Origin of the sequence: Anabaena sp. WFMT (genome assembly GCF_051781005.1) — a bacterium.
Classification (GTDB): Bacteria; Cyanobacteriota; Cyanobacteriia; order Cyanobacteriales; family Nostocaceae; genus Anabaena.
Map to the genome: position 1 here is coordinate 115,344 of NZ_JBPWOA010000053.1, position 56,870 is coordinate 172,213.

Here is a 56,870-nt window from a genome sequence, read left to right on the forward strand (position 1 = left end):
CTCTTTGACAACCATTTGTTCATAGAGCTTAACTAAAAAGTCTTGTGCTTGTTCATGACTCATATGCTTAACTTGTGTTGCAAATGAGCGGATATTAAACTGTTGTTCCAAGGAAAGCTGAATTGGTTGATTCATAGTTAAAACCAAAAAAACAACTCGTAAAAGTGATATTGGTTACAGAAAAGCCAAAATGCTAATATTTGGGCTGATATATATCCTAACGTTTGTTCGTCTTTAATGAAGAAAGATAACAATTGTTGGACAAATTAACCATTCATTTAGGTCTAACTTTTCTGCTGTGGTATTCTGCACTTAACCCTACTGGTACACCACCCAAGCTTGGTCAGGCATATTTTGGATAAATAGACCTAAGGTGCTTGAAAGTGCGCTCAGATTAGGTTGGGTTAATCTCCTTGTAGTTGGGACTTGCAAGGGTGAGAGGTGCAAAATGTCAATTACTCAGATTATATAAATTTAACCTCGATCAGATGAATTTAGAGGTTACAGATATTTTTATCAATTTATAAATAGAAAAAATGCTCAAATTGAACAAAATGCTGAGTATATTTACTCGATTTATCAGCAGTCAATGGTAATTGGTCGATAATTGATGATTTAATTTATTACCCAAGACTTATAGCATCTGTCTGTATGGGCGTATTAAAATAAGCCCATACAGCAGTAAAATCCGCTTGGTGGATGGTTTTGTCAAGAAATTTATCTCGTTATCTCGTTCCCAGTCGAAGACTAGGATAGGACTTACGCACTCAGCCAAGTTGAGAACGGTAGAATAGGCGTTTCAACTTCTGGAGAGATTCTTCGCTGCGCTCAGAATGACAGTTTTCCGTTTCAGTGCGTGAGTCCTGTAGGAATGGTATCACAGAGGTTCTGCCTAAAGCTATTACCTGCAATCCACTGTCATAAATTAAGAATTTTCCTCAACAGCAACAAGGACGATGGTGATATTGTCGTGTCCACCTTCCTCTTTTGCTGCTTCGACTAGAGCAAAGGCGGCTTTATCTAACCAAGGAGTATCTTGGAGATGGCTGGAAATCTTTTGATCAACCAGTTCCTCTGTGAGTCCATCACTACATAACAGCAAGCGATCGCCAACTTTGATATCTAATGTTTGTATATCAACATGATTAAAGTCTTCACGTCCCAAACAACGTGACAAAACATGACGATAGGGATGCAATCGGGCTTCTTCAATCGAGAGATCACCAATTTTGATAGCTCTGGCGATCCAAGTATGATCTTCCGTGATTTGCTCCAGTTTGGATTCTCGTAACCGGTATAGTCTTGAATCTCCGATATGAGCGCACAAAGGCTGTTCTTGTGCCGGAAAAACCACGACTACAGCTGTTGTCCCCATGTCAGAACGTTCAGGATGATTTTGTTGATCCTGCAAAATTGCTTTATTAGCTGTTAATAAAGCTTGTTCTAATAATTTTTGGGCAGATTCTGAAGATTGCCAATTCGCACCCAAGTAAGCCTGAATTTCTTGGGTAGCAATGCGACTTGCTTCTTCACCTCCGGCATGACCACCCATACCATCAGCAACTATAAAAAATCGCCCTTCCGGGTCTATATAGTAAGCATCTTGATTATTAGCACGAATAAGTCCCGGATCGGTACAACCCGTGAAGTTCAGTTTCATAGATTTTCGAGCAACAATTAATACTTTTGATCATAACGGTCAAGGCGCAAAAGCAGACGAATCAGCAAGAATGATATTGCTGCTGCAATTAAACCAATGAAAACTGCTAACCACAGAAACTTGCCAACCAAGAGAATTGTGGCTGCAATTGTGAAACCACTGATTATAAGAGCATAGCTCATTCCGAGTTGAATGTTACTCTGTCTGCGTATGAGTCTTTCTGTTTCTACGGAACGAACTCGCAGACGAATATCCCCACGTTCGATTTTGTCGAGTGTGTCTTCTAGTCTACGTGGTAATCCGAATGCAGTGCTGCTGACTTGCACTGCTTGACGACTTAACTCATTCAAGAAACTATTCCCCTCTAAACCATTGTTATCAGTCATAAGTTGCATTGCATAAGGTTGGGCAACTTCCATAAAATTAAATTCTGGATCTAAGCCCTTGCCTACCCCCTCTAGGGTGGAAAAGGCACGCATCACAAAGGTAAAAGTTGCTGGAAATCTAAACGGTTGATTGTAAGCTATTTCATAAAGGTCTTCACTAATGGCGGCGACTGACTGGTTTTCAAAGGGCTTATCCATGAAATTATCCAGCATATACTGAACTGAACGCCGCACAGGCCCCATGTCATCGACAGGAGCGATCGCACCCAAATCAACAAGAGACTGAACCACGCGATCGCCATCTTTTTGAGCAATGCCAAACAAGGTTTGCATTAAACCCTCTCGCACATTGGATTTAATCGTCCCCATCATCCCAAAATCGTAGAAAATCAAAGCTCCATTTGGGCTAACTGCGAGATTACCAGGGTGGGGATCAGCGTGGAAGAAACCATTATTTAGTAGCTGATGTAGGTAAGCTTGAGCGCCATAACGAGCGATCGCCTTCCGATCCACACCCGCAGCTTCCAAAGCCTCATACTGGCTGATTTTAATCCCAGGTAAATACTCCAAAGTAATTACTCTAGAAGTAGCATAACGCCAATAAACTCGTGGCACATTTACCCAGTCGTAATCACGAAAATTCCGGCGAAAAGTATCAGCATTGCGTCCTTCATTTAGATAATCAATTTCTTCCCACAGAATGCGACAACATTCTTCATAAATTCCAATCCAATCTCTTCCCCTTCCCCATTTGGGATGATTTTGAAAATAGCGGGCAATACCCTTAAGAATTTGTAAATCAATTTCAAATAGCTTCTTGAGTCCTGGACGTTGCACCTTGACTACAACCGATTCCCCAGAATAGAGTATAGCCTTGTGAACTTGTCCCAAACTGGCAGCAGCTAAAGGAACAGGTTCAAAACTCTGGAATAGTTCAGGAATCTTTTTACCTAATTCCTGCTCAATAATTGCTTCTACTTGCTCATAGCTAAATGCTGGAACTCTGTCTTGTAACTTAGAAAGTTCTTCAACATATTCACTAGGAAAAATATCAGCGCGGGTAGAGAACAATTGCCCAACCTTAATAAAAGTTGGCCCCAATTCTAAAAACGTATTACGAATCCAGATAGCTTGGGCTTTACGTCTAGCGCTTTGCTTCTCCTCTGTCATCCCTCCAGAGTAACTCCAAGCTTTGTTATAGCGCCAAAGCTTAAACATTAACGTCAATACAAAAGACCAAATATCTACAAAGCGCCGTTTGCTAGAATAATTTTCCCGATTCCAACGGTATGCCTGATCTGAATAACCTTTGTCCATATTTTTTGTGTACCGTCGGGTATTCACCGAATTACCAGTAAAAAGAGACACTTTGATTCCTAAAATTTTTTTGATATAGAAAAACCGATTTAGGGTAGTTGGTAATTGGGAATGGCTAAAGCTTCCGGAGGGGATACAATATTCTCAGATTCAGGAATGATCAAAAAATAATCTTGTTCATCCTGAAATCCTGATTAGTAATTAGAAACAGCCCATTACCAATTACCCATTATCAGCCCTAACAAGATAGCAACTTGGTTAGTTACCCCCTGTATTGCTCTTTATTTTGAACTAGTGCGATATTTTTGCAATTCAGTTCTTAATAGGGCAATTTCGGCTCTTAATTCATCAATTTCTGCTTGTAAGTCAACTGGACCAGCATTAGTTTGAGTAGTACCTGGAGTTCTACCAGATCCAGCCGTTTCCGCCGCTCGATTAGCTCGTGTTATAACTTCATCTGTAAATTGGCGTAGTTGCTCTCTAGCTTCAGCATCAAATTTGCCTAGTTCACTTAAAGCATCAGTCAAGGCGACTTCTACACGCTCATTAATGACTTCAGCTACTGCTCTGCCTACAAAAAAGGCTTGCACAAGGGGATTACTCATAAATTTTTGTAACGTTGCTCCGCAAGAGAATTATAGCTTGCCTGGATGCTGGAATGCTTCTATCTGAAACATTGGCATCGCAACCACAAAAATCAAATAAAAACATATATATCATTTTTGTCAAGAAATGTTACTGCGTAATATTACTCTGTTAATCCCTTTTTTCTATCTATGGTGTAGCCGCAATTTTCACATATTTCGATCAAATCGCCCATAACGTGCGGATGTAAAATGATCAGGATTTGATTGATTGCATAACCAAGCCCACATTTGATCACCAAAAGAAAAATGCCACCATTCTCTGGGATTACGTTGAAACCCTGCTTTTAACATCACATCATGTAGCAATTGACGATGAGCATGATACTGTTGGTTACTACTAGCATAATAATCAGGGTGCGATCGCACCGACATCTCATCAATCGGTGAACCCATATCCACAACTACCCCATCATCATCCACCAGAGTCACATCTACCGCAGCCCCCGTACTGTGCGGAGGGGGAGTATTCATATCTAAACTGGGTACAGCCCAAATTTCATAAACCGCTTCCCAAACTTCTTCCCGTTGCTGGAGTGATAAATCTGCCTCAATCAATCCCCTCTCCTGCAACGCTTCCGCAAAACTGTAATCTACCATAAACTGCTGCACCGCCACCGGACGATAAGCATCAAATATCTGGATAGACCAATGAGGACGCAGCAATTGTAAATAATTTTGCGCCTTGATCAAACTTTCAATTACACTACAGCGCAGAAAATACGGTGAATATTCCCCATAACTAGCACCTAACTTTTCATAAGGATGGGGAGATTCCAGTGCAAACAGTTCTAAGGGAATCTTGATCAACGGTTCACCACATTCAATAATTGGGATTTGGTGATAAGGTCGCATAGAAATTTTGGTAATTAAACATATCTGATATTACTTCTCATGTTGACAGCAAGACTTTTCCCTTATTTCTGGAACAGGATCATAACCACCTGGATGAAACGGATGACAGCGCAAAATCCGCCAAATACCCATCCAACCACCACGGAGTACACCATAGCGTTCAATTGCTTCCATAGCATACATCGAACAAGTTGGTTGAAAACGACAAGTGGGGGGAAACAGCGGTGAAATGAATAAGCGATAGCCTTTAATTAACCAAATCAATAATATTTTCATATCCCAAAACTAATAAAGTAGTATCAAAGATGAAAGTTTATGTGTTGCATCATTCTTGAGTACATTACTTAGTTTAGAATCCATTTACCCATTATGGCTGCAAATTTTACCTCCTGCGGCTTGGGTTTTACTAGTCATCCTCACCGCTTGGGGAGTCAGTCGTTTTCCTCATAGCGAACCCGAAATTATCCGCAAAATAGTTCATATTGGCACTGGTAACGTCATCTTGATTGCTTGGTGGCTAAATATCCCCCCTATCATCGGGATTACATCCGCAATTTTAGCCTGTGCCATCACTTTATTGTCCTATATATTCCCAATTCTGCCGGGAATTAATAGCGTTGGTCGGCAAAGTTTAGGAACATTTTTTTATGCTCTCAGCATCGGTATTTTAGTTGCTTGTTTCTGGTATTTAGAGCAACCTCAGTATGCTGCACTAGGAATTATGATTATGGCTTGGGGAGACGGACTAGCAGCTTTAATTGGGCAGAGATTTGGTAAACATAAATATATACTCTTTGGCTCACAAAAAAGTTGGGAAGGTTCCCTAACAATGACTGTAGTTAGTGGACTAATTACTATTGTTATTTTATTGGCAACACAAGGAAATAGCTGGCAAATTTGGGTCATATCCTTAGCAGTAGCAATCATAGCTACAGCCTTGGAAGCTTTTTCATTTTTGGGTATTGATAATTTAACTGTTCCTTTAGGTAGTGCAGCCTCAGCTTATATGTTAATTAAGCTACTAGTATTAAAATGAATTATCCATATTTTTAATAAAATTTCTCGTTCCCCTACTCTGTATGAGAATGAATTGTAGAAGGCAGAGGCAGAGCCTCTGTAATGGCATTCCCAGTCAGAGACAGGGAACGAGATATCTTTGCTAAGGGACTTCCAAATAAAAAAACACTCAACCACTTAACGCAAAAAATCTCTCAAACCCTCATTCCTCTGAGTTCTCTGCGCCTCTGCGGTTAGTTAATCCGGATAATTTATTTTTTGGAAGTCCCTAATTGCATAGATTAGATATTCTGCGATATATTCTGAGCTTGAGTTAACAAAAAAAGTCAATTTACATCTTAAGTTGGCAAATCTCTTCAATAACATCCAATATTGTTAATACCCACTCTAAGAATATTCATATATCTGTAAAAATTAAAAGATTTTATATCTACTTTGAGAAGTAAAACTATAACCTTGACTTTCTAACCTTAGGTTTATGAATTATTAGGAAATAATGCTTATAGTTGGGTTGTTAGGTGGTCAAACACCCAATTCCGTAAGTGAGGCGAATCATTATGTCTACTCAAATCAATGCATCCAATTTGCTGATGGCGTTATCTGATGAACAACAAGAGATAGTAACTGGTGGGGCTGATTTTGAACTAGCTGCTAGTAATTACGGCAACAAAGGATCAGCTTTAATGGGAACAAGTACCTCAGGTCCACAAGGTAGCACTGCTACCTCCGCAGGTCGAGCTAATACCATACTAACTGCGGCACAAGATTTCTTAGGCTTGGGTGGAGAGATTCCTCTTAGTGTCGGACCTTTAGGTCAAGCAGTACTACCAACTGAAGGAGGTGGAGGAATTGTGCCTGTAGGTGAAGAGATAGGAGAGTTAGCTCAATCTGGAGTGACATTATAGATATAGGCTTCCAAGGCTATAATTTGCCCTATCTCAAAGCAGGATTTAACGAGTGCAATTAGGCAAAAATGATGATTTGATCAGCTTTGCAACGAGTTTGCATTAGTTAGTTGAAGTTTATTTTGATGGGAAGCTAAAACAAACATAGATTCCAGAGTTTTCCTGCCATCTTCAATGAATGCATAACCCTATTCATCTGGCCGGATGCTAATGGGATGACGGCATAATTGAATCAGTCTCTGGAATCTTTATTTGTGCAAATGGAACTCAGGCTAAAATCATGTCTATTCAATTCATCATCTGACAGAGAAGATAGTCCCCCGGCTAAAAGCCGTGATTCAATCGTGATTAAATACTGAGCCTATCTTGTTTTGGATACAAAAAGGGGTTAGAGGAGATAATAATAACTCGCTCAACGTAAGTGAGGACTTTGAGAGAGTTTGAGCGTTCCCCTCCATTTTCTTAACGCATGGTATGCGTTGAAGATTTGAGAAAGATGATTTCCAATGCTCTGGAATAACTTTCTCCACCCCTTCATTTAATTATAAACGATTCATCAAATTAGTTTTCACAATCTGAATAATCTGAATATAGATATTCACTGGTTTTTATTTCACCTGATTTATTACCTGGGATAGTTACTTTTTTGTTGCATAATATTTGCAATTTAAATCTGAGAACAGAATATTTTAGTCCTAAAATAAGGTGCAATGCCGTGAACTCGTTACAGCACGAAGAAAACAATTCTTGGTATCGGTTAAATGAACCGACTCTAGAGGATCTGCCTTTACTAGAAGCTCATGAGTTTCTTCCCCATATTGGTAAATGGATCAATATCGGTGGGGGAGTGATGATTGCTATCTTTGTAATTGCTGTGAGTCTCACATCTGTCCTAAATTACAATGTCACAGTTAAGGTTCCGGCAACGATCAGACCCTTAGGAGAATTACGGTTAGTTGAGTCTGCGATGACTGGAACTGTACGAGAAATTCAAGCTCAAGAAAATCAGGTTGTGAATCAGGGAGATGCGATCGCTTATATTGATGATTCCCAACTTCAATCTCAAAAAAGTCAACTCCAAAATAGTATTCAGCAAAATCAATTACAACAGATACAAATTGATACTCAAGTCAGCCAAGTTAATACCCAAATCGCCGCTCAAACCAATTTAATTAACCGCAGTATTATAGCCGCACAAGCTGAGTTAAGTGGGACTGAACGCAACTATTTGGATCAGCAAATTAAAGCTAATGCGGAAATGGCGCAGGCAGAATTTGGTTTAGAGTTGGCTCAAGAGCAACTAGAAAGATTAAGAAGAGATAAATTATTAACAGCAACTGTCCAAGAAGCAGAAGCGGCCTTAAAGCTGGCTAAATTACAACGCGATCGCTTGCAGAGCATAGCTGCATCAGGAGCAGTCTCTCGCAATCTAGTGGAAGAGAAACAACAAGCTGTTAAATCTGCTCAAGCTAAATTAGCAGAATCTAAAGCTAATGCCAAAAATCTCCTAGAGGAAAAAGAGCAAGCTCTTAAATTAGCCCGAATTAACTTAGAAAAGGCTAAAATCTCCCTCAACCCCAGTGATGCCGCTGTAACCGTAGCATCGGAACGAATTAAGCAAGAACAGGCCAGAGGTAAAGGCACTTTAGCAGCTTTACAAAAAGAACGAGAAACATTATTCCAGCAGCGTCTAGAACTGCAAAAGCAACTGATTCGTAGTCGTCAAGAACTACTACAACTAGAAAATGAGTTGAAAAAAAGTGTGATTCGCTCACCAATTACCGGCACACTCATGCAACTCAAACTCCGCAACCCTGGACAGGGAGTGCAAATAAGTGAAGCTCTGGCTCAAATTGCTCCCCTGGATGCTCCTTTAATCATCAAAGCTCATATTTCGGCTAAAGATATCGACAAAGTGGAAGTAGGTCAAGCTGTCCAGATGCAGGTTTCAGCTTGTCCCTATCCAGACTATGGAACTCTCAAAGGGACAGTGAAAACAGTCGCAGCCGATGCTGTAACAGCTACACCAAATAATCCCATTGCTGGTATACCCCAAGTAGCTACTTACGAAGTCAATATCGAACCAGAAACCCTATATCTCGGTCAGAGCGATCGCTTATGTCATCTCAAATCTGGCATGGAAGGCCGCGCTGATATTATTTCCCGTCAAGAAACCGTCATGCAATTTATCCTCAGAAAAGGCAAACTAATCACCAATTTATAATTCAATACATTTCCGAACATCCTCCAAAACCGTAGCTTGGGTTAAGCGACAGCACAACCCAACATTTTCAACAATTGTATTAATTTGAAATTTCAATATTGGGTTTCCTAATGTCACAAGTCATTCCAGTAATGGCTCCCCAACCTACTGACCTTGTTCTCTCATAGGTCTGGCATCCATGTTAGATATCTTCAAATCTCATAAAAATTACCAGTGTACTTTACAGCTAAGTGAAGAAGACTGTGGAGCCGCTTGTCTCGTTTCTGTTTCCAAGCATTATGGACGCTTCCTCAGCATGATTAAAAGTCGGGAAGCAGTCGGTACTGGACAATTAGGCACAACCTTACTCGGTTTAAAACGTGGCTCGGAAAATCTCGGTTTGAATGCTAGAGCAGTCAAAGCTTCCCCAGAGATTATAGACAGAATCACAGAAATTACACTACCTGCAATTATTCATTGGCAAGGCTACCACTGGGTAGTTTTATACGGCAAACGGGGCAAAAAATACGTCATTGCCGATCCAGCAGTGGGACTCCGTTATGTTAGCCGACAAGAATTAGCAAATGCTTGGAATGGAGTCATGCTCTTACTAGAGCCAGATCCAGATCGCTTTTTTGATCTGCCGAAAGAAGAATCAAAAGGTGGTCTCAGTCGCTTTTTTCGCCGCATTTTACCCTATCGTGGTTTGCTAACTCAGGTATTAATGATCAATATCGTCCTGGGTGTACTAGCACTGGGAAGTCCTGTTTTGATTCAATTGCTCACAGATGATGTTTTAGTTCGTGGAGATGTGCAGTTACTGACGGTTGTCGTCTCAGCAGTTGTCGTCATGAGTTTATTTAGTGGAGGTTTGCAAGTATTTCAATCCTTAATGATTTCTCATTTTGGGCAAAGATTACAATTAGGTTTAGTCCTAGAATTTGGGCGTAAACTTCTCCAATTACCCTTAAGTTATTATGAATCTCGTCGGAGTGGTGAAATCACTAGCCGACTACGTGATATTAATGAAATCAACCAATTAGTGTCACAGATTGTTATTGTTTTACCTAGCCAGTTTTTTATTGCTGTAATTTCTTTTTGCTTAATGTTATTTTATAGCTGGCAATTAACAGCAGCAGTCATATTAGTGGCTGTCTTAATGACATTATCTACCCTACCTTTTTTACCCCTTCTTCAACAGAAAACCCGTAGTCTCTTGGTTTTAGGAGCAGAAAATCAAGGTGTTTTAGTAGAAACCTTTAAAGGCGCACAGGTAATCAAAACAACAAATGCTGCTCCTCAATTTTGGGATGAATTTCAAAGTCGTTTTGGTCGTCTTGCTAATCTTGCCTTCAGCACAGTTCAATTAGGAATTATCAACGGTACTATTGCTAAACTTCTATCTACAATTGGTACTGTCTTCTTACTAGGACTAGGGAGTCTTTTAGTAATTAAAGGCGATTTAAGTATCGGTCAAATGTTAGCATTTAACGCTTTACAAGTAAATGTTTTAGCGTTAATTAACTCATTAGTTGGTTTTGTCGATGAATATTTTCGTTCTCAAACCGCAGTTTCCCGTTTGTTAGAAGTTATTGATGCTACACCAGAAGTAGTCGGAGGAAGCCAAAAGCCAGTTGCACAAATTGCCGGTGATGCAGATATTCGTTGTTCCCATCTCAAATTTCATCATCCCGGAAGAGTTGACTTATTAAATGATTTTTCAATTAAGCTCCCAGGAGGAAAAGTAATTGCTTTAATTGGTAAATCAGGCTGTGGTAAAAGCACTTTCGCTAAATTATTAGGTGGCTTATATCAACCAGATTCTGGTAATATTCGCATCGGCTTTTTGAATGTCCAAGATATTGCTCTAGATTGTTTGCGACAGCAAGTAGTTTATGTACCTCAAGAACCTCATTTTTGGAGTCGTTCAATTTTGGAAAACTTCCGCTTAGGAACGCCTTCTATTTCCTTTGAGCAAATTGTTCAAGCCTGTGATATCGCTGATGCAGATGGGTTTATCAGTCAATTACCGAATAAGTATCAAACTGTGTTAGGGGAGTTTGGAGCCAATCTTTCAGGGGGACAACGACAAAGATTAGCGATCGCTCGTGGAATTCTCACAAATCCACCTATACTGATTTTAGATGAAGCCACCGCAGGACTTGACCCCATCAGTGAAGCTCATGTCCTAGATCGTCTCTTGGAATATAGAAGAGACAAAACCACAATTTTAATTACCCATCGTCCCAGTGTCATCAATCGCGCTGATTGGATCGTACTCATAGATAAAGGTCAAATCAAACTCGAAGGTAGCTTAGAAAGTTTTCTTTCTCAACCAGGAGAACATTTGCAGTTTTTAACTATATAACCATCTTATTTATGTGAGGAGTAATAATATGTCTACAACTACTCAATTTAATCGTCCTCAATTATTTAGATATCTTTCTGATGTAGAACAGGAATCTCTAGTCGGAGGGCAAATATCTCCTATTTTAAGTGAGGTTAATTTATTCTTCCAAATAACTGATATCGAAACCGAAGGTAATAGTGATTTAACTCTCGCGACAGGTGATTCTAGTTCGGAAAATACTAAATATAAATTATCGCAAATCACATTAAATACTTCTTTTAAATTCGCTTTGCCAGTATTTAATCAAGATAGTAATCCAGGGAATAATTATTTGATAAATTTGTTGAGTAATATATTTTCCTGATTAGTAACAAGTAATGATAAATAGATATTTTTGGAGACATAATTATTGTGCCTCCATATTTTTTATGCCAAGTCAAAAGTAAGAATTTATCATTTTTAATTTATTTCTCTAGGTTAATTAAATATTATCAAAAGCTATTTATAAATAGATGTGTAGGTATGTAATTCCTGCATTAGTAAGTGAGGCTAATTGTTATGTCAAGTCCAATCATTCAATCCGATTTACTTGTGGAATTATCCCCAGAAAAACAGCAACTTGTATCCGGTGGATGCCGTCGTAGTTGTTGTGGAGATAAAGATAAAGGAGACGATAATTATAATTGGGAGAAATACAAACCCAATGATGAATCTTATGACTACAAAAAACCAATGTATTACCAACCCATGTCTTCTCAACCCATATCTTCTCAACCCATGTCTTCCAAACCAATGAATTACCGTTCTTGTTAATACATCATTACCTGAAAATTTGTTCTTTTTTGCTTGCTCTAAAAGCATTTTTTTGATAGATTGATACAGACAATTTGAACTAAATAGCTCAAATCTATATCTATTTTTGCATCCATAAAGGTATTTTGCCGGAATGGATGCTATTTATTTTAGATAATGTTTAAAACTAAGTATAGATAATATCTTAACAAAATATTTCCTGTCTATTTTTAATATAAATAAAAATATTTTTTAAAGATTGCATTTTTAAAGATTATTTAAAACGCTTTTTATAAACCAAAAGAAATACAAACATATATCTTATTTCTAACTAGAGTATAATTTAAATTATACATAATTTTATTACAAATAAAACAATAGGTTTTTAAAACCTATGCAAATAAATGAGGCTAATAATCATGTCACATCAAAACATTACATCTGATCTACTTGTAAACTTATCCAGTGAAGAACAGCAACTTCTCTCTGGAGGGCAACAACAGCCTGGAGGACAACAACCTGGAGGACAACAGCCATTTCTTTGCTATTACTGCCGTCCTGCTTATGTCCGTCCTACTTATGGCCGTCCTACTTATGGCCGTCCTACTACTTATGGCCGTCCTACTACTTATGTCCGTCCTAATTATGGCCAACAAGATTATGGACAACAAGGTGGAGTGAGATGTTGACAACTTATTCCTAATGGACGCGAAGGTAGTCCTGCTGACAGAGGGGGCATGGGGGTATTTTTGTTTAAATTGGCATAGTCTATAAAGTCAGGTAATCCCCTATTTTTAAACTCTTTAATTTAGTAAGTAGAGGATAAGACTCATATAACTTCTTCAAATATCAATAAGTTTTGTTGGATGAAATTGAGTCATTCTCCTCTACTTTTTTCAAAGATTTAATTAAAATCCCAGAAACTAAAAAGTAATACCAATTTGAGGAATATTTGCTATGAATGCTTATTTCCCCAAATAACTATAATTTAAGCTAACTCTAAATTTGGTAGTAACCAAAAGGAATAAATTAAACATATTAATTTATTTCTCTAGGAGAATTTAATCTCTGTTTATCATGTTTATAAATTGGACATTACACACTGATTTTTTTTTGGTGTGTGTTCTATACAAAGACGGAGGTAAACAACTATGTCAGATAAAGTTATCTCATCTGAGTTGTTGACGGAATTATCTAACGATGAACAGGAAGTTTTAACAGGGGGATATCTCTACGTTAGTCCAGGCTACGGATATGGCTGGGGTGGCTACGGCAGACCTCACAGGGGTGGTGGCTACGGTAGACATCACTACGGACATGGTCGGAGACCTCATCACTACCACGGTTATGGCTGGTAAGCAAAGTAAATAGCTTTGCGATCTGTGAAGGGTGAGTGTGGAGGATGGGGGAAATTTCATTCCCTGCTCCCTACACCCTTTTTTACAATCCAATCTTGTAAAATCGGATTAACCAACTCAGGTGCTTCATCTTGAGGGCAATGTCCCACTCCCTCTAAAGGAATAAATTTTTGTACTTGCGGGAAATTTGCTAATTCTCTACCTAATTCAATTGGTTCCCAAGGGTCTGCTGTTCCCCACAAAATAATTGCTGGACAAGGTAATACTGCTAAGAGGTCTTCTGGTAATGGTCCACTAGAATAAGCAGTAAAAGCCAAGAATACAGCAGCAGCGCCAGAATCTTTTGCCGGTGTCATCAGAATTTCTACTAATTCATCTGTCACTGTTTCCCCATTAGCATAGGCTTGTAAGAGAATCTTTTTTACTGTTTTCGGTTTAGCTAATTGGCTAAAAAAGAAGTCACCCACTGCTTGAATAGATAAAAAGCGTTGCAGAATCGGCGCACCAATGCGTTTTGTCCAAGGTAAATTTAGCCTTTTGCGATCATGTAATAATCGCAAAGAACAGTTAATTAACGCCGTTCCTAAAACCATATCCGGTCTAATTACTGCCGCTTGCATAGCTACAATACAACCAATTGAATTACCGACTAAAAAAGCTGGTTCACCTACTACTTCGCTACAAAAGTCTGCTAATTGCTGTCCCCAGGTTTCTAGTGTATATGTGATTTTTTCTCCTGGTTGAGGTTTAGCAGAAGCACCAAAGCCGATCAAATCAATGGCATACACTCGACAATTTTTAGCTAAAACTGGTATATTTTTGCGCCAGTGTCCCCATGATGCACCAAAGCCATGCACCAGAATAACCGCAGGACCACTAGTTCCTTGGGTTTGGTAACAAATGGGGAAGTTTTGCCAAAGCCAGGTTTGAGTTGCTGTAAATGTGTTTGTAGAATTTGTCATGAGTTGATTGTTGGATTTGAAATTAATAAGAGTTTAAATTTGTCTAAATTATTTAAGAATGATTTTTATGTTGATGTATATACTAGGTAAAGGTTTTATAAGGTGGTTTTGAACGTTTGCTTATAGCACACTACGCAAACGCAGAGAATTTTTGAAAGAGATAGTGAAAAATCTTCAAGATACTAAGCACGCTGCACTACGTTACTCATGGTAATGCTTCCGTCAGGGATGCAGTATGACATAAAGTCCAGATTTTAGTCGTTTGTAGTTTAAATTTGGTATGGCAAGTTTGAGCTAAACAAATAGGTGGCGCTTTACAGTATTTTTAAAGAGAATTTACCGAAATATTATGGTTTTGGATGATTAGAGTAGCACCAGTAAGAGATCAAGTAGTTTTACAATTTACGCCAACTCAATTAGTATATAAAATTAATTGGATATAAAACAAATGCTAAGGCGTAGTTTTACACCTGGAAACTAACGCTTATTTTGAAAAAGTTTTTGTTCCTAGTTCCTTCGGGCGAAAGAAGATGAATATACTAGAAACAATTGATACTCCTATCGGAAGTTACGCTCCAGATTTTGAGTTGCCAGGAATTGATGATCATGTACACCATCTCAGTCGTTACTTAGAAAATTTGCGCTCAGTCTGTGTTATTTCCATTTGTAACCACTGTAATTATGTGGATTTGTATATAAGCAGACTAAAAACTATTCAATCGGAATTTTCCCCTAGGGGCTTCACACTGATTGGATTAAATTGTGGTGATGGTAACAATGATGTTAGTAGTGGGGAAGAACTTGACGCTGTATCCAACTTTGAGAGGATGAAAGCATTTGCCCTCCATCATGAGTTAAATTTCCCCTATCTATGGGACTCAACTCAAGATGTAACTCAGAGCTTTGGGGCAGTTAGCACACCAACGGCTTTTTTAATAGATAGTGATGGGATTTTGCGCTACAAAGGTCAAATTGATGATCACCCGCAAGAGCCACTAGCTTCAGGAGTGGATTATTTGAGAAATGCGATCGCTTGCTTATTTGCAGGTCAAGCAATCCAGCCAGCACAAACACAACAGGTGGGGACACCATTAGTATGGCGTAAATAGACCTAATAGACACAGATAGCGCATTGTACTGCTATCTTAAATTGGAGGCAATTGCAACTTATTTGATAAAGTGTAACTTCATGGGAACGAATTACCGACGGGTTTTACTTAAACTGAGCGGTGAAGCTTTGATGGGCAACATGGGCTATGGCATTGATCCAGAAGTAGTCAAGGAAATAGCCGAACAGTTAGGAGAGGTGGTAGCCACTGGCGTTCAAGTCGCTATTGTCGTTGGCGGCGGCAATATTTTTCGAGGGGTGAAAGCGGCATCGGCGGGGATGGACAGGGCAACCGGCGACTACATTGGGATGATTGCCACGGTAATGAATGCCATGACGCTGCAAGATTCACTAGAACGAATAGGGGTACAAACGCGGGTACAAACTGCGATCGCTATGCAAGAAGTAGCCGAACCTTATATTCGTCGTCGCGCCATCCGTCATCTCGAAAAAGGGCGGGTGGTAATTTTTGGTGCAGGTTCGGGAAATCCCTTCTTTACCACAGATACAACTGCCGCCTTAAGAGCAGCAGAAATTGACGCAGAAGTGATTTTTAAAGCCACCAAAGTAGACGGAATCTACGACGCTGATCCCGAAGTTTATCCTGATGCCAAGCGTTACACAACCCTTACCTACACCCACGTTTTGGCTAACGATTTACGAGTCATGGATAGCACCGCAATTGCCTTGTGTAAAGAAAATAATATTCCCATTCTGGTATTTGACTTGACGGTGCGAGGCAACATCCACCGAGCAGTAATGGGAGAATCTATTGGTACCCTTGTGGGAGGTTCTTGTGAAATTAGATGAAGCCGAAAGTAAAATGCAACATACCGTTGAGGCGACTCAACGAGCTTTTAATACCATTCGCACAGGTCGCGCTAATGCCAGCCTATTAGATAAAGTACAGGTGGAATATTACGGTACACCTACAGGGCTGAAATCTTTAGCAAACATTAGCACACCTGATGCCTCAACAATTCTGATTCAACCTTATGATAAGGGCAGCCTAAACATAGTTGAAAAGGCAATTTCTTTGTCAGATATAGGAATAACTCCCAGTAATGACGGTTCTGTTATTCGGCTGAATATTCCGCCTTTGACAAGCGATCGCCGGAAAGAATTTGTCAAAATGGCTGCTAAGTATGCTGAAGAAGGTCGAGTTGGTATTCGCAATATCCGTCGTGATGCTCTTGACTCAATTCGTAAACAGGAAAAAGCTGCGGAAGTTTCCGAAGACGAATCACGAGATCAGCAAGACAAACTGCAAAAACTGACCAACAAGTACACAGCAAAAATAGATGAATTGCTGTCAGAAAAAGAAAAAGACATCACAACAGTCTAAGCAGTGCTGAGTACCGAATACCGAGTATTGAGTACTGAGTACCGAATAACCCACAATTATCAGCTAAATTTATGGTGGGTTACGGACTACCGTCCTCTAAGCGTAGCCATGCCCGCAAGGGCTTTAGTCACCCCATGATTGTTGGGTAATTTATTTTTTGGTGTTCCCTAAATTTGTAGGTGGGGGGAACTCATGATTTAAGTAGGTTGGCGTTAAAAATTGTCCTTGGGATAAGGCCTACGGTGTACACACAAGTACTATCTGCAAGGGTTTTAGGCGTTATAGACCCCTTAAATTGTCATTACGAGCGGAGCGAAGTAATCACATAATCCCGTGGTTTTTGCGATTGCTCCGTCGTTCCTCCTCTCTACGAGACGCTAACGCGAACGCAATGACAGGCTTCCAGAGCGATCGCAAAACCTCAAGCTAGATGACGAAACCAAGCACTAGTAGGAATTTTAAGACTTGTGTGTACACCGTAGGGGATAAGGCAGGGGGCAGAGAGCAGGCTTGCCGTGAGTTTCGACAAGTCTTACAGTGAGCTTGCCGAACTGCTCAACTACCGCGTAGCCGATAGCGTAGCGTGGCGTTAGCCATACGGGAGCAGGGGGGAAAAAGGGTTTTAGCCTTGTTTACTTTTCTTTACAGAGTTTGGTTTTATTTTGCCTACCTACTTATAGCTTAATCTCCTCCCTGCCTTTTCCCTGTTTTATGCCGGTAAAAAATCATCCTCTGTTACTTCTGCTAAATGATATGGACATATCACAGGAAAAGACTCCACTGGTAAACCCGTTTCAGCTTTTGCTTGCTTAACTGCTTGTGTATAACATTCTGAAAAAATGCTCTCCAGATAGGGTTTGAGACTAGGAGAATCCTGGAGAGATTCTTGAACACGTCTCCGATGTTCAATAATACTTCCTTCCCAACTACCGCTTCTCTTCTCAGGCGGAAACTGCCATTTGAGTAAATGCAGTAGAATGACAATCAGATTACTTTTAAGACTTTTGCACTCACTCCTTCCCATGTCGCCAATTTCTTCAATGAGGTTAGCCCAGTCTACATTTGCGTAGTCCTGACTTTGCAATTTTGCTACAGTTGTTTCTATCCATTGCAAGTAGTCAGTTTCATATGGGGTTGGGGAATGGGTCTTTAACAAAGACATGGCTGTTTCCATAGCTTTTACATAGGGCTTACTGTTCGCGGAGCGTGCCGTTAGGCATATAAATGTAAAACCTAGATAAATCAAGAGATTCAGGGGTAAAAAAGTTGAATAAGGTGCAAGGAATAAGGGATGATACCAGCAAAAGTCAAACAGTTTTTCAGGTTTTGAAGGATTCTCAAAAATTCTCTTTTTCTCCTCCTGACTCCTGACTCCTGACTTCTGACTCCTAGCCCTCACGGAAAGACTTTTATGGCTTACGCCACGCTACGCTATCAGCAAGCCCTACTTAGATTATAGTTTTTCTAAATGCAAATGCCTGGAGGAGGCTACGCGATCGCTCGCTTTAAAATAGAGCTACTTTTGTCAACTCGTAATCATCCTGAAAATATTATGAAGGATGCGGTGATAAATTATTATTCACTAAAAATTTACCAAAAATCCAAAACCCTTATATATACTGGAAAGTCAACTAATTAAAATAAAAAGCAAAAATTCAGTAATTATGTACGACTGCATCATTGTCGGTGCTGGTCCAGCAGGTGGAACAGCAGCATATCATTTAGCCAAGCGGGGACGCTCAGTATTAGTTTTAGAGAAAGAATCCCTACCTAGATATAAGCCTTGTGGTGGTGGTGTGTCACCAGCGATCGCTCAATGGTTCGACTTTGACTTTAGTCCCGCAATTTCCGTCAAAGTAGATTCCCTGCGTTTTACCTGGAAACTAGAAGATCCCGTAGAAGCAAAAATCGGCATCAAAGAACCAGTCTGGATGGTGCGACGAGATATTTTTGACCATTTCTTAGTCCAACAAGCCCAAAATCAAGGAGCTGAACTCCAGGACAATACAGAAGTCAAAGGTATTGAATTTAAAAATGATCATTGGCAAGTTAACACAGCTAATGGACACGTCACAGGTCGTTACTTAATTGCTGCTGATGGTGCAAAAGGTCCAATGGCAAAATGGCTAGGTTTTAAAGACCGTAAACGCCGTTTAGCAGGTGCATTAGAAGCTGAAGTTGCTGCTGAAGTAGTCAACAAAAACATGGCACACTTCGAGTTTGGCTTGCTGAAAAATGGATATATTTGGAACTTCCCCAAAGCTGATGGTTATTCTATCGGTGTAGGTACATTTATTGGTGGCGAACCTCAAGACTTTAAGAAAATTTTAAATGAGTATGCCAAATCCTTTAACGTAGATGTCACAACTAGTAAGCAGTACGGTCATCCCATCTGTTTGTGGGATGGTAATCAAAAGCTACATACCCAAAATGCCCTTTTAGCTGGTGAAGCAGCTTGTGTAGTTGATCCCTTTACCGCAGAAGGTATTCGTCCCTCAATTTTTAGTGGTGTTCTAGCAGCACAATTCATTAATGAAGCTCTCGCTGGTGATATCAACGCCTTAGCAAATTACACTGAGGCTATTAATGAACAGTGGGGAACTGACATGGCTTGGGCGCAAAAATTAGCAGGGGCGTTCTATCGCTTCCCCGGTATTGGCTACAAAGTCGGTGTTAAACGTCCCTCTGGCGCTCAAATCATGGGTAAAATTCTCTGTGGAGAATTGCGATATGGTGATGTTGTAGGTCGTGCATTGAAACGGTTGATTCCCGGTTTTGGCGGTTAGGGAATAATTCGTAATTCGTAATTCGTAATTCAGGATGATGATTACGAATTACCACTAATTTCAAACGGGCTGAGAAAATAACCAGATCATTACTCCTGTTCCCAGAACGCAAAGAACCCCAGTCAAGCCGGCTAGGGGTTTTTTGTTTTTACCTGTAAACACTTCTGAGACTTTTCCAGTGTAGGTAATTAGTTCTGCTGTATCTATGGTAGCGATCGCCCATACCCATCCCGCATGAAGTCCCCAAGCTATCCCTAAATTATTGTGCTCAGCAACTCTAGCTACTACCAAAACCATCCCCATCAGCCACAATCCGGGGAGTTGGGGTGCAGTTTCCCGTTGTTCCCAAACTAAATGTAGTAACGCAAAAATCAAGCTAGAGATAATCGCCGCTACCCAAATTGCATAATCCTTTTCTAACTGAGTCAACAAAAAACCCCGAAAAATTAACTCTTCTATTCCACCAACAAATAAAGCCACCAAGGAAATTGGTAACAAAATAGATGGTATTAACTTGAGATGAGATTTTTCTAAATAGCACCAACCCAGCCAAAATTGGCAGGTAAACACCATCACAAGACCCAATACACCCAGTCCAAAACCTAGCAGTAAGGAACCAAAAATAGAAAAGTTCCCAACCAAGCCATAATCAGCAAAAGACCCAAGTCCTAGCCAATTAAATCCCCAGAGAATTAAGGGCGCTAATAAGTAGAGAGAGACTAATAAAGGTATTTTTTGCTCTGGTTGTAAAGGTTTATTAATTTGCAACTTGAGCATGATGGCTGCGATCGCTGCTAATGGCAACCAAGACCCTACCCAAACAATGAAAAAGGCCATCACGACAACTACTACTGGTGCATTTTTCAATAACGCCAGTAATATATTGACTGATGGCTCTAAAAGTGATAAAAGAACAGGCAAAAAAATCACGATAGACTTCTAGTAGAAATAAAGTTCTTGCTTATTATTCAAGACTCTACTAGAATTTGTGACTCATGCAAAAGGTCAAATTGTATTTTGTTGTGTGAATATATACTTAAACTACAAATATTATTTATTTGTAGCAGTAGGGACAAGTTATCAAGTATTTACCTAAAACTTCCCCCTACTATCAGAAAAGTTTATTCCTCTTCATCTTCCAACTCTGCTTCATCAGAGTCTACATCCTGCGGGGTTAATTTTTTATCACTTTCGCCTAACTGAATCAAGTGAATATGCTTGTAACCCAACCTAATTTCAAACTCATCACCAGGCTTTAAGCCCATTGCTTTGGTGTAAGTAGCACCAATCACAATTTGACGATTTTGGTGAACACTAACACGGTATGTCGGTTCGCGCCCACGTCCATCTTTAGGTGCTTCTGGGCTGAGAGGAATACCTCTAGCTGACAACAAAGCATCATAAAAATCGGTGAGATTAACACGAACCTGATTATTCTTAGTAACGGTGTAATAGCCGCACTGCTTCGCTCTTTCTCGGCGTGGTAAATTAGAAAGCTCTTTTACTTTAGCCAGCAGTGCTTTTCCGGTTAATGGTGCGGTTGCAGTTTCAGTCATTATGCTCAAAATTTCCTTAATCTCTAGCTGATCATCAATGTAGTCTGAACACAGTAGTTAGCTTTTTAGCCTCTACACAGAGCTACTCAATACTGGTGGGTGAGGGTGAATTCCTGCTGATATGAGCAGCCCAAGTACCTCTATAAATGGTTTAGCACCTTAAATTAGAGGTTAGGGTTGTCACAGACATTTATTTAGGTGATTTTACGGCACTTTTAACCATCATTCGCCATGAGAAATAAAAGTATTTTATTTTTGGCGCTACTGTAGCGGTGTAATTTTAAGCCACCTTTACAAATCAGGTTAGTTCTACTCCAAAAAAGTCGTAGATACAATAAATGGCAGGTTTTTCACTTTTAGTGCTTGCCTTTCTTGCCATTGAGTTGTAAGGTCATCCCTACTCATCATCTCAAGCTGAGGACAGCATTGTATTGGCTTACGGTCTTGCGGACATACACCCTATTGTCCTGCTAGTAGAGATATGAATTTTCTTATCTCTACACTATGAATAAACAAAGCGGTAGTAGTCGCACTTATACGGCGATTGGTACTGGTTTTGTTAATTCATAATTTTATATTAAATACTAGCATGGACTAATAATAGCAAAATATTTATTTAATTTAAAATTCAATTTGCAATTCAAGTTTTTTTTTAAATCCCTGGACTTGAGGAGAGAAAAAGCAGTGTAGATTTTTCTCTGGCTTTATACTGTCATGAGTTTTGGGTCAAGGCTTTTATAAAAATTCATATAATTGAGACGAGCAGTTTTGAGTGAATGAGTTAAATCCACGGTTTTCTTGATAGAGATGAGACAAAAAGCGATATGGATTTTTCGCCATGTTTATTAGTATCAGGCCAAATCTCTCAAATTATTCTGCACTTCTGTCTAGCGGAAGAATAAATTTACCACATCTATCCGCTGCTTGATAGCCATAGCCCGATAATTGTTATCCGCTTTAACACTTCTATATATTTAAAAAATTTCTACTTCGCTGCTGCTTAAGAACTTTTGATAACTAGGACTTGACTAAAGAAGGATGAAGTGTAAAGGATGAAGTAGTTGGCAGTAGATATCTTGCCTATTGTGAGGGAAAAGGAAAAAATTTTTTCAACTATTAGACCTTTTATGGCTGTGAGGATGAAAAATTCCAGTTCTTCAGTCTTTAGTTGACTGTGGTTGACATCAAGATGTATAAGCTGCATTTAATCAAGTAAGCACCTCTAGAGGTGAAACACTCCACTCTGTACTCCCCAACAGTAAATTAAATGCAAAGGGATGATTCCTTTTTACTGTTGAATTGCTTTGAGAAGATAAATTTGGCTGATTGCACTTCTACGACTAAACTTTTAATGGTTATCGTTAAACTGGAATCATGAGAGCCTTAAGCGTCAGCTTATTAGGCACTGATGTTATGTACAATAGCTCATTTTTCACAACAACCGACCTGAACTCATGATTTTTGAGGCAGGTAAGGCAATTTAAAAAATTTGGTTGGTAATAATGGAAGTTATTTTTAAGATTATTCGGCAGCAACAAAACTCTACTCCTGTTGTGCAAAGCTATCCTTTGCAGGTAGAAGCAAGTAGTACAATCCTAGATTGCCTCAATCAGATTAAGTGGGAACAAGACGGTACTTTAGCATTTCGCAAAAATTGCCGCAATACGATTTGTGGTAGCTGTGCGATACGAATCAATGGACGTTCGGCGTTAGCCTGTAAGGAAAATGTTGGCAGTGAACTGGCTAGATTAAAACAAATTCCATCGCCGCAAAACCAGGATAATACCATTGCTGAAATTGCGATCGCTCCTTTGGGTAATATGCCAGTGATTAAGGATTTGGTCGTGGATATGAGCAGTTTCTGGAATAATTTAGAAGCGGTTGCTCCTTATGTAAGTACAGCAGCACGACAAGTCCCAGAAAAAGAGTTTTTGCAAACACCACAAGAGCGATCGCTCCTCGATCAAACCGGTAACTGTATTATGTGCGGTGCTTGCTATTCTGAATGCAACGCCCGTGAAGTCAATTCGGACTTTGTTGGTCCCCACGCCCTCGCCAAAGCATATCGTATGGTAGCAGATTCCCGCGATAGTGATACTGAAAATCGTTTAGAAAATTATAACGAAGGTACTAAAGGCGTTTGGGGTTGTACTCGTTGTTTTTACTGCGACTCAGTTTGTCCAATGGAAGTTGCGCCATTAGAGCAAATCACCAAAGTTAAACAGCAAATTCTTGACCGCAAACAAGCCAGTGATAGCAGGTCAATTCGTCACCGTAAAGTATTAATCGAGTTAGTTAAATCAGGTGGTTGGATTGATGAACGCCAATTTGGTATCCAAGTAGTTGGTAACTATTTCCGTGATCTCAAAGGATTACTCAGCCTTGCACCTCTAGGTCTGCGAATGCTTGTCCGGGGTAAATTCCCTCTTTCCTTTGAACCCTCACAAGGTACTCAACAAGTGCGATCGCTCATCGAATCCGTCCAAAAAATCGAATCCTGATTGAGGACTGGGGACTGGGTAGTAATTACGAATTACGAATTATTTAGGTTCTTGCGGGATATTCAATTGTCTTCCAGCACGGTCATACAGCAAAATATCCCATTGTCCATTATTACTAAACTCAAAAGCAATCCTACTACCATCAGCACTAATTGTAGGATTGCGGATTTCTGCTTGCAGACTAGGAGTTAAATTCCTTGATTGGCGCGTCTCCCGGTCATAAAGAAAAATGCTCGAACGACCCTGACGACTCGCAGTAAAAACAATATAACGACCATCTTGGGTGACAGAAGGGTGAGAAGCGATCGTATCAAAAGAGTTTAAACCCGGTAAATCCACCAAATTCCGAGTCACAGTATCAAACATATAAACATCTTCGCTACCCCTACGGTCAGTAGTAAATACAATATATCTCCCAGAAATTTGCGGATTTAACTCTGAAGCCAGACTATTAAGACCCCGTCCACCAGAATCAAAAGGATAACTCAACAAACGCGGATAACCAAAACACCCAGTTAACAAAGTTGAGCTTAAAAATAAAATAATAGGTAATTTGTAATTGGTCATTGGTCATTGGTCATTGGGCATTGGGCATTGGGCATTGGGCATTGGGCATTGGGCATTGGGAAGCAGAGGAGAATCAATAATTTCTGTTCCCAATTACGAATTACGAATTACGAATTACGAATTACGAATTACGAATTATTTTACAGTTGCACCATTAGGAATATCTAACTCCACCGTCGGTCCACGATCTAGCACTTCTACATCCCATTGCCCACGACTAGCAGATTCAAAGACGATATAACGTCCATCAGGACTGATATGAGGCTTTCTCACCCAACCCCGATAGGTAGGTGTGAGAATTTGTGATTTTTGCAGAGCGCGATCGTAAAGTGCTACAACTGCTCTACCTTGATCACTAGTTAAATAACAAATATAACGACCTGTATAGCTGAGACTGGGACTTTCTGCGATCGTTTCCCGTCGGTTCAAGCCTGGTGTGGAAATAAAACTTTGGGTTTCCAAGTCGTATATCAACAATTGCTGATTACCATTTCGATTAGAAACAAACGCCAAAAAGCGACCATTTCCACTCAAAGACGGTTGTTCCTCAGTATAACGACTGTTCAGAGAAGATACCCCTAAAGGAATATCACCAGAACCACAGGACACAATTAAACTAGTCAAACTAAAAACTAGGCTCCAATAAATTGGTTTTTGGAGCCACAACATAGACGTAAATGTTCTCACATCAACCGCATTCCGCCGCCTTTGAAACTACCATCCCCCCAACTGTTCTAAATATCATCATCAAAATCAGTCGAATTATCTCCCCTATCATTTGGCTTTTCAATTGGGTTATACGGTACATAATCAGTAGGAATAGCCTCATCATCTTCCCTAACTCTGCGAGGAGATGAATCAGCAGGTGGACGACGCTTTCTTGGTCTAGGAGCAACATCATCCTCACGAACCTCTGGGCGTTGAGGTCTGTTATTACTGCGACGGGGCTGTTTTTTTACATCCTCCTGGGGACTTTCCCAATCATCAACTTCCCTAGACACAGAACCCCAATTTTCTTGTTCATAACTTTCAGTAGGGCGACTCGCAGAGCGCCCAGAGGTAGGACGACGTTTCCTTTCTCCAGTTTCCGGCTTTTCTGTGCTATTACGGCGTTCAGAACGACGGGGGGTTTGATCCTCATAATAATTATCACGGGTTGGACGCTCATCTTTGCTAGCGCGAATCCTCGCACGTGGGGGACGTTCTTCTTCTTCCTCCTCGTAATAAGGTAGAGGTTCCAAATCTGCATCCATCTCCGCTTGATAATTGCGTCGCTCAGTGTAAGAATATTTTTTGCTTACTTCCCGCTCATCATCCACAATCGGAGTGTTTCGTTTGGCTTGTTGGGTTGCTATACTCCGCAAACGAATACTTTCAACTGCAAAAAATACAGTAGTACCAACTAAAAGCAACTGACCAAATTGCAGAATGGGATCTAATCGCCATCCTTGAAAAATGAGAATAAAACCGCACAATAAGCCAACTGCTGCAAAAAAGATATCCTGATCTCGTGACAATTCTGGCCGCACTGTGCGGAGAAAATACAGCGCTGCCCCAGCCACAGCCAGGAAAATTCCTAGTACACTGGCTGAGTTAGCCCCAAAATTTACCTGAGCCAAAAAATTGGCTGAGTTCAGCCCAAAATTTATCATTGCTGTTGTCCCAATATCAAATCTATGTTAGCGGGTCACAATTAAAATCACTACTCTAACTATTGACAATAATATGAAAGCTTCAAAGCATCTGGCAAAGAAGCTCTGAAGCTGTTTACCGTTATTGGGGATTAGGGATTAGTAATTGGTGATGGGAGAGAATAATCTATCATCTGTCACCTGTCACCGTTCGGACTTCGGCGTGAGCGCTCAGTCGAACGCTCACGGCGTAAGCCTGTCACCTGTTCCCTTTTCCCTTTTCCTTATGAACGTTGGATTTTATCTTTTTGGCTAATGAAGATTAGCCCTACTGTTGCTGGAATAACCACAATTGCAGTACCCCAAACCAGACTCCAAAGAAAATTTGCTAAAGAGGGTGTCATAATTCTCAACCTTTTTTTACACACTTCATTTTAATTTTAATCTTAATCCTGTATCACTTTCTTGAGAAGAGACAACAGCATTTAGTTAAAATGAGAGAGAAGGCTTTACAAAGCTTCAACTTTTCTGGCTTGCGTCCAGGTTTTATATTTACTCACAGATATTGACTCAAAGTAATGACAGGTGCTAACTTGACCTCCTTGATTCTCGGCCTCTTTTTGGGACTGATGATATTTTTGTTTATTTTCCGCATCATTCTCACTTGGTATCCACAAGTGAACCTCAACCGTTTGCCATTTAATCTGATAGCCTGGCCAACAGAACCCTTCTTAGTGCCATTGCGAAAGTTAGTACAACCTATTGGTGGGGTGGATATCACCCCCATAATTTGGGTTGGTATTTTCAGCCTAGTACGAGAAATTCTTTTAGGTCAGCAAGGTTTACTGACCATGATGTCGCGCGTAAATTAGGTGACAGGTCATAAGAGGCAGGGGTGCAGGGTGCAGGGTGCAAGGGGGAAAACTGAAACGGAGCTTGTACTCTGCACCCATTACCCATTACCAATCACTGAATTTTCATTTCCTGCACAAAATTAGTGTAAACATTACCTGCCAAAAACTGTGGATTTTCCATGATTTTTTGGTGAAACCCAATGGTGGTAGGGAGTCCGGTAATTGCACACTCTCGCAATGCTCGTTTCATGCGGTTAATAGCAGTAGCCCGGTCTGGCCCCCATACAATTAACTTACCAATTAGGGAATCGTAGTAAGGCGGAATTTGATAATCTGTGTACACATGAGAATCAATCCGCACGCCAGGGCCTCCGGGGGGTAAATAACCACTAATTTTGCCTGGGGAGGGACGAAAATCATGATCTGGGTCTTCGGCATTGATACGGCATTCAATGGAATGACCCCTGAGAATAACTTTGTCTTGAGTTAAATTGAGTTTTTCACCTTGGGCAATGCGGATTTGTTCTACAAGTAAGTCGATACCAGTCACCATCTCTGTGACTGGATGTTCAACTTGTATGCGGGTGTTCATTTCCATGAAATAGTATTTACCGAATTTATCTAAGAGAAACTCGATAGTACCTGCCCCGGTGTAGTTGATGAATTGAGCAGCTTTCACCGCAGCTTGTCCCATTTTTTTCCGCAGGTTTGAGTCAAGTGCTGGACTGGGGGCTTCTTCTAGCAGCTTTTGATTACGGCGCTGAATTGAGCAATCTCTCTCACCTAAGTGGATAACATTACCGTAGTTATCCGCTAATATTTGAAATTCTATGTGGCGTGGACGTTCGATAAATTTTTCTATATAAACGCCGGCGTTGCCAAAAGCTGCTCCTGCTTCTCCTTGAGCTGCATGGAAAAGTTTGGTGAATTCATCTTCGGAACGGACAAACCGCATACCCCTGCCACCACCACCTGCTGTGGCTTTAATCATTACAGGGTAGCCGATCTTTTTAGCGATCGCTATTCCTTCCTGCTCAGTCTCTACCAAACCATCACTACCCGGTACTGTCGGTACTCCGGCTTTTTGCATGGTTTCTTTGGCTGTGGCTTTATCTCCCATTAACCGAATAGCTTCGGGACTAGGGCCAATAAAGGCAATATGGTGATCAGCACAAATTTCCGCAAATCGAGCATTTTCTGCTAAAAAGCCATAACCAGGATGAATAGCAGTAGCATTGCGCGTCAAGGCCGCAGCAATAATATTGGGAATATTCAAATAACTTTTACTGCTGGCTGGTTCACCAATGCAAACTGCCTCATCAGCAAGTTGGACGTGGAGAGCATTCCGGTCAACAGTGGAGTGAACAGCAACTGTCGCAATTCCCATTTCTTCACAAGCTCGGAGAATGCGAAGCGCTATTTCTCCCCGATTAGCAATTAAAATTTTGTCAAATTTCATTTTCTAGCTTCGATATTAGTACCACGTAGATTGACATTCTCTCCCATCCCGTTGAAATAAAGCTGTCGCATTACTGCAAATTTTAACAGGAGATTCCCCACCCTCATTTTTAGTAGAGTTCAGGATTGGATTGCTTGCCTCCCCGAATCTTAGCTAAACTAACAACATTACGGCTGTCAGTCTTTGCCAGTTTCCCTCACTTGGCTTTTTGAAAGATATCCATAACTTTTAATATCACTTGTGCCGCAACTATATTTCTGTCAGCTTCATACCCGCATTCAAAGAATTTGGGAAAAAATTCGCCTTATTTGTTTTTTTTATGCTATATTAAAGTCTAGTCAAATTTTGCGGATGTGGCGGAATTGGTATACGCGCACGCTTGAGGTGCGTGTGGCTTTGCCTTGCGAGTTCGAGTCTCGCCATCCGCATTTTTATGTCCTTAGTTAATAATTGCTGATGTATAGATTTATCAGCCTAATTTGCCCAGGTTCCTAATTAGAATCTGGGTTTTTTGTGCTTTCATAGAAATAGGTGAAGTTTTGTAAATAACATTGACTACTATTGTTACGCCCACAAATAACTCAACATTGCCAACCGCTTGGCATCGCCTAAATCCTATTTGGGAAGGTGGAGAGAAGGATATTCAAAAAGGTTTACCTCATGCTCAGTTAGCACCAGCATGGCAATTGCTACTTTTAGGTGATGGTTCTCCAACTAGGCATTTACAATTACTTACTTGTGAGCCTATAGAAGTGGATGTCATTGATATGGCTTTGATTGGCATGAACGCTGATGCTGCTCCCGATTTAATTCAAGCTGTCCCAGGGCCACGACTGCGCCGACAAGTATGGCTGCGTACTTCCTCTGGTCAGCGATTGGGTTATGCTACTTCTTGGTGGGAAGCTAGTCATGTGGATGAGTTTTTGCAAAACCGTTCTCTACCGATTTGGGCAAGTTTAGCTCGTATTCGGACAGAATTATATCGAGATATTAGAGGTATTTACTGTGGTTCTTCAGCTGCCCTAGAGTCAGGCTTTGATCAAGTTGGGCCTTTTTGGGGTCGCCATTATTTGTTTTGGCATCATGGACAGCCTCTAACCTTGATTTATGAGGTTTTTTCGCCTTATTTAACTAAATATTTGGGTCAACAACAAGGTTATTAGAAAAAAGGCTGAAAACCATTGAGGATGGTGCTGATTATGAAAATAGATTTAGTCCAAAATGTAATAAAAATAACTTTTCTCTTCGGTACTACGACTCATGTGCTTAAGTCGCATCGTTTGACGTACTTGAGTGAGAAAAGGTGATTCCGATGGTTTGTAAAAGTTTGTTGCTTCAGCCATACGAGCAGTTCATTAGCAAAGGTGAAATTATTAAGAATTAAGATATAAAACTTAAATTTCGCAATAAATAATTGATAAAAAGTACGATTATGCGGTAATTTGATACCGTAAAAGTAATTATACCTCATCTGCGGTACAATTATGAATTATGCCTTCTCTAGAACTTTAATAATGGGAAAATGAATGGCTAATTCTGAACATTTGGAAATCCTTTGTCAAGGAGCCAAAGCGTGGAATACTTGGAGAGAAAGCAACCCAGCAAAGATTCCTGATCTAAGTGGAGCATTCATTAGCTTTATGGGTTTAGCTGATTCATGTAATGGTGGGTCAGTAGAGATTGCCTATGACTTTGAAGAAGATGAGGTGGATTTAACAAGATTAAATCTTAGCAGAGCTAATATGAAAGGCTGTGACCTTGAAATGCTCGATCTCAGCGAGGCAAATCTCAGTTATGCGGACTTGAGTCAAAGCCAGTTTCTCTGTTCAGTAGAATTTACCAAGGCTAACTTTTTCAAAGCCAATTTAGTCGATGCAGACTTCAGTTTTGGTGTCCTTATGCAAGGACTTTTTTTCAAGGCATCTCTGACACAAGCAAATTTCACAGATGCCAATTTAACTAGGGCGCTTCTATCAGCAGCAGATTTGGAAGATGCAAGTTTAGTTAGAGCTAATCTGAGTAATACTAAACTTGTTGGAGCAAATTTTAGGAATGCAAACCTTGAGGAGGCAAATCTTTACGAAGCTGACCTCAGAGGTGCGGATTTTACGGGCGCAATACTCAAAAAAGCTAACTTAAACAAAGCCTTGACAAGAGGGGAGACTAATTTCGGCAAGATGGGTATATTCGATCTTAGTTCATTGAACCGTAGTCATGTTGTTTTCAAGAATGCCGATTTAAGGAATGCTACGTTGATTGATGTGGACTTAAGTGAAGCCAATCTTAATGGAGCAATATTTTGATAGGTCTATTTCCCATCATCTCGACAGATTTATAAACTGGAACAGCCGATTAGGTTGTCTGTTTTCGTTCGCAATTAGGCAAACCCAAGGAATCGTCCAAGTTGTTAAATACCGAAAATGGGTTGGCGACGCAAGACACAAGTGATCGTTAAGCGATCGCAGCATAATACAAATGTTATGCAGCTCGGTTCTGGACAGGAAAAGACTTTCATCCCTTTCGACCTTCAAAATATGCGATTCCTACGGAGCGCTGAACGCTATCGCTCATCTTGAGGCAGAGAAGTGCCAAAGGGACTAAAGTGTTATAGCTGGTGACAGATGAGATAATTACGAATTACCAGACTAAACTAGATAACTAGCAAGTTGGGTTAGGTAGTAAGTTGCAATGGCACCATCTATTGTGTCTAATTGGATGATGAAAAAAAAGAAACCGTCTTTGGTGCTAACGCTATCAGCTGCCGGGTTATTGATTGGTATAGGGAGTGCAGCATATTGGTTTTTTGCCCAAGGACAACTATTTTCCAGAAATTTGCCAGTGGGTGCAAATATTATTCCTGAAGATGCCTTAGCTACAGTTTCCTTGACGACGGATACTAAGCAATGGCAAAAATTGCAGGAGTTTGGAACATCAGAAACTCAAAAAGAACTGAATAAAAATTTAGTACAACTGCAACAACGGTTTCTCACCAATAATGGTTATAACTTTGAGAAAGATATTCAACCGTGGGTAGGTGATGAAGTCACGATCGCTATTTTGGCTCCTTCAGCCGCAAAACCTTTATCTAAACCAGTAGCCACTAATGTTGAAGTTGCTTCTGAGCAATCAGTAGTCATGGTGCTACCAATTAAAAATCCAGAAATCGCCAAAAGTATTTTGGCACAACCGAAAGCCCTCAAACAAGGTAAATGGATTGACCGCACTTATCAAGGAATCGCTATTAAACAAACTGAAGGACAAGCTGGAGGTAAGCTTTCAGCAGCATTGATAGATCAGCGTTTTCTTGTAATTACAGATAATGCTAAGGCCACAGAAAGGACGATTGATGCTTATAAAAGCAAAGCATCTTTAGCAAGCATAGGGGGCTTTGTTCAAAATTTTTCAAAAATGGCCAATTATCAACCTTTTGCTCAATTTTATGTCAATGTGCCGATCGCAGCAAGAATAGCGGCAAAAGCTCCCAACCGTCCTTTACCAGCCCAGGTTTTGGCACAACTTCAGAATAACCAAGGTTTAGCGGGAACTGTCACTTTAGAACCGAAAGGAATCCGTTTAAAGGGTGTTTCTTGGTTAAATCCTAACAGTCAACGAGTGCTGGCAGTAGAAAATCAAGCTGGAAGTATGCAAAATCGCCTACCCAACGACACTTTAATGATGCTGACTGGTAGTAACTTAAAGCGGTTATGGGCAGACTACGTTTCTACATCTAGGGGAAATCCTTTATCACCAATCATGCCTGAACAAGTGCGACGGGGTGTAAAGTCGTTGACAAATTTGGATTTAGATCGGGATTTGCTAAGTTGGATGAAAGGTGAATTTTCAGTTGCAGTGATTCCTAGTACCCCAAAAGATGGTTCACCGGATAATTTCCGAGCGGGGTTGGTATTTATGACAAAGGTAGGAGGCAAAGGTGGAGAAGACCAAAGGAGTGTGGCGGAAACTTCCTTAAAACAGCTAGATGAGGCAATGCAAAATCAATACCAGTTTAAGATTCAATCGGCAACTGTTGGGGGTAAACCTGTTGTCAACTGGATTTCACCTTTTGGGACTTTAACTGCTACTCATGGCTGGTTAGATGAAGATGTGCTTTTTTTCGTTTTGGGCGCTCCTATCAGCGATAAAATTGTTTCCAAACCCAAAATTACACTAGGCAGCACTCTCGCTTTTCAACAAACCGTCCCCAGAGAATTGAATCCAGCCAAGGGTCTGTTTTTTTTGGATGTGGAACGAGCTGTTAAAAGCTTTACTCTGAATACAACGTCTCCCAGTCAACAAGCATTGCTTGCAGCAATACGGACAATTGGGCTAACAACTGCGGTTAATGATAGTCGCAGTCAGCGATATGACATATTTCTAGAACTTAAAAAAACTGGGAAGTAGGAATTGGAAGCAGGAGTCAGGAGTCAGGAGTCAGGAGGCAGGAGTCAGGAGTTAGGAGGCAGAAGGCAGGAGGGTAGGAGAAAGATAAATATTCCTCTTCCAGTTCCCAGTTCCCAATCACCAGTTCCCAATCACCAATTACCAAAAATAGATAGGATCAGAATAGTTGGAATTAAATCAGTCGAAAGTGATTAAGGTGTGAGTTAGGTTTATTGTCTAACTCCGTCTGATAACTGATACAAGTATTTACTGGGGAGAAGAGTTTATGAATCTGGTTGTACTCCAGAACTGGCTAGATAATGCCTCTTTTGCTGTCTTATTCTGCACCATGCTGGTGTATTGGGTGGGGGCAGCTTTTCCGAATTTATCGGCAACTGCGGCTTTGGGGACGGCTGGAATGGCGATCGCTAATTTGTGTATTGCTACTCTACTAGGGGCTAGATGGATTGAAGCTGGCTATTTCCCCCTGAGCAATCTCTATGAGTCCCTATTTTTCCTGACTTGGGGTATTACTGCCATCCATCTAATTGCAGAGAATAGCAGCCGTAGCCGCTTGGTGGGGGTTGTAACTGCTCCTGTAGCGATGGGAATAGCTGCTTTTGCTACTTTGACACTACCATCAACTATGCAAGTGTCAGAGCCATTAGTACCTGCTTTAAAGTCAAATTGGCTAATGATGCACGTTAGCGTGATGATGTTAAGCTATTCGGCTTTGATGGTAGGTGCGTTGTTAGCGATCGCTTTTTTAATTGTCACTTACGGAAAAAACATTCAACTACAAGGTAGTTCCATGGGTACAGGTGGCTATCGCAGCAATGGTTACAAGTTACTTAAAGCCGGTGAGGTGATTTCTCAACCCCCAACACCCGCTGCGGAAAATAATGGCTTTTCTCGTTTGGAAACCAATAACAACGGCAATGGAACTGCTGTTTTAGATTTGGTAACTGTATCGGAAACTCAAACTGTAGAATCTACTGAAACTCTTTCCCCTCAACGCCTCAGTCTAGCTGAAACCCTGGATAATATTAGTTATCGCATTATCGGTTTGGGATTTCCCCTACTGACAATTGGTATTATTGCCGGTGGTGTTTGGGCTAACGAAGCTTGGGGATCTTACTGGAGTTGGGACCCCAAAGAAACCTGGGCGTTAATTACTTGGTTAGTTTTCGCTGCCTATCTTCACTCTAGAATAACTCGCGGTTGGCAAGGAAGAAAACCGGCAATTTTAGCTGCTAGTGGTTTTGTTGTGGTTTGGATTTGCTATCTTGGTGTGAATCTTTTGGGTAAAGGTTTACATTCTTACGGTTGGTTTTTCTAAAACTTCACACCTAGCCCCTCTCTGCAAGCCTACGGTGTACACACAAGTACTATCTGCAAGGGTTTTAGGCGTTATAGACCCCTTGAATTGTCATTACGAGCGGAGCGAAGTAATCACATAATCCGGTGGCTTTTGCGATTGCTTCGTCGTTCTTCCTCTCTACGAGACGCTAACGCGAACGCAATGACAGGCTTCCAGAGCGATCGCACAACCTCAAACTAGATGACGAAACCAAGTACTAGTAGGAATTTTAAGACTTGTGTGTACACCGTAGCTCTGCAAGCAGAGAGGGTTTAGAAAGGATATTGGTAATAGAGCGAAAGCACAGTTTGAGGTATGACCTTGTTTGATAACCTGTTTTAGGTTATTTTATTTATTAACGCAATTATTTTTCTAATAACGGGTACATATAACAGTGAAAACTGAAAAAGAAAAGCTACCATTAGATCAGATTATTTTAGGAAACTGTAAGTCACTGTTAAGTAGTTTGCCGGATGAATGTGTAGACTTAGTTATATCATCACCCCCATACAACTTGGGAAAAGAATATGAGGCAAGGCAAGCTCTTGATATTTACCTAGAAGAGCAAACATCTGTGCTAAGACAGTGCAGCCGGATTCTCAAACAAACAGGTTCACTTTTCTGGCAGGTTGGGGCTTTTTCTGATAAAGGAATGATGATTCCTCTTGATATTCGTTTCTTTCCAATTTTAGAATCATGCGGCTTGATTCCTAGAAATCGTATCATCTGGGCTAGACAACATGGTCTCCATGCTCAAAAGAAATTTTCCTGTAGACACGAAACAATCCTCTGGTTTACTAAAACGGGTAACTATACATTTAATTTAGATGGTATTAGAGTTCCACAAAAATATCAAAATAAGAAGCATTTTCGAGGTGAAAGAAAAGGAGAACTTTCATGTAATCCAGATGGAAAAAATCCTGGAGACATTTGGTTGTTCCGTAATGTGAAACATAATCATGAAGAACAAACTATACACCCGTGTCAATTTCCCGAAGATTTGGTAGCTAGAATTGTATTAGCTACAACTCAAAAGGGTGACTTAGTTTTTGATCCATATATGGGAGCAGGTACTGTAGCCATTGTAGCCAGAGATCAAGAACGACACTTTATGGGAACAGAATTAGATCCTAAGTATCATCAAGTGGCACTTCGTCGTCTTAGTGGAAAACCTGATCAAAATGGCTGTTTTCCGAATTTAAAAACTTTGCGAGATTACGCGGAAAGTACAGATCAGAAAATTGAAAACTTTAAGTTCGACGTGCAAGTTGGAAAAAAGCCATCAGAAAGAAGTAAAGCAAAAATAAATCCTGAAGAGTACCATTTACAGGAAATGGAAGAGCGATTGTTTTATGAAGAAGCAGCTTTTGCAGCTTCTTTGCGAAATGAAAAATTACCTGTAGATCCAAAACTCAATGGGAACGGGAAAAAAACATCAACAAAAAATACAATGGCTGAACAAATAGAACTTAAATTATATGGCTAAATAATTACTTATTCAAGGATACGAAATTTGCAACGTTTGCTTCCTGATATACTAGTCAGTACTTCACATTTACAAATTGTTCTTTTTTGAATAATCCTAGAGTACCTCGTATTTTCATACACTGATGAAATAGCTGAGATAATCGTATTTGGCTGTTCAAATAGTCCAACAAGTCTAATTGGTACATCAAACACATTATGTTGAATTAAAGCCGTTAACTGCTCAACAGCCTGTTCATAGTAAAGGGTACTATTAGAAGCAGGAAACATCTGAGCTTTTGTGATAATAACCACCAGATTTGTAGAGTGTCCTACAAAATTTACACCAGCTTTAAAGAATAATTCTGAGCGCAGGACGTTATTTAATAAAAACGGGTAGTTGGAAAACTGACTCTCAAGTATAATCCCTGCTTTACCAAAATCAATGTCTTTTCCTAAAAAACGGTATGCTGGTGGAATTAGTATATTGCTCTGCCATCCAAGTTTAACTAAGGCTGTTTTGATGTGTTCGTTGCTTCCTACTGGATCAAATATAGGATTTCCTTGAATCTTTGCTTGATCAGAAGGCTTGATATGTAAAAGCATTTCAGCAAGTGTATGACTAATCTCATTCCACTCAGTTCTGTAATGTGTAGCAATAATAGTATCTGCACCGTTGAAATCTAAAAACTGGATATTAATGGCTAATCCTCCTCTTTATCTTCTAGAAGTTGTTTGATGAATGTTGCTGGTTCAACTTCAAGAACTTCAGCTACTTCTAAAAATTCAATGAGATCCAGACGACGTTCACCACGCTCATATTTGGATACATAAGATTGTGGACGTGAAAGTTTTTCTGATAGCTCAGATTGAGTCAATTTAGCTACTTTGCGAGCTTGAATCAGCAATTGACGAAAGCGATGATATTTCTTGCTGAAGACTGATTTGGACACATCAATTGGCTTTTGCTCTGCGGCGCTTGACTAAGTATTCATAACAATTAAACTTGAATTACTGAACTTAAGGTATGAATTCAGATATTAAAACCTTTTGTGGCTTAAACCCAAAATGGGTTATTCTAGTGAAATGCTGTTAAAAATATAAAATGACATGGACTCCACTCCACGCCCAAATACATCGTACCATCCGCTCCCGCCATTTATTTACACCTAACCAACGGCTATTAGTGGCGGTTTCTGGTGGACAAGATTCTTTATGTTTAATTAAATTATTATTAGATTTACAACCTAAATGGGGATGGAATTTAGGTGTTGCTCATTGTGATCATTGTTGGCGTGAAGATTCCCAAGCTAATGCTGATCATGTGCAGAATTTAGCACAAAGTTGGAATATACCTTTTTATTTAGAAACGGCGATAAATCCTGTTAATAGTGAAGCATCAGCACGAAATTGGCGATATCAGGCTTTAACTAAAATTGCCCAAAATCATAATTATCAATATATCGTCACTGGACACACGGCAAGCGATCGCGCGGAAACTCTGCTTTATAATTTAATGCGTGGTACTGGTGCAGATGGTTTACAAGCTTTAACTTGGCAACGTCCACTAGCTGATAACATTCTGTTAGTGCGTCCATTATTAGAAATTACTCGCTCCCAAACAGAGGAATTTTGTCAAAATTTTAACTTGCCAATTTGGGAAGATTCCACAAATCAAAATTTACAATATGCGCGAAACCGCATTCGCAAAGAATTAATACCCTATTTACAAGAAAATTTTAACCCCCAAGTAGAATCAAATTTAGCCCAAACTGCCGAACTATTGCAAGCAGAGGTGGAATATTTAGAACAAGCAGCCCTTCATTTGCGAGAAGAAGCAATGGAGGACAATATCAACCATCCTCTGAGGTTAAATCGGCGGGTATTGCAGAAAGCACCTCTAGCCCTGCAACGTCGTGTCATGCGTCAGGTGCTGCAAGAAATATTGCCCAATGCGCCTAACTTTGAACATATCGAGAAATTAACGGCTTTAATCACAGCCCCAAATCGTTCCCAAACCGATCCTTTTCCTGGTGGAGCCACAGCAATAGTACAAGATAGCTGGATTTGTATAAAAAAAGATAAAGAATAAAGGCTGATATATTTATTGTTCATCCTTCATTCTTGATTTCTGCTATGAAGCAAGTAACTGTAAATCGGGTATCAAACTCTGGAGAGTTTGACGCATTTCGGTAATAGTCTGAATTTGAGAATCACCAGTTTCTTGAACATGAGCCAAAGAATTAGAAATGACTTGCAGCTTATCCCGTAAACCATCCAAACAATCTTGAATAGGTTGTAGTGCTTCTTGATAGAGATTTACCCTACCCCAGCATTGATCATTTGTTGTTTGCAAGTTGAGTAATTTTGCTTCTATGGTTTTTAGTTCTTGGCGCTTTTCATCTAGTACAAAGTTTTGATGATCAATTCCCTCTTGGTTCATCTCTAGCTCGGCACTCAGTAGCGAAATCTCACTTTCGAGCTTTTGCAGTTCTTGGGAGTATTGTTGTCGTTGGTGATCAATTTGGGCGAGAATTGACTCTAAATTAATAGTGTTCTCACCTGGAGAATTGACAACAGTCTGTCCTTGTCGTTGCAAGAGTATATTTTGGTTGCGCGTTAGAGTTTTTTGTCGATCTATTAAATTACGGCGTTGTCCTTCCAAACTATCATTGAGCATCTGGTACAGGAGTTCTTCATCTGCTAGTTCTGCTTCTAAATTTTTTAAATCTTCCCCTGATGCTTGCTGTATCTTTGTTTGCAGTTCTTCTATACTTTCTTGTTTGTAATTGAGTTCTTGTTCTTGTTCTTGAACAAAAATAGAGTCTTGGTGCAACTTTTCCTGGTCTTCTGCCACCATTTTTTGCAGTTCTTCCAGGGGAATTGTCTGCAAAGCTTCCACATCAACGTGCTGTTCGACAGCTAAATTACCAGCCGTTGCTACCAAAGCCTGGGTTTGTTGGTATAAATCTTCTTGATTTTGCAACTGCTGTTTGAGTATGGCAGAAAACTCCTCTTTATTTTTCAGCGTGGCAGTAGTCAGTTGAAACTGAACTAGTTGTTGCTCTAAAGAAAGTATTTCAGTTTGGCGATCGCGCAAAGTTTGGGAAATTTGTTCAACTTCCTCTTGCTGTTGATGAGCCAAAGTCAGTTGCGACTCTAGTTGTTGCCAATGTGGGTTAAGAGTAGCTTGTTGCTGTTCGATGAGTTCAAAGGCACAATTAAGGTCTTCCCGTAATGTTCCAGTGGAACTAATGTCATTCGTAGACAAGCGCTTGAGTAAATCAGCGATGAGCCGACTTTGCTCCTCACCCAAAACTGAACCCTGGGGGGCATCTGCTTTGATCTCATCTAGACGACGCTGTTCTCCCCGTAAATGCTCCCAAGCACCTTCGAGTTCCTGGCGATTGCGTTCAACTTCTGCTTGCAACTTTTCAATTTGCTCACGGGACGTTTCAACTTCCTGCTTTTGCGTTTCCAGGCGTTGAACATCATTTTCCAGTTGTTGCAGTTGTTCTAATCTTGATTCCATGTCCATTTCGCGGCGATTTAGCTCTTGGACTTGAAACATTAGCGACTGCTTCCACTGGTCAATCTCGTCTTCTTTGAGCTTAAATTTTTCCATCTGGCGGGAAAAATTCTGCAAAATGTTGACTAGGGGACGGCCAGCCTCTTGAATCCTTTGCACTTGGCGATTCGGACTCAGTTCCACTAGTACTAATGCGCCATCGTTCAATTTGCCTGCTTCTTCAGCAGTGATAGTTTCTTCTGATACAGTGTTCCAATTCTGGTCGCTTCGTTGACAAGCTAGTAGTTTTAGTTCTGTTTTAGAACCACCACTGAGTAAGCCGCCTTTTTGCTTTTGTACTTCTGCTAAATACAGCACACCGCTAGTCCTTTTGATGCACTTTACGTCCGTGTTTTGCGATATATCTTAGATTATTTTGTTAACTTGTCTTGTTTAACCTCAGTTTAGCAGCACAAGATAAACAAAACTATTTATGGAAGTGATATCTCACATCTTGATATATCTTGATATTTGGTAGACGCGGCAATGTCGCATCTTTTATATCCTGTACCCATGATAGTAATTATGACTACCGTGTGAACACTAAGTTTGTCAATCATTGATCACAAAAGGATCATGTCTGGTTTCTGAGACTGTTTGTCTAGGTCATCTTAACCTTAGTTGCAACATGAAAAAACTGAAAGTAACAATTGATATAGTAATCTCTCTTGAATGCCACGGAGGGTTTTTTAGCTAAATGCAGGGAAATTTAAACGAGATTGATATTTACAGTATCCTACAACTGATTTCCTTAGGACAAAGAACTGGGCAGTTGTGGGTAGAAGCGCATCATTCTTACCCAACTCACAAACTGAGTGGAGAAGACACGCTCAAGTATCGTTCGTCGGGAGAGAGCAAACCACAGTCTTGGTTTGTATTTTTCCTGAATGGTCAAATAGTCTATTGTCAAGCTGGTGAAAGTAGTTTATCTCGGATTGATGATTACTTGCGTCATTATCGAGTTGAGCGGCGGCTTAATAAAACGCAACTTGCCACCTTAGAATCTACGAATTCCCCAGAGTATGCGTACATTTGGGCGCTTCTAGAGCAGAATATTATTACCCCAAAAATAGCTCGCAATATCATTCATGGCTTAGTACATGAGACACTCTTTGATCTGTTGAGTTTACATCAAGGTAGTTTCATTTTTGATTTAGGTACAGCACTTGTTCCGCAATTAACTAGCTTGGAAATAAACACTTTAGTAACAAAAATCACTAAACAAGTACAAGAATGGAAACAATTATATCCCCATATTCAATCGCCAGAACAGTTGCCAGTACTGGCTGATATAGAAAGATTTCGGCACTCATTACCAGCATCAACAGTTAATAAGTTACAACATTGGGCAGATGGTAAAACATCCCTACGGCAATTAGCTCGTTATCTCAACCGTGACATTTTAACCGTTGCCAAAGTTATATATCCTTACGTACAACAGGGGTGGCTACAATTAGTATATTCTGTGACTGATAGCCCTAGCAATCAAATACCAAACGGGGAGCAACTAGATCAGAAGAAAGGACGGATAGTATGTATTGAAGATGCGATCGCAATCTGCCAAACTGTAGAGTCAATCTTGAACCCACAGGGCTATGAAGCAATCTGCATCACCAAACCCTTAGAAGCCCTCAGCCTCGTTTTTCAACTCAAGCCAGATTTAATTTTATGCGACATTGCCATGCCGGAATTAGACGGTTACGAAATTTGTGCCATGCTGCGACATTCCACAGCATTTCGGCTGATCCCAATCATCATGCTGACAGGTAAAGAAGGATTTATTGATCGCGTCAGAGCTAGGATGGTTGGGGCTACAGATTATTTAACAAAGCCATTTGCAGATACAGAATTACTGATGCTGGTCGAAAAATATATCAACATAGATTCTGGTGTGGGAATATAAACGGAATACAAGACTTGTGGATTTGCTCAAACATAGGGTAAAAAATGTTATCACAGAATCAGCTAACTCCAGTAAGATGTCTAGAATCAGTAAATTATTACAATACTAGAATTAATTTATACAGTTAATATTTGTTAGAAAACCAATGAATATTCATTCTAGAAACACAAAGTCTAAATCAGGAGGTAGATAGGTATTTATGAGTACAGTTCTGATTGTTGAAGACAGTATCGCTCAAAGGGAGATGATTACAGACCTCCTGAAAGCCAGTGGTTTAACGGTTGCCCATGCTTGTGACGGAGTAGAAGCTTTGGAAGCAATTCAAAGCAAACCTCCCGATTTAGTAGTTTTGGATATTGTCATGCCCCGCATGAATGGTTACGAACTATGTCGGCGGTTAAAATCTGATCCTAAAACCCAAAATGTTCCTGTGGTCATGTGTTCTTCCAAAGGTGAAGAATTCGATCGCTACTGGGGAATGAAACAAGGAGCCGACGCTTACATAGCCAAACCATTTCAACCAACCGAATTGGTAGGAACAGTCAAACAACTGCTGCGAGGATAAGAGTCAATAAAAATAAAAACAGATGAAAAAAATATGGTCAGCAAACCAGACTTTTTAAGTGGTAGTGGTCAAGATCAATTTCGCCCGGAATTACAACTAGAAAGTCCCGAAGGCGAGTTACATTTAAGATTTTACCTTCCCTCATATCAGGAGTTTGCATTGCAAGCCACTGGCATCCGGGAAGTGATCGAACTTAGTCCAGATCGGATCACTCCGATTCCTAATGCTTCTCCCTTGCTTTTGGGTACTCTAAACTTGCGAGGAAGATTAATTTGGGTGGCAGATTTAGGACAATTTTTGGGGGAGGGAACTGCATTAAACACGGATAGGTCTGAGATACCAGTAATTGCTATTGAAGATCAAGACATAATAGTAGGTTTAGGAGTAGAGCAAATCTGTGGAATGGGCTGGCTTGATGTACAGTATCTGATGCCATCAAATAACGTACCAGATACTATGGCTCCATTTTTGCGTGGAGAATGGTTAGATACTAAAAATAACAAGTATCTAAGACTAATAGATCAAACAGCTATTTTGCGAAGTGCGCGGTGGGCAGGATGAAGTCGGGAGGGAGGAAATGGTAGTAAATATAGATGATCACAATTCAAAATATCAGCAAGCAGTAAAAGCTTATACAGAAGGAGACTATGAAGTTGCCGCTACTTTAGTAGACCAAGTGGTGCAAAATTTACCAGATGACCCAAATTCTCATCTGTTAAGAGGCCATATCTACTATGTTTTGCAGCAGTTTGAGATAGCAAAAACCGAATACGAGCAGGTATCTCATTTAACAGATGATGAAGAAATTATTGGTTCTGCCACTAGTTACCTTGAGAATATCAATCAATACTTACAGTCATTTGGGGGAGGAGAATCATTCATAGAGACTGATGAGCCAATAAATTCTAGAGAAATGTCTAATGGTCTGGTAGCCAATGAGGCAGAATTATTAGATTTGGGAGTTGCTGGAGATTTTGATGACACCAGCTTTGATCTGCAATCTTTTGGTGAATATCAACCATCTGATAATGCCCTCAAAGATATATCCCAAAGTAATCCCTTTGATAGTCATGTAGACGATCTAGAACTTGATCAAATACCCAATAACGTCATAGCTTTTGGTGATGATCCTTTTACTTTAGATCAACCATTAAAAGATATAGATGCAAGTGGCATTAGTAATAATGGAGAATTAGGAGCTTTCGAGCTACCTCTGACTTTAGAACAACAATTAAGAGAGCCACAAGCGAATATTGATAGTGGTGAAGCATCAGGAGCGTTAGAATTACCTCCTTTTTGGCAAGAAGATATTTCAACAGGGAATATAGGATATTCAGAAGAAAATAATCCTTTTGCTGATATTGAAGTCGATCCTGCTCAGGAATTTTCAGGAATTCAAGACGATCAGACTAATTCACCTTTTGGAGAAATCAATAATTGGGAACCTACACCTGAATTATTGATGGAACAAGATTCACCAGACTTTGAAAATATAAGTATGGGGGATTTTGACTTTGCTAACCATAATCAAGAGGAGATCAATACCGTCAATAATTGGGAACCTACACCTGAATTATTGATGGAGCAAGATTCACCAGACTTTGAAAATATAAGTATGGGGAATTTTGACTTTGCTAACCATAGTTCAGAGGATATCAACGCCAGCATTACTGATCAAGAAGTCCCTCATGATTTAATCAAAAATGATTTCAGAGACAGCGGTGAACATACATATTTGAGCAGTTTAGATAATTCGTTAGCTCAAATTCCAGAGGAAATAGAAACTGTACAAGAATTCAACTTAAATACTGAAGTATCCTCGTCTTGGAACAGCAATTTTGAGCATCGTAACGAGTCGATTAACTTAAATACCAAGCAGGAACAAGATAACTTTGTTGATGATAATTTCGATTTAGAGGCTTTTGAGTCTGCCTTTGGCTCAGAAGGCTTTCCTGATGATGAAGATATCAATAGTATTTCGAGTATGTCGCGGGGAGAAAATTCTAAAAATAATATCCAGTTTTTAGACGATTTTGACGATTTTGATGATTTAGGCAATATTCCTAGCTTTGATCTGACTGGAGATTCTAGCTACAGCGATGTGGATTCAGTATCTCAATCACAGGAAATTAGAAGTACAAATAGCCATAATTTTGGTACAAATAGCCATAATTTTGGTACGAATAGCCATAATTTTAATGAAGCAACCGATAACAGTGTTGACCGTGATGAGGAACTATTCACGATTACTGGAGCCCAAGAAGCAGTCCCTGTATTTACTGAATCAGATGCTTCAAAGTTAGAACCGAACGTCAGTGTTGAGCAAGGCTTGTTTGCATTTTTTGAGAATGCTTCTCTAGAAACAAAGCAATGGTACATCGCTGGCACAGTGGGTTTAACATCAGCAGTGGTAGCAGCTGTAATTAGCTTTGGAGCTACTCAATTTTCGCCGGCAGAACAACGGGCTTCAGTGCGGAATACAGGTTGGGCAATGGCTTTAGCGGCGGGAATTGCTGGAGGAGTAACAGCAGGTTTCATGGGAAATCTGGCACTCAAGCAAATTCGGCGCACTACCAAAGACCTGCAAACACAGTTTGATGCTGTCCGAGAAGGGAATCTGAATGTTCAAGCCACAGTTTATTCAGAAGATGAATTAGGGTACTTAGCCACTAGCTTCAACGATATGTCGCGGGTAATTTTCACGACTACTAATGAAGCCCAAAGGAAAGCGGTTGAGCAAGAAGAAGCCAAAGAAAACCTGCAACGCCAGGTAATTCGCCTCTTGGACGATGTAGAAGGAGCAGCGAGAGGAGATTTGACAGTCCAAGCTGAGGTGACAGCCGATGTACTAGGAGCCGTAGCTGATGCTTTTAACCTGACAATTCAAAACCTGCGGGATATTGTGCAACAGGTGAAAGTGGCTGCCAGAGAAGTAACCAAAGGCTCAACTAACTCGGAAACCTTTGCTAGAGCCTTATCTGGTGATGCCTTGCGCCAAGCAGAAGAGTTAGCTGTCACATTGAATTCCGTACAGGTGATGACGGAATCTATTCAACGGGTAGCAGTGGCTGCAAAAGAAGCTGAAACTGTAGCTCGTGATGCTAGTACGATCGCACTCAAAGGAGGGGAAGCAGTAGAAAATACCGTGGCTGGGATTTTGGAAATTCGGGAAACAGTAGCGGAAACCACCCGCAAAGTTAAACGATTAGCAGAATCATCCCAAGAAATTAACTCTATTGTGGCCTTGGTTTCCCAGATTGCTTCTCGTACCAACTTATTGGCACTCAACGCCAGTATTGAGGCAGCAAGAGCCGGAGATGCTGGACGGGGGTTTGCAATTGTCGCCGATGAAGTGCGTCAGTTAGCAGACAAATCTGCCAAATCTTTAAAAGAGATTGAACAAATCGTCATGCAAATCCAGAGCGAAACCAGTTCTGTAATGACAGCGATGGAAGAAGGTACACAACAAGTAATTCAAGGAACAAGATTAGCAGAAGAAGCCAAGCGATCGCTAGAAAACATCATTCAAGTAGCCGATCATATTGATCGGCTGGTGCGCTCAATTACCAGTGACACCGTAGAGCAGACGGAAACATCTCGTGCTGTAGCTCAGGTAATGCAATCAGTGGAACTCACAGCCCAAGAAACCTCTCAAGAAGCACAGCGAGTTTCAGGAGCCTTACAACACTTAGTAGGGGTATCTCGTGACTTGATTGCTTCTGTGGAACGCTTCCGAGTGGAAACCATTGAATCCAGGTAAAAGATGCAAGATGAAGTATGAACCATCATTCATGCTTCATCACCGATTCTACCTTGAGGATTCTCATGTTGAGTACGGGAAGCTGTCATCGGGGGATCTACAGCCTTAATCATTAATCCTTTATTCTTCATCGTTTATGCAGCCGGAACAACAACAGCGGATTTTGGGTTACTTTATCGAAGAAGCCAGAGAACACCTGAATACTATCGAACAGGGGTTACTGAAGCTACAAGATACCCTCAACGACCCAGAAATGATCAACGAAGTCTTCCGGGCCGCTCACTCCATCAAAGGAGGTGCGGCTATGCTGGGCTTTAATAGTATCCAGCAAACATCTCACCGTCTGGAAGATTGTTTCAAAGTTCTCAAAGAGCATCCAGTCGCAGTTGACCAAAAGTTAGAGTCTTTGTTTCTGGGTGTCTCTGATACTTTGAAAGCGTTGTTAGATCATCTGGGTAGTCCGTTTGGCCTTTCAGAGGAAACGGCGCATACTTTGATGTTAGAAAGTGAACCTATATTTGCAGGACTTAATCAGCATCTAGAACTACTCTTACAATCAGGGGATAGTGCCAGCTTATTCACTGAATCTGCACCGATAACGCCGCCAAAACAGGATTATAGACCTCAGCCGCAACCACAAAAACCGCTAGTAGCCAGCAAAACCGATGATGACTCCGAGTTCCAAACTCAAGTGCTACAAGCCCTGCGGGATATGTTGCAACTGTTTAAGCAAAGTAGCGTATCCTCGTCAAGGGAAGATCTACAGAAATGGTGTGACAAATTAGTTAAGCTTGGTGAGAGATTAAATTTGCTCAACTGGTGCAGTTTGTGTCAAGCAGCAGGTAATGCGATCGCAAATCCTGAAAATTCCTATCTCACTTTAGCCAAAATCATTATTACCGAAATCAAACAAGCTCAGGAATTAGTTATTCAAGGTAGAGAAGCAGAAATAACTATTAGTCCACAGCTAGAAGCACTTGAGCTACTTCCAGAACTGGAGCTATTAGAACTACAACTTGATTGGGCAGATGACCAACCAGAGGCAGTAACAGAATTTCCGGAAACACTGGAACTACATACAGATAATTTGTTGCTAGAAGAGAATAACACGATTATATTTGCAACAACAGAAGAACTAAATCTAGCAGCATATACCAGCGATAATTCCTTTGATAATTTACCAGAAATAGCAGAAATAAACACAGATGCAGCTGTTTCTGCCGATTCTTTATTCAGTTATCAAGACTCAATACTCAACCTCAATCATATTATTGACCTCACTGGGCCAGAGGTAGGTATTTCTGAGTTAAATACCCTAGCTGACTTGTTTGAAGGTGAGACTCCCGAACTGGAGGAAACCTGGCAAAAAGGAGAAATGCTAGATACCACAATCCATCAGCTAGGAATTAGTGATGATGAAATTGAGGATGAGAATGATGATCTTGATTTAGATTATTTCCTATCATTGGATACTGATAAAATTAATGTTCAGCAACAAAGCCCCACTCATACTCCAGAAGACCTGACCCCATTATTTGGCGAAAACTTCTTAGAAGCAGAAAATTTAGAACCACAACAGCAAACAACAACTGCTCAGGTCAGAGAATCTAGTGAAAATTCCCTTGATCATCTAAATTTGGAATTGTCTCCGACTGATATTATCAATAATGTAGAAGTAGAATTGACGGTTAATTCTGTAGAAATTGAGTCAACAAATATCAATACTCATGAAGTAGAAGAAAATTTGTTGGCAGTAACAGATGAAAATGAATCGTTGTTTACAGAGCTAGAATCTCTAGCAGAAATTGCAGATCATCCCAACTTAGAATTATCCAACATAACCGCCAACAGTGTTGATAACTTATTACCAACTACAAATGCTGATTCCCTAGAAGAACTGACCTTTGATATCCCTGCATTAGAACAGAATCAAACAACATCAGCAAGCCTGTCTTTGGACAATCTGTTCAACGAACTCGCAGAAGATACACAAGAGCCAATAGATGATTTAGGAATTGGAGATATATTTGATTTACCAGAAGAAACAACAGCAGTAGAAGTTGCCACAGATGAAGACGACTTCAACAACTTCTGGAACCAGACAGATGTAGTTCCAACCCAAGAAATCGCCGCTGTTGTAGAGCAAGATGTAGCTAGGGAATTAGAGGAAAGTTTATTTGCAGCATTATCTGGGGAAGCTGTAAATGATCATCAGGAGTCGGAAAACGACCTCGGTTTTTACTTGCAAGACTTTGATTTCACTGTTCAAGAAGCAGAGGTAGATGATCTAAACTTGACCTCAGATGCGGTCGATAACTTATTTGCTGATTTGGCAGATTCTCAATTCAGTTTCCCCATAGTTAATGATGGTGAAATGTCATCATTGCCGGAAGTGCAGAGCTTCTCTCAAGAGCCAGAAGCATTGAATTTCACCCCGGAATTTACTAACCAATCTTCCCAAAAATCCTCGGAATTGGAGGATATGTTAGTTAGTTTTGATGACAACAGCAACCAGAATTTATCACTGGAGTTGACAGAAATAGATGTGCCTGTAACTGCTTTACCAGCAGTGACCAACCCAGAAGAGTTAATTGTCAATTCTGAAAGTAGTGATTGGGCAGATAGTTTATCAATAGAAACAAGCGAAACTGTTGTAGATGCTAATTCCTTAAGCAGTGATTGGGCAGATAGCTTATCAATAGAAACAAGCGAAACTGTTGTAGATGCTAATTCCTTAGAATTGGGTTTAGAAGCAGATGAATCTGCTATGGAATTGCCAGTTTTGGCTGAAACTGATGAAAATAATCTCACATTAGCAGAAAATACTGAACCATTAGAGGTAGAAAATACAGTAGTAGATACGATTGAGAATGAAGCCTCTTTCCTAGATGAATTTGCCGAATTAGACGCATTACTAGAAGATGAAGAATTAGATGTAAGTTCCAGTGCTGCCATCCCAGATGCAGATTTTGCAGCTTTAGAAGAATTGCTAGGAAGCAATAATTTTGCGATCGCAGAAACACCCACAGTGCCACCAAAAGTTTATCAACCTGTAGTGGCAAAAGCTCACAATCCGGTTGTATCTTCAGAACTGCCTGATGAATTTAGGGATTTGGAGAAATTACTTGCTGAAGCGGATCAAACAATGAGTTCCCAAGGCAGAGTAATTAAATCTAATACCAGCAAAACACCACGTCCCACAACTCGACGAGTCAGAGAAGAAAGCATGAAGATTCCAGTTAAACAACTGGATGAAATGAGCAACTTAGTTGGGGAGTTGGTGGTTAATCGTAATACCTTAGAGCAAGATCATGAACGGCTGCGACAATCATTAGATAACTTGCTAATTCAGGTGCAGCATCTTTCGGATGTAGGAGCGAGGATGCAGGAATTGTATGAGCGATCGCTATTAGAAGCATCTCTCCTCAGCAGCCGGAATCGCTCATCAAGAGATAACAGCAGCTCATCTAGCAATTCCCAAGACAGAGGATTTAGTGAACTAGAAATGGATCACTTTACCCTCTTTCATACATTGTCCCAAGAGACAATAGAGTTTATTGTGCGAGTGCGAGAATCAGCCAGTGATATTGATTTCGTCACCGAAGAAACCGAACGAGTAGCACGGCAGTTCCGTCAAGTCACCACCCAGCTACAAGAGGGACTAACAAGAACCCGAATGATACCTTTTGCTCAGGCTATCGATCGCTTGCGGAGAGGAGTGCGCGAGAACGGCATTAAGTGTGGCAAACAAGTCGATTTAGTGACAGAAGGAGCAGATACATTAATTGACAAAATGATCTTGGATCATCTCACCGATCCACTGACTCATATGCTCAATAATGCGATCGCTCACGGAATCGAAACTCCAGAGGTTCGCAAAGCTACTGGCAAGCCAGCAATGGGCATCATTACTTTATCCGCTTTCCACCAGGGAAACCAAACAGTAATTTCTGTAACTGATGACGGCGCTGGTATCGATCACGAAAAAGTCAAATTCAAGGCGATTCAAAAAGGTGTAATTACACCAGAAGAAGCACAAAATATGTCTCGTATAGATATCTACGATCTTTTATTCCTACCCAGTTTTAGTACTGCTGATGAGATCGATGATCTCAAAGGACGTGGTGTAGGCATGGACGTAGTGCGTACTGATATTAGCGAAATTCGCGGCACAGTTGGTACTGATTCAATCATAGGTAAAGGAACCACCTTCACCATTCGCTTACCACTCACCCTCAGTATCTGTAAAGCCCTCTGTTGTATCTCTGATAAGTCAAGAATTGCCTTCCCAATGGACGGAGTAGAAGACACACTAGACATATCCGCAACCGATATTCAACAAGATTCTGATGGACAATCATTCATTTTCTGGCGGGATACAGTCCTCCCATTCCGACCTTTACACGAAATTCTCGCTTTCAATCGCCAGATTAGTCGCGGTAACATCTACGGCAATACAAGAGATGATGACCTACTTTCTGTCGTCGTATTACGCTCAGGCAATACAATGGTCGCTCTCCAAATTGACCAAGTATTGAGCGAACAAGAAATTGTAATTAAGCAATTTGAAGGCCCCGCACCCAAACCCAGCGGTGTGGCTGGTGCCACAGTTCTCGGTGATGGTCGCATTATGCCCATTGCCGACGTTTTAGAAATCATAGACATCTTCCAAGGTAAGATGTCCAAACAAATTGGTGGCGGTTCTTGGCAACGCAAAACAGCTTCTCCCGTCCCTGAAATTCCAGATGTGAAAATTGAGCCGACAGTGTTGATTGTCGATGACTCAATTACAGTCCGAGAATTGCTCTCTCTCACCTTCAACAAGGCAGGTTATCGTGTTGAGCAAGCCCGTGATGGTCAGGAGGCTTGGGATAAACTTCGTTCCGGTTTACCTTGCGATATCGTCTTCTGTGACATCGAAATGCCCCGTTGTGATGGACTGGAATTGCTCTCACGCATTCAAAAAGATAATACTCTTAACCACCTGCCCATAGCTATGCTCACCTCACGAGGTGCAGACAAACACAGACAAATGGCAGTTCAACTAGGTGCTAGTGGTTACTTTACCAAGCCCTATCTCGAAGAAGCACTACTGGAAGCAGCTTCACGGATGTTGAAAGGAGAAAAACTCGTTACAGCTTAGGTGGGGACTCTTAAGAGGAAAGGGAGCAGGGAGAAGGCTTGCCCTGAGTTTCGACTTGTCTTCGACACACTACATGAACGCTCAACTACCGCGTAGTCGAAGGGGAGTAAGGGGAAAAACTCTTCTCCTCTGCGCCCTATCTCCAATTTCTATTTCTAGGTAGTAGCCTAAAACTGGGGATATGGAGAGAATAGAGAATGCACAGTCATAATTTCTATAACTATGTCTAATTCTCCAAAACCGCTCACCTATCCCAATACGAACAAAAGCAATCAAGTTGATAACTATCACGGTACCTTAGTTGCCGATCCTTACCGGGCTTTAGAAGATCCAGATTCTGAGGAAACAAGAGCTTGGGTTGAGGTACAAAATCAAGTTACCTTTGGCTACTTGAACGAAATTTCTGCTAGGGAACAAATTAAACAGCGTCTCACCAAACTTTGGGATTATGAAAAATATGGTATTCCCTTTAAAGAAGGTGAAACTTATTTTTATTTCAAAAATGATGGACTGCAAAATCAAAGTGTTCTCTACACTCTGCCCAACCTGGATGCAGAACCTAGAGTTTTACTAGACCCTAACAAACTTTCAGAAGATGGAACAATTGCTCTTTCTGGAATTGAAATTAGTGAAAATGGTAAACTTTTAGCCTATGGTTTATCAACATCCGGTTCAGATTGGCAAGAATGGAAAGTCCGTGATATAGAAACAGGTGAAGATTTACAAGACCATTTACAATGGATTAAATTTTCTGGTGCATCTTGGACTCATGATCATCAAGGTTTTTTCTACAGTCGTTATGATGAACCAAATAAAAAAACAAAATTAGAAACGGAAAATCCGGTCTTGGTTTCTTCTCAAGAGGAGCAATTTTCCAACACAGATGTTAATTACTACCATAAACTTTATTACCATAAACTTGGGACACCTCAATCAGAAGATATCTTAATTTATCATCGTCCTGATGAGAAAGAATGGGGTTTTGGTGGTGAAGTTACAGAAGATGGCAAATATCTAATTATTTCCGTTTGGCTAGGAACTGATTCTAGAAACTTGGTTTTTTACAAAGATTTGACTAACCCTAATTCTGAAGTTGTCGAATTAATTAACCAATTTGAGGCTGATTATAGTTTTATTGATAACGATGATCAAGTTTTCTATTTTCGTACAGATTTAAATGCACCACGAGGTAAAGTTATTGCCATTGATATTAAAAATACCTCATCAGAAAATTGGCAAGAAATTATTCCCCAAACAGCAGAAACATTAGAAAGCGTAGGCATTCTTAATAATCAATTTGTTGCTGATTATCTCCAGGATGCTCATAGTCAAATTAAAATATTTGACTTGACTGGGACACTTATCAGGGAAGTAGAATTACCTGGACTTGGTTCAGCAGGAGGATTTGGTGGTAAGCGTTATGATACAGAAACTTTTTATAGTTTTACCAGCTTTACCACACCAGGAACTATCTATCGCTACGATATGAAAACTGGTAAAAGTGAAATTTTCCGTCAGCCCAAAGTAGATTTTAATGCTGATGAATATGAGACAAAACAAGTCTTTTATCAAAGTAAAGATGGTACAAGATTACCGATGTTTCTTACTCATAAAAAAGGCATTAACTTAGATGGTAATAATCCTACTTATCTCTATGGATATGGGGGTTTTAACGCTTCATTAACACCAAGCTTTTCCGTTGGTTTTTTAGTATGGCTAGAAATGGGGGGAGTGTATGCTGTGCCTAATTTGCGTGGTGGTGGTGAATATGGGGAAGAATGGCATCAAGCGGGAATGAAGGAGAAAAAGCAAAATGTCTTTGATGATTTTATTGCTGCGGCTGAATGGTTAATTGCTAATAATTACACCCAACCTCAAAAATTAGCTATTGCTGGTGGTAGTAATGGTGGTTTGTTGGTGGGTGCTTGTATGACACAGCGCCCTGAGTTATTTGGTGCAGCTTTACCCGCAGTGGGTGTAATGGATATGTTGCGCTTTCATAAATTTACCATCGGCTGGGCTTGGGTGGCAGAATATGGTTCTTCAGAAAACTCGGAAGAATTTAAAACTCTCTATGCTTATTCACCGTTGCATAATTTGCAGCCGGGAACTGCTTATCCTGCGACTTTAATTACTACCGCAGATCATGATGATAGGGTAGTACCTGCTCATAGTTTTAAGTTTGCTGCGGCTTTGCAAGAAGCTCATGGTGGTGATGCACCTGTTTTAATTAGAATTGAGACAAAAGCGGGACATGGTGCGGGTAAACCAACAGCGAAGATTATTGAAGAAGTGGCTGATAAGTGGGCATTTTTAGTGAGGGTTTTGTCCAGCTTTTAGATCAGGAATTACGCACTGAAACGGAAAACTGTCATTCTGAGCGCAGCGAAGAATCTCTCCAGAAGTTGAAACGCCTATTCTACCGTTCTCAACTTGGCTAAGTGCGTGACGGTCTACTACTTCTCTTAATATACAAGGGTGGGCATAGCCCTAGACTACGTGAAATTTTCAGATACAGCGGTTCTCTGTTGGATGCAATCTAATCGAGGGCGGGGAAACCCCGCCCCTACAGGGTTGGGAATGAGGAACCCTACCTCAGAACAGCAGGAAGTGCTGTATATTAAGAGACTTCTAACGGATTTATAGAAATATGACTGGAAGCTGGGCGCTAGTGAGGTTAAAATCTCAAACAAGGTCTAACTCTGAAGTAAAACTATGAAGACGGCTGAAAAATTGGCTGCTGGTTGGCTGCTCACACTCGGATTCATGTTTTTAACGATATCAGTCTCAGCAGTAATTACAAAAAATACTACACTCAAGCCAATTTTGCCAGGTATAGATGATAGAGGTTTGGTGAAAGATTTTGTTAATCACGAAGCTCTTAACCAGCTTGATAATACAGCTACGCAAGGTATAATGTTTGGCATTCCTACCGCAGTATTGGGAGGATGGTTAGCTTTGGGATTGTATAAGCAAAGCAAACAAAATAAAAAGGCAATTAATCAACAGATGAATGAACATTTGCGATCGCAAGAGCAAGCGAAACTATCGCAATTTTATCAAATGCTACAAGAGAATCAAGGACGAGTCACTCTGCTAGGCTTTGCAATGCAGTCGCAATTACCAGCAACCGAGGCCAAAGAATATTTAGATGCAAAAGCTAAAGAATTCAATGCAAATTTTCAGGTCAACGAAGAAGGAGGCGTATCATATCATTTTGATGTGTAAAGTACCAACACCAATTTACGCCTAAGTATGATGACGCAGATTTTTTTGACTGTAGCTGCTATTTTTGGCGGTTTGTCTGTTGCTGGTGGTGCTTTTGGCGCTCATGCTTTGCGGGAAAAAATCAGCGATCGCGCTTTAGAAATCTTCGATACTGGCGCTCGCTATCAAATGTACCACGCTCTAGCACTGTTGTTTGTAGCCATGCTCATGAGCCGCACCCCCTCTCCACCATTAACCTTGGTAGCCAGTGGTTGGTTATTTATAGCGGGTGTGGTTATTTTTTCAGGTAGCTTGTATGCCATCAGCTTAACAGGTATCAAATCCTTGGGAGCGATCGCACCCCTGGGAGGATTAGCATTAATGTCTGGTTGGCTGGCTTTAGCTATTACTGCTGCAACTATCAAGTTTTGACAAATAGGTAATTTTTGAGAGTGCGTCATCTTTGACGCATCTTAAATAATATAAAAATTAAATGTTTTCAACATCAGAAATCGCCGTTGAGTTTCGGGATGTCAGTTTTAAGATTAATCGCCGTTTTCTATTATCCCACTTAAATCTCACCATCTACCAAGGGGAAGCCCTTGTCTTACTCGGACGCAGTGGTAGCGGCAAAACAACCACCTTAAAATTAATCAATCATTTGCTGATTCCTACCCAAGGGCAGGTTTTTGTCAACAATCGCCTTACAACTGAATGGGATGCGATTAAACTGCGGAGGCAGATCGGTTATGTGATCCAAGACATTGGTTTATTTCCCCACTTTAGCGTCAAAGAAAACATCGCCCTCGTCCCTTCTTTAGAAAAATGGACACAACGCCGAATTGAGACGCGAGTCGATGAAATGTTAAAGTTGGTGGACTTAGATCCGGAAATATTCGCCCAGCGCTATCCCCATCAACTATCAGGAGGTCAGCGTCAGCGAGTAGGTGTGGCCAGGGCATTAGCTGCCGATCCGCCGATATTATTGATGGATGAGCCTTTTGGCGCACTTGACCCCATCACCCGTCTAGAATTACAACAACAGTTTCACTACTTGCAAAAGCAACTGGGAAAAACCGTGATATTTGTTACCCACGACATTCAAGAAGCATTCTTCCTTGGTACTCGAATTGGGTTAATGTATGAAGGGAATTTAGTTTTCCTGGGTACGAGAGTAGAATTTCTCCAATCTCAACATCCAGAGGCCAAGGCTTTTATTGCTTGTTTAAATGCTTGGGAAAAAAGTGCTTAATTTAAGGATTTAACCTTGTTTTTAATCCAATACGCCCCAGAAATCCTCCTTCGTACTGGTGAACATTTAGTTTTAGTTGCGATCGCAATGTTGGTGGCTATCTCCATCGGCATCCCTTTAGGCATTTTCATCACTCGCCAGCCGAAACTCGCCCAACCCATTCTCGGTGTCGCTAACGCCCTCCAAACCATTCCCAGTTTAGCCATTTTTGGTTTCCTCATTTCTGTGCCATTTATTGGCGGAATTGGCAAAACTCCGGCGATCGTTGCCTTGACTCTATATGCTTTGCTGCCCCTGATTCGTAATACTTATATAGGCATTAATAACGTCGATCCAGCCATTCGAGAAGCCGGCAAAGGCATGGGAATGACAGATTGGCAATTGCTGTTTCAGGTAGAAATTCCCCTAGCATCAGGCGTGATTTTGGCGGGAGTCCGAGTAGCAACAGTGATTTCTGTGGGAATTGCCACCATTGCAGCTGCGATCGGTGGTGGAGGATTGGGAGTATTTATTTTTCGGGGTATTTCTACAGTTAATAATCAATTAATTTTAGCAGGAGCAATACCTGCCGCCTTCATCGCTTTAGGAGCAGATTTATCTTTAGGATGGGTAGAGAAAAAATTAACACAACAAAGAGATAAAAAAGTTAAAATTAATCGCAAATTTACCGTTGCTATGGGTATATTAACCCTACTAACAGCGGGATTAATAATCTTTAATTATCAACAACCACCACCAACAATTATTATCGGGTCAAAAAATTTTACTGAACAATTTATATTAGGAGAATTACTAGCTCAACAAATAGAATCTCACACAAAATTAAAAGTTGATCGCCGCTTCAATTTAGGGGGAACTTTTATCTGTCATGAAGCTGTAAAAGCAGGACAAATTGCTGGCTACGTAGAATATACCGGAACATCATTGACAGCCGTATTGAAACAAAAACCTATTAGTAATTCTCAAGTCGTCTATGAGAAAGTGAAACAGGAATACGACCAGAAATTTAAATTAGAAGTTATGCAGCCTTTGGGATTTAATAACACCTTTGCTATGATTATCCGAGGGGAAGATGCCAAACGTCTTAATATCAAAACTCTTTCTGAAGTAGCTAAATATACTCCTCAATTACAAGCAGGTTTTGGCTATGAATTTCTGGAACGAGAAGATGGTTATCCAGGTTTAGCTAAAACCTATGGCTTAAAGTTTGCGAACACGAAACAAATGGAATTAGGATTGATGTATCAAGCTTTAAAGGAAAAGAAAGTAGATTTGATAGCAGCAAATTCTACAGATGGCTTGATTCCGGTTCTCAATTTAGTTATTTTAGAAGATGATAAAAGTTATTTTCCTCCCTATCAAGCTATCCCTATTTTTAGTCAAGCAACCTTGAAAAAATATCCAGAGTTACGAACATCAATTAATCAATTAGCAGGTTTAGTTTCCACTGAAGAAATGCAAAAAATGAATTATCAAGTAGATAATAAATCTCGTCCTGTCGAACAAGTTGTGAATGAGTTTCTCAAGTCTAAATCTAAATTATGACTCCCATCTGAATAAGTAGCATTAAATTGTTAGTTTTTAACTAAACATAAACGGTTATCTTTCAGCTACATTAGCAGCAATTAATGCTTCTCGATACAGCCAGGCTTCTCTTGCTGTTTTAAAACCTTTCATCCATGTATCTTCGCTTTTACCTTTAATCCGATAGCCTACTTCCCAAGTATCTTTTGGTTCTCTTTCAAAGAAATATTTTATTTTATAAAGCATTACTGGTTGGGCAAAATCATTTCCACAATCTTTGTCATCTTCTATTTCAGTTTTATTATCTTCTAGAATACCGTAAAAACGACGCTTTTCTTTGTTTATGTGAACTTCTACAATATCACCCAAATGGTTAGAGTGTAAAATGATGACTCCAGCTTCTGTGACAGTATGATGTTTGGGGTTAATACTAGACATTCCCTCTTTTCCTGTAATGTTTAAAACATTCCTATCATATCATTTCCACT

49 protein-coding genes and 1 tRNA gene (1 of these 50 only partly in view) are annotated in these 56,870 nt (G+C 40.3%); 31 read left to right on the forward strand and 19 right to left on the reverse strand.

Features of this window, described 5'->3' with window-relative positions:
• The 6 genes from ACSQ6I_RS26080 to yidD form a co-directional block, all read right to left on the reverse strand.
• Positions 1–135: the 5' portion of an NblA/ycf18 family protein gene (locus ACSQ6I_RS26080; protein ID WP_015212684.1), read on the reverse strand. 63 nt of this gene lie to the left of the window's left edge; only the first 135 of its 198 coding nucleotides appear in the window; its start codon is at positions 133–135; the stop codon falls past the left edge of the window.
• A gap of 790 nt (positions 136–925) precedes the next feature.
• Positions 926–1,660, reverse strand: coding sequence for a Stp1/IreP family PP2C-type Ser/Thr phosphatase (locus tag ACSQ6I_RS26085; RefSeq protein WP_438893139.1), 735 nt, complete (start codon positions 1,658–1,660; stop codon positions 926–928).
• A 17-nt stretch (positions 1,661–1,677) separates the two neighbouring features.
• Complete coding sequence (locus ACSQ6I_RS26090; RefSeq protein ID WP_438893140.1) at positions 1,678–3,363, reverse strand: ABC1 kinase family protein; 1,686 nt, start codon at positions 3,361–3,363, stop codon at positions 1,678–1,680.
• A gap of 281 nt (positions 3,364–3,644) precedes the next feature.
• Positions 3,645–3,968, reverse strand: coding sequence for a DUF6825 family protein (locus ACSQ6I_RS26095; RefSeq protein ID WP_438893141.1), 324 nt, complete (start codon positions 3,966–3,968; stop codon positions 3,645–3,647).
• Between the two features lie 189 nt (positions 3,969–4,157).
• Entirely contained in the window at positions 4,158–4,862 is a 705-nt protein-coding gene (locus ACSQ6I_RS26100) for a M15 family metallopeptidase (RefSeq protein ID WP_438893142.1), read from the reverse strand.
• 30 nt (positions 4,863–4,892) lie between these two features.
• On the reverse strand, positions 4,893–5,138 hold the full coding sequence (gene yidD, locus ACSQ6I_RS26105; RefSeq protein WP_438893143.1) for a membrane protein insertion efficiency factor YidD: 246 nt from the start codon (positions 5,136–5,138) through the stop codon (positions 4,893–4,895).
• 55 nt (positions 5,139–5,193) lie between these two features.
• Here yidD and ACSQ6I_RS26110 point away from each other — a divergent pair, with 55 nt between their 5' ends.
• The 8 genes from ACSQ6I_RS26110 (at position 5,194) to ACSQ6I_RS26145 (ending at position 13,487) form a co-directional block, all read left to right on the forward strand.
• Positions 5,194–5,898: a diacylglycerol/polyprenol kinase family protein gene (locus ACSQ6I_RS26110; RefSeq protein WP_438893144.1), complete on the forward strand. Its 705-nt coding sequence runs from the start codon at positions 5,194–5,196 to the stop codon at positions 5,896–5,898.
• Between the two features lie 538 nt (positions 5,899–6,436).
• Complete coding sequence (locus ACSQ6I_RS26115; protein WP_438893145.1) at positions 6,437–6,784, forward strand: CTB family bacteriocin; 348 nt, start codon at positions 6,437–6,439, stop codon at positions 6,782–6,784.
• Between the two features lie 715 nt (positions 6,785–7,499).
• Positions 7,500–9,008, forward strand: coding sequence for an HlyD family efflux transporter periplasmic adaptor subunit (locus tag ACSQ6I_RS26120; protein WP_438893146.1), 1,509 nt, complete (start codon positions 7,500–7,502; stop codon positions 9,006–9,008).
• A 178-nt stretch (positions 9,009–9,186) separates the two neighbouring features.
• Positions 9,187–11,355 (forward strand): peptidase domain-containing ABC transporter, encoded by a 2,169-nt coding sequence (locus ACSQ6I_RS26125; RefSeq protein WP_438893147.1) that lies wholly within the window; start codon positions 9,187–9,189, stop codon positions 11,353–11,355.
• Positions 11,356–11,383: 28 nt separating this feature from the next.
• Positions 11,384–11,701, forward strand: a complete 318-nt coding sequence (locus ACSQ6I_RS26130; RefSeq protein ID WP_438893148.1) for a hypothetical protein — start codon at positions 11,384–11,386, stop codon at positions 11,699–11,701.
• 194 nt (positions 11,702–11,895) lie between these two features.
• Positions 11,896–12,150 (forward strand): hypothetical protein, encoded by a 255-nt coding sequence (locus ACSQ6I_RS26135; RefSeq protein WP_438893149.1) that lies wholly within the window; start codon positions 11,896–11,898, stop codon positions 12,148–12,150.
• 398 nt (positions 12,151–12,548) lie between these two features.
• Positions 12,549–12,818: a hypothetical protein gene (locus ACSQ6I_RS26140; protein ID WP_438893150.1), complete on the forward strand. Its 270-nt coding sequence runs from the start codon at positions 12,549–12,551 to the stop codon at positions 12,816–12,818.
• Between the two features lie 462 nt (positions 12,819–13,280).
• Entirely contained in the window at positions 13,281–13,487 is a 207-nt protein-coding gene (locus ACSQ6I_RS26145; protein ID WP_438893151.1) for a hypothetical protein, read from the forward strand.
• Between the two features lie 56 nt (positions 13,488–13,543).
• On the opposite strand, the gene ACSQ6I_RS26150 is transcribed toward ACSQ6I_RS26145, so the two are convergent.
• Positions 13,544–14,449 (reverse strand): alpha/beta fold hydrolase, encoded by a 906-nt coding sequence (locus tag ACSQ6I_RS26150; protein ID WP_438893152.1) that lies wholly within the window; start codon positions 14,447–14,449, stop codon positions 13,544–13,546.
• 530 nt (positions 14,450–14,979) lie between these two features.
• On the opposite strand from ACSQ6I_RS26150, the gene ACSQ6I_RS26155 reads away from it, so the two are divergent.
• The 3 genes from ACSQ6I_RS26155 to frr all read left to right on the forward strand — a co-directional run bounded on the left by ACSQ6I_RS26155 (position 14,980) and on the right by frr (position 16,902).
• Positions 14,980–15,558, forward strand: coding sequence for a thioredoxin family protein (locus ACSQ6I_RS26155; RefSeq protein ID WP_438893153.1), 579 nt, complete (start codon positions 14,980–14,982; stop codon positions 15,556–15,558).
• An 80-nt stretch (positions 15,559–15,638) separates the two neighbouring features.
• Positions 15,639–16,367: a UMP kinase gene (pyrH, locus tag ACSQ6I_RS26160; RefSeq protein ID WP_015212670.1), complete on the forward strand. Its 729-nt coding sequence runs from the start codon at positions 15,639–15,641 to the stop codon at positions 16,365–16,367.
• Entirely contained in the window at positions 16,354–16,902 is a 549-nt protein-coding gene (gene frr / locus ACSQ6I_RS26165) for a ribosome recycling factor (RefSeq protein ID WP_323312790.1), read from the forward strand. The genes pyrH and frr overlap by 14 nt, the downstream gene beginning before the upstream one ends.
• A gap of 709 nt (positions 16,903–17,611) precedes the next feature.
• On the opposite strand, the gene ACSQ6I_RS26170 is transcribed toward frr, so the two are convergent.
• Positions 17,612–18,064, reverse strand: coding sequence for a DUF29 domain-containing protein (locus ACSQ6I_RS26170; protein WP_438893154.1), 453 nt, complete (start codon positions 18,062–18,064; stop codon positions 17,612–17,614).
• A gap of 502 nt (positions 18,065–18,566) precedes the next feature.
• Between ACSQ6I_RS26170 and ACSQ6I_RS26175 the strand changes: the two genes are divergently transcribed.
• Positions 18,567–19,688 carry a geranylgeranyl reductase family protein gene (locus ACSQ6I_RS26175; RefSeq protein WP_438893155.1) on the forward strand — a complete coding sequence of 374 codons (1,122 nt, stop codon included), beginning with the start codon at positions 18,567–18,569 and terminating at the stop codon, positions 19,686–19,688.
• A 60-nt stretch (positions 19,689–19,748) separates the two neighbouring features.
• Here the strand turns inward: ACSQ6I_RS26175 and ACSQ6I_RS26180 are convergent, their stop codons facing one another.
• Both ACSQ6I_RS26180 and ACSQ6I_RS26185 read right to left on the reverse strand, forming a co-directional pair.
• Positions 19,749–20,618 carry a lysostaphin resistance A-like protein gene (locus tag ACSQ6I_RS26180; RefSeq protein WP_438893156.1) on the reverse strand — a complete coding sequence of 290 codons (870 nt, stop codon included), beginning with the start codon at positions 20,616–20,618 and terminating at the stop codon, positions 19,749–19,751.
• Positions 20,619–20,809: 191 nt separating this feature from the next.
• The gene (locus ACSQ6I_RS26185; RefSeq protein WP_015212664.1) at positions 20,810–21,244 is read right to left on the reverse strand and encodes an AbrB family transcriptional regulator; all 435 of its coding nucleotides are present in this window, start codon (positions 21,242–21,244) and stop codon (positions 20,810–20,812) included.
• A 1,502-nt stretch (positions 21,245–22,746) separates the two neighbouring features.
• Between ACSQ6I_RS26185 and ACSQ6I_RS26190 the strand changes: the two genes are divergently transcribed.
• Positions 22,747–23,745, forward strand: a complete 999-nt coding sequence (locus ACSQ6I_RS26190) for a succinate dehydrogenase/fumarate reductase iron-sulfur subunit (protein ID WP_438893157.1) — start codon at positions 22,747–22,749, stop codon at positions 23,743–23,745.
• A gap of 39 nt (positions 23,746–23,784) precedes the next feature.
• On the opposite strand, the gene ACSQ6I_RS26195 is transcribed toward ACSQ6I_RS26190, so the two are convergent.
• The 4 genes from ACSQ6I_RS26195 to psbX form a co-directional block, all read right to left on the reverse strand.
• Positions 23,785–24,312, reverse strand: a complete 528-nt coding sequence (locus ACSQ6I_RS26195) for a TolB family protein (RefSeq protein ID WP_438893158.1) — start codon at positions 24,310–24,312, stop codon at positions 23,785–23,787.
• Between the two features lie 135 nt (positions 24,313–24,447).
• On the reverse strand, positions 24,448–24,999 hold the full coding sequence (locus ACSQ6I_RS26200; RefSeq protein ID WP_438893159.1) for a TolB family protein: 552 nt from the start codon (positions 24,997–24,999) through the stop codon (positions 24,448–24,450).
• Positions 25,000–25,046: 47 nt separating this feature from the next.
• On the reverse strand, positions 25,047–25,964 hold the full coding sequence (locus ACSQ6I_RS26205) for a Ycf66 family protein (RefSeq protein ID WP_438893160.1): 918 nt from the start codon (positions 25,962–25,964) through the stop codon (positions 25,047–25,049).
• A gap of 263 nt (positions 25,965–26,227) precedes the next feature.
• Positions 26,228–26,347 carry a photosystem II reaction center X protein gene (gene psbX / locus ACSQ6I_RS26210; protein ID WP_013189728.1) on the reverse strand — a complete coding sequence of 40 codons (120 nt, stop codon included), beginning with the start codon at positions 26,345–26,347 and terminating at the stop codon, positions 26,228–26,230.
• A 174-nt stretch (positions 26,348–26,521) separates the two neighbouring features.
• Here psbX and ACSQ6I_RS26215 point away from each other — a divergent pair, with 174 nt between their 5' ends.
• The gene (locus ACSQ6I_RS26215) at positions 26,522–26,815 is read left to right on the forward strand and encodes a YggT family protein (RefSeq protein WP_438893161.1); all 294 of its coding nucleotides are present in this window, start codon (positions 26,522–26,524) and stop codon (positions 26,813–26,815) included.
• 94 nt (positions 26,816–26,909) lie between these two features.
• Here the strand turns inward: ACSQ6I_RS26215 and accC are convergent, their stop codons facing one another.
• Positions 26,910–28,256, reverse strand: a complete 1,347-nt coding sequence (accC, locus tag ACSQ6I_RS26220; RefSeq protein WP_438893162.1) for an acetyl-CoA carboxylase biotin carboxylase subunit — start codon at positions 28,254–28,256, stop codon at positions 26,910–26,912.
• Positions 28,257–28,603: 347 nt separating this feature from the next.
• On the opposite strand from accC, the gene ACSQ6I_RS26225 reads away from it, so the two are divergent.
• From ACSQ6I_RS26225 to ACSQ6I_RS26250, 6 genes are all read left to right on the forward strand, one after another.
• A tRNA-Leu gene (locus ACSQ6I_RS26225) sits at positions 28,604–28,684 on the forward strand.
• Between the two features lie 123 nt (positions 28,685–28,807).
• On the forward strand, positions 28,808–29,419 hold the full coding sequence (locus tag ACSQ6I_RS26230; RefSeq protein WP_438893163.1) for a chorismate lyase: 612 nt from the start codon (positions 28,808–28,810) through the stop codon (positions 29,417–29,419).
• A 363-nt stretch (positions 29,420–29,782) separates the two neighbouring features.
• Complete coding sequence (locus ACSQ6I_RS26235) at positions 29,783–30,559, forward strand: pentapeptide repeat-containing protein (protein ID WP_438893164.1); 777 nt, start codon at positions 29,783–29,785, stop codon at positions 30,557–30,559.
• A 385-nt stretch (positions 30,560–30,944) separates the two neighbouring features.
• Entirely contained in the window at positions 30,945–32,657 is a 1,713-nt protein-coding gene (locus ACSQ6I_RS26240) for a DUF3352 domain-containing protein (RefSeq protein WP_438893165.1), read from the forward strand.
• 265 nt (positions 32,658–32,922) lie between these two features.
• Entirely contained in the window at positions 32,923–33,975 is a 1,053-nt protein-coding gene (gene ccsB, locus ACSQ6I_RS26245) for a c-type cytochrome biogenesis protein CcsB (RefSeq protein WP_438893166.1), read from the forward strand.
• A gap of 415 nt (positions 33,976–34,390) precedes the next feature.
• Entirely contained in the window at positions 34,391–35,482 is a 1,092-nt protein-coding gene (locus ACSQ6I_RS26250; protein WP_438893167.1) for a DNA-methyltransferase, read from the forward strand.
• 8 nt (positions 35,483–35,490) lie between these two features.
• Here the strand turns inward: ACSQ6I_RS26250 and ACSQ6I_RS26255 are convergent, their stop codons facing one another.
• Both ACSQ6I_RS26255 and ACSQ6I_RS26260 read right to left on the reverse strand, forming a co-directional pair.
• Positions 35,491–36,066, reverse strand: coding sequence for a restriction endonuclease (locus tag ACSQ6I_RS26255; protein WP_438893168.1), 576 nt, complete (start codon positions 36,064–36,066; stop codon positions 35,491–35,493).
• Between the two features lie 98 nt (positions 36,067–36,164).
• A complete protein-coding gene (locus ACSQ6I_RS26260) occupies positions 36,165–36,413 on the reverse strand; it encodes a helix-turn-helix domain-containing protein (protein ID WP_438893169.1) in 249 nt (82 codons plus the stop codon).
• 152 nt (positions 36,414–36,565) lie between these two features.
• Between ACSQ6I_RS26260 and tilS the strand changes: the two genes are divergently transcribed.
• Positions 36,566–37,552: a tRNA lysidine(34) synthetase TilS gene (tilS, locus tag ACSQ6I_RS26265; RefSeq protein WP_438893170.1), complete on the forward strand. Its 987-nt coding sequence runs from the start codon at positions 36,566–36,568 to the stop codon at positions 37,550–37,552.
• 42 nt (positions 37,553–37,594) lie between these two features.
• Here tilS and hmpF read toward each other — a convergent pair whose 3' ends face one another.
• On the reverse strand, positions 37,595–39,346 hold the full coding sequence (gene hmpF / locus ACSQ6I_RS26270; RefSeq protein WP_438893171.1) for a pilus motility taxis protein HmpF: 1,752 nt from the start codon (positions 39,344–39,346) through the stop codon (positions 37,595–37,597).
• A 379-nt stretch (positions 39,347–39,725) separates the two neighbouring features.
• On the opposite strand from hmpF, the gene ACSQ6I_RS26275 reads away from it, so the two are divergent.
• The 10 genes from ACSQ6I_RS26275 to ACSQ6I_RS26320 all read left to right on the forward strand — a co-directional run bounded on the left by ACSQ6I_RS26275 (position 39,726) and on the right by ACSQ6I_RS26320 (position 56,403).
• Complete coding sequence (locus ACSQ6I_RS26275; RefSeq protein ID WP_438893172.1) at positions 39,726–40,931, forward strand: response regulator; 1,206 nt, start codon at positions 39,726–39,728, stop codon at positions 40,929–40,931.
• Positions 40,932–41,130: 199 nt separating this feature from the next.
• Complete coding sequence (locus ACSQ6I_RS26280; RefSeq protein ID WP_015212647.1) at positions 41,131–41,496, forward strand: response regulator transcription factor; 366 nt, start codon at positions 41,131–41,133, stop codon at positions 41,494–41,496.
• A gap of 33 nt (positions 41,497–41,529) precedes the next feature.
• Positions 41,530–42,057, forward strand: a complete 528-nt coding sequence (locus tag ACSQ6I_RS26285) for a chemotaxis protein CheW (protein WP_015212646.1) — start codon at positions 41,530–41,532, stop codon at positions 42,055–42,057.
• A 16-nt stretch (positions 42,058–42,073) separates the two neighbouring features.
• Positions 42,074–45,256: a methyl-accepting chemotaxis protein gene (locus ACSQ6I_RS26290; protein ID WP_438893173.1), complete on the forward strand. Its 3,183-nt coding sequence runs from the start codon at positions 42,074–42,076 to the stop codon at positions 45,254–45,256.
• Positions 45,257–45,392: 136 nt separating this feature from the next.
• Complete coding sequence (locus tag ACSQ6I_RS26295) at positions 45,393–50,399, forward strand: response regulator (protein ID WP_438893174.1); 5,007 nt, start codon at positions 45,393–45,395, stop codon at positions 50,397–50,399.
• Positions 50,400–50,621: 222 nt separating this feature from the next.
• The gene (locus tag ACSQ6I_RS26300; RefSeq protein WP_438893175.1) at positions 50,622–52,739 is read left to right on the forward strand and encodes a prolyl oligopeptidase family serine peptidase; all 2,118 of its coding nucleotides are present in this window, start codon (positions 50,622–50,624) and stop codon (positions 52,737–52,739) included.
• Between the two features lie 375 nt (positions 52,740–53,114).
• Positions 53,115–53,627, forward strand: coding sequence for a hypothetical protein (locus ACSQ6I_RS26305; RefSeq protein ID WP_438893176.1), 513 nt, complete (start codon positions 53,115–53,117; stop codon positions 53,625–53,627).
• 30 nt (positions 53,628–53,657) lie between these two features.
• Positions 53,658–54,038 (forward strand): DUF423 domain-containing protein, encoded by a 381-nt coding sequence (locus tag ACSQ6I_RS26310; protein ID WP_438893183.1) that lies wholly within the window; start codon positions 53,658–53,660, stop codon positions 54,036–54,038.
• Positions 54,039–54,099: 61 nt separating this feature from the next.
• Positions 54,100–54,858, forward strand: coding sequence for an ATP-binding cassette domain-containing protein (locus ACSQ6I_RS26315; protein WP_438893177.1), 759 nt, complete (start codon positions 54,100–54,102; stop codon positions 54,856–54,858).
• 15 nt (positions 54,859–54,873) lie between these two features.
• On the forward strand, positions 54,874–56,403 hold the full coding sequence (locus tag ACSQ6I_RS26320) for a glycine betaine ABC transporter substrate-binding protein (protein ID WP_438893178.1): 1,530 nt from the start codon (positions 54,874–54,876) through the stop codon (positions 56,401–56,403).
• 54 nt (positions 56,404–56,457) lie between these two features.
• On the opposite strand, the gene ACSQ6I_RS26325 is transcribed toward ACSQ6I_RS26320, so the two are convergent.
• Positions 56,458–56,820: a hypothetical protein gene (locus tag ACSQ6I_RS26325; protein WP_438893179.1), complete on the reverse strand. Its 363-nt coding sequence runs from the start codon at positions 56,818–56,820 to the stop codon at positions 56,458–56,460.
• Between the last annotated feature and the right edge of the window lie 50 nt (positions 56,821–56,870).

Excerpts from the sequence above, each read along its gene's own strand:
- ACSQ6I_RS26085 (WP_438893139.1), bottom strand. The coding sequence starts at position 1,660 with ATGAAACTGAACTTCACGGGTTGTACCGATCCGGGACTTATTCGTGCT.
- ACSQ6I_RS26090 (WP_438893140.1), bottom strand. The coding sequence starts at position 3,363 with ATGGACAAAGGTTATTCAGATCAGGCATACCGTTGGAATCGGGAAAAT.
- ACSQ6I_RS26095 (WP_438893141.1), bottom strand. The coding sequence starts at position 3,968 with ATGAGTAATCCCCTTGTGCAAGCCTTTTTTGTAGGCAGAGCAGTAGCT.
- ACSQ6I_RS26100 (WP_438893142.1), bottom strand. The coding sequence starts at position 4,862 with ATGCGACCTTATCACCAAATCCCAATTATTGAATGTGGTGAACCGTTG.
- yidD (WP_438893143.1), bottom strand. The coding sequence starts at position 5,138 with ATGAAAATATTATTGATTTGGTTAATTAAAGGCTATCGCTTATTCATT.
- ACSQ6I_RS26115 (WP_438893145.1), top strand. The coding sequence starts at position 6,437 with ATGTCTACTCAAATCAATGCATCCAATTTGCTGATGGCGTTATCTGAT.
- ACSQ6I_RS26125 (WP_438893147.1), top strand. The coding sequence starts at position 9,187 with ATGTTAGATATCTTCAAATCTCATAAAAATTACCAGTGTACTTTACAG.
- ACSQ6I_RS26130 (WP_438893148.1), top strand. The coding sequence starts at position 11,384 with ATGTCTACAACTACTCAATTTAATCGTCCTCAATTATTTAGATATCTT.
- ACSQ6I_RS26135 (WP_438893149.1), top strand. The coding sequence starts at position 11,896 with ATGTCAAGTCCAATCATTCAATCCGATTTACTTGTGGAATTATCCCCA.
- ACSQ6I_RS26140 (WP_438893150.1), top strand. The coding sequence starts at position 12,549 with ATGTCACATCAAAACATTACATCTGATCTACTTGTAAACTTATCCAGT.
- ACSQ6I_RS26145 (WP_438893151.1), top strand. The coding sequence starts at position 13,281 with ATGTCAGATAAAGTTATCTCATCTGAGTTGTTGACGGAATTATCTAAC.
- ACSQ6I_RS26150 (WP_438893152.1), bottom strand. The coding sequence starts at position 14,449 with ATGACAAATTCTACAAACACATTTACAGCAACTCAAACCTGGCTTTGG.
- ACSQ6I_RS26155 (WP_438893153.1), top strand. The coding sequence starts at position 14,980 with ATGAATATACTAGAAACAATTGATACTCCTATCGGAAGTTACGCTCCA.
- pyrH (WP_015212670.1), top strand. The coding sequence starts at position 15,639 with ATGGGAACGAATTACCGACGGGTTTTACTTAAACTGAGCGGTGAAGCT.
- ACSQ6I_RS26170 (WP_438893154.1), bottom strand. The coding sequence starts at position 18,064 with ATGTCTTTGTTAAAGACCCATTCCCCAACCCCATATGAAACTGACTAC.
- ACSQ6I_RS26175 (WP_438893155.1), top strand. The coding sequence starts at position 18,567 with ATGTACGACTGCATCATTGTCGGTGCTGGTCCAGCAGGTGGAACAGCA.
- ACSQ6I_RS26185 (WP_015212664.1), bottom strand. The coding sequence starts at position 21,244 with ATGACTGAAACTGCAACCGCACCATTAACCGGAAAAGCACTGCTGGCT.
- ACSQ6I_RS26190 (WP_438893157.1), top strand. The coding sequence starts at position 22,747 with ATGGAAGTTATTTTTAAGATTATTCGGCAGCAACAAAACTCTACTCCT.
- ACSQ6I_RS26195 (WP_438893158.1), bottom strand. The coding sequence starts at position 24,312 with ATGACCAATTACAAATTACCTATTATTTTATTTTTAAGCTCAACTTTG.
- ACSQ6I_RS26205 (WP_438893160.1), bottom strand. The coding sequence starts at position 25,964 with ATGATAAATTTTGGGCTGAACTCAGCCAATTTTTTGGCTCAGGTAAAT.
- psbX (WP_013189728.1), bottom strand. The coding sequence starts at position 26,347 with ATGACACCCTCTTTAGCAAATTTTCTTTGGAGTCTGGTTTGGGGTACT.
- ACSQ6I_RS26215 (WP_438893161.1), top strand. The coding sequence starts at position 26,522 with ATGACAGGTGCTAACTTGACCTCCTTGATTCTCGGCCTCTTTTTGGGA.
- accC (WP_438893162.1), bottom strand. The coding sequence starts at position 28,256 with ATGAAATTTGACAAAATTTTAATTGCTAATCGGGGAGAAATAGCGCTT.
- ACSQ6I_RS26235 (WP_438893164.1), top strand. The coding sequence starts at position 29,783 with ATGGCTAATTCTGAACATTTGGAAATCCTTTGTCAAGGAGCCAAAGCG.
- ACSQ6I_RS26240 (WP_438893165.1), top strand. The coding sequence starts at position 30,945 with ATGGCACCATCTATTGTGTCTAATTGGATGATGAAAAAAAAGAAACCG.
- ccsB (WP_438893166.1), top strand. The coding sequence starts at position 32,923 with ATGAATCTGGTTGTACTCCAGAACTGGCTAGATAATGCCTCTTTTGCT.
- ACSQ6I_RS26255 (WP_438893168.1), bottom strand. The coding sequence starts at position 36,066 with ATGCTTTTACATATCAAGCCTTCTGATCAAGCAAAGATTCAAGGAAAT.
- tilS (WP_438893170.1), top strand. The coding sequence starts at position 36,566 with ATGACATGGACTCCACTCCACGCCCAAATACATCGTACCATCCGCTCC.
- ACSQ6I_RS26275 (WP_438893172.1), top strand. The coding sequence starts at position 39,726 with ATGCAGGGAAATTTAAACGAGATTGATATTTACAGTATCCTACAACTG.
- ACSQ6I_RS26280 (WP_015212647.1), top strand. The coding sequence starts at position 41,131 with ATGAGTACAGTTCTGATTGTTGAAGACAGTATCGCTCAAAGGGAGATG.
- ACSQ6I_RS26285 (WP_015212646.1), top strand. The coding sequence starts at position 41,530 with ATGGTCAGCAAACCAGACTTTTTAAGTGGTAGTGGTCAAGATCAATTT.
- ACSQ6I_RS26290 (WP_438893173.1), top strand. The coding sequence starts at position 42,074 with ATGGTAGTAAATATAGATGATCACAATTCAAAATATCAGCAAGCAGTA.
- ACSQ6I_RS26295 (WP_438893174.1), top strand. The coding sequence starts at position 45,393 with ATGCAGCCGGAACAACAACAGCGGATTTTGGGTTACTTTATCGAAGAA.
- ACSQ6I_RS26300 (WP_438893175.1), top strand. The coding sequence starts at position 50,622 with ATGTCTAATTCTCCAAAACCGCTCACCTATCCCAATACGAACAAAAGC.
- ACSQ6I_RS26305 (WP_438893176.1), top strand. The coding sequence starts at position 53,115 with ATGAAGACGGCTGAAAAATTGGCTGCTGGTTGGCTGCTCACACTCGGA.
- ACSQ6I_RS26310 (WP_438893183.1), top strand. The coding sequence starts at position 53,658 with ATGACGCAGATTTTTTTGACTGTAGCTGCTATTTTTGGCGGTTTGTCT.
- ACSQ6I_RS26315 (WP_438893177.1), top strand. The coding sequence starts at position 54,100 with ATGTTTTCAACATCAGAAATCGCCGTTGAGTTTCGGGATGTCAGTTTT.
- ACSQ6I_RS26325 (WP_438893179.1), bottom strand. The coding sequence starts at position 56,820 with ATGTCTAGTATTAACCCCAAACATCATACTGTCACAGAAGCTGGAGTC.